This window comes from Pseudoalteromonas thalassia (assembly GCF_049257215.1).
Taxonomy (GTDB): Bacteria; Pseudomonadota; Gammaproteobacteria; order Enterobacterales; family Alteromonadaceae; genus Pseudoalteromonas; species Pseudoalteromonas lipolytica_C.
The window spans coordinates 115344-173014 of record NZ_JBMMUE010000005.1 but is presented as its reverse complement, the minus strand read 5'-3'; the positions used below and the strand labels follow the sequence as shown (position 1 = coordinate 173014).

The window sequence follows — 57671 nt, the reverse complement described above, 5'->3', positions numbered from 1 at the left end:
TAATGGCTGCGTCTGTGTGGTACGTAGGCCAGCAATTTATATGGCAAGCTTGGCACTTTACTGAGCAAGTGTTGTTGTTGGGCGGGTTATTAGTGTTGGCGGTTTTTGTATATTTTGCAGCCTTATTCATTTTAGGCGTGCGACTAAATACGATAAAAAGTGTTGCAACTACTGAATCAAACTAAAAAAAAGATTATAATCGGCGCTTCAAGCCCGATATCAATGTTTTGGGCTCGCTGATAAAGGCAAAAAGGTGGCATGGAGTTAATTAGAGGTATTCACAATATTCGCGCGCAGCATTATGGTTGTGTGTTGACCATTGGTAATTTTGATGGTGTGCACTTAGGTCATGCAGAAGTGATTAAAGGCTTGCTGCAAGACGCAGAAAAGCATCAATTGCCAAGTACCGTGATGTTATTTGAGCCTCAGCCACAAGAATTTTTTGCTAAAGATAATGCTCCAGCGCGTTTAACTCGACTACGTGATAAGCTTAGCTTACTTGCTAAACTGGGAGTGGAGCGAGTGACTTGCATTAGCTTCAATCAGCAATTTGCCAATATGGAAGCAGAGCAGTTTGTAAGCCAAGTATTGGTTGATAAGTTAGGTGTAAAAGCTCTGACTGTAGGCGATGACTTTTGCTTTGGAAAGCGGCGCCGTGGTGATTTTGCGTTGCTTAAAGCAATGGGTGCTGAGTTAAACATGGATGTGAAAAGTACTGCAAGTTTTCGCAGGCTCAATGATAGAGTGAGCAGTACTCTTATTCGCCAGGCACTTGCTGCAGGGCAATTAGAAGACGCAAAAACCATGTTAGGTCATGGTTATGCAATTTCTGGACGTGTTATTCATGGCTGGGCAAAAGGTCGTGAATTAGGGTTCAGAACGGCCAATATAGCATTAAAACGCCAAGTATGCCCTGTAAATGGGGTGTTCGCGGTACGAGCAAAAGTTGGCGAAAAAGAATTATTTGGGGTTGCAAATATTGGCAACAAACCCACATTTAATGGAACACGCGCTTTGTTAGAGGTTCATCTGTTCGACTTTGCGCAAGACATTTATGGACAATTTATGCACGTGGAGCTAATTAAAAAGCTTCGCGATGAGAAAAAATTCGAGACATTAACACAACTGACGGCGCAGATTGCAGATGATGTGACCGCCGCTAAGCAGTGTTTTGGTTTAAATTAGGTAGCCGATACGGAAAGTAGGATTAATGAGCGACTACAAACATACTTTGAATTTACCGGAAACAGCGTTTCCAATGCGCGGCAATTTGGCTCAACGTGAACCAAAGATGCTTAAGACATGGTATGAAGACGATCTTTATGGTCAAATTCGCAGCGCTAAAAAAGGTAAAAAAACCTTCATTTTGCATGACGGCCCTCCGTATGCAAACGGTGATATCCATTTAGGCCACTCGGTAAACAAAATTCTTAAAGATATTATTGTTAAGTCAAAAACCTTGTCTGACTTTGATGCACCTTATGTGCCTGGTTGGGATTGTCACGGTTTACCAATTGAGTTAATGGTTGAGAAGAAGGTAGGCAAGCCAGGTGTGAAAGTGTCTGCTGCTGAGTTCCGTGAAAAGTGTCGCGAATACGCTAAGAAACAAGTTGAAGGTCAAAAAACAGACTTCAAACGTCTTGGTGTGTTTGGTGATTGGGACAAGCCTTACCTAACAATGAACTTTGACTTTGAAGCGAATGCTATTCGCGTACTTGGTCGCATCATTAAAAATGGTCACTTACATAAAGGTGCTAAGCCTGTTCACTGGTGTACAGATTGTGGTTCAGCACTTGCTGAAGCAGAGGTTGAATACCAAGATAAACAGTCACCAGCAATCGATGTGCGTTTTGAATTTGCTGATCAAGAGGCAGTAATCAATGCGTTTGAACTTGCCGAAGGCCATGAAGGTAGCGGTGCAGTTAGTACTGTTATCTGGACAACTACACCTTGGACATTACCAGCTAACCGTGCAGTAGCAGTTCACGAAAAGCTTGAATATGCCCTAGTTCAAGTTGATGACGAAGGCGCACAGCAGCGTTTAATTTTAGGTTCAGAGCTAGTAAAAGATGCAATGGACCGTTATGGCTTTAAGCATTACCATGTACTAGGTTATGTAAAAGGTGCGGCACTTGAGAATTTACAGGTTGCTCACCCGTTCTATGACTTCACAGTGCCTGTAATTGTTGCTGATCACGTAACGACTGATTCTGGTACTGGTGTTGTTCATACTGCGCCTGGTCACGGTCAAGAGGATTTCGCGGCAGGTCTTGCTTATGGTTTAGAAGTTGCTAACCCTGTTGGTGCAAACGGTGTTTACTTACCTGACACACCGATGTTTGCTGGTCAGCACGTATTTAAAGCAAATGCGAGCGTTATTGACGTATTAACTGAAAACAATGCGTTATTACACCATCATGCGCTTACACATAGCTACCCACATTGCTGGCGTCATAAAACACCTATTATCTTCCGTGCCACGCCACAGTGGTTCGTAAGTATGGACCAAGCTAACCTTCGTCAAGATTCATTAAACGAAATCAAAAAGACTGAGTGGTTGCCTGAGTGGGGCGAGAGCCGCATTGCAAACATGGTTGAAGGCCGTCCTGATTGGTGTATTTCACGTCAACGTACATGGGGTGTGCCAATTGCATTATTTGTTGATAAAGACACAGGTGCGCTTCACCCAAATACGCAAGAGCTAATCGAAGAAGCCGCAAAACTGGTTGAGAAATCAGGTATTCAAGCTTGGTATGACTTAGACCCTGCAACCTTACTTGGCGATGACGCTGAGCAATACATGAAAGTACAAGATACGTTAGATGTATGGTTTGACTCAGGTGTGACTCACGCATGTGTGGTTGATGCACGTGAAGATTTAACCGGTCCTGCTGATCTTTACTTAGAAGGCTCAGACCAACACCGTGGTTGGTTTATGTCGTCAATGATGACCTCGGTTGCTATCAATGGTCATGCGCCATATAAGCAAGTGTTAACACACGGTTTCACAGTTGATGAAAACGGCCGCAAGATGTCTAAATCATTAGGCAATGTAATTTCGCCACAAAACGTGATGAACAAACTAGGTGCTGACATCTTACGTTTATGGGTTGCATCAACTGACTTTACAGCAGAAATGACTGTATCTGATGAAATCTTTAAACGTTCTGCTGACCGTTACCGTCGTATTCGTAACACAAGCCGTTACTTACTTGCGAACCTTAATGGTTTTGATCCAAAAACCGATAAAGTTGCGATTGAAGACATGGTTGAGCTTGATCGTTGGATTGTGGGCCGTGCAGCTGAGCTTCAAGATGAAATTTTAGCGGCTTACGATAAGTATCAAATGCTGCTTGTAACGCAAAAGCTAATGAACTTCTGTACTGGTGAACTTGGTTCGTTCTACTTAGACGTAATCAAAGATCGTCAATACACAGCGAAAAGCGATAGCCATGCCCGTCGTTCATGTCAAACTGCGCTTTACCACATTGCTGAAGCAATGACGCGTTGGATGGCACCGATTTTAAGCTTTACTGCACAAGAAATTTGGGAAGCATTACCAGGCGAACGTGATAATTTTGTGTTCACTTCAGTTTGGTATGATGGTTTACAAGCCTCTTCACAAGGTAAGTTCAGCAACGATGATTGGTTAACAATCCTTAATGTTCGTGATGAAGTAAACCGAGTACTAGAAGCGGCTCGTAAAGAAGAAATCATTGGTGCAACATTACAAGCAAACGTAAGTATTTACGCAGGTGAAGAGCTAAGTTCGAAATTAGCTGCGTTAGGTGATGAGCTGCGCTTTGTGCTATTAACTTCGGGCGTAACTGTTGAAACTGTGACAGCACAACCTGAAGGTACTCAAGCTACAGAAATTGATGGTTTATTCATTAAAGTTGCTGCAACAACCGCTGAAAAATGTGAGCGTTGTTGGCATTACTGTGATGATGTAGGTGCAGAGCCAGCGCATCCTGAAATCTGTGGTCGTTGTGTTAGCAATGTTGACGGCGATGGTGAACAGCGTCAGTTCGCGTAGGAGTTGTTTGTGAGCAAACTAGCCGGAAAAAGTGGCTTAGTTTGGCTATGGCTGAGTCTACTACTTTTAGTAGTAGACCATGCGACAAAAACACTTGTTGTTAATACCATGGCCTACAAAGAGTCGATAGATATTCTGCCTTTCTTTAATTTTACCTACGTACATAACTATGGTGCGGCATTTAGCTTTTTAAGTGATTCAGGTGGTTGGCAGCGTTGGTTTTTTAGCATAATAGCGGTAACGATCAGTGTTCTTTTAGTATGGTGGCTTAAACGCTTACCCGCGACGAACAAGGTATTATGTTCTGCATATGCGTTAGTATTAGCCGGTGCAATTGGCAATTTGTATGACCGCATTGCTTATGGCTATGTTATTGATTTTTTGCATGTATATTACGAAAACTGGCACTTTCCTGTTTTCAATATTGCCGATTGCGCAATTTGTATCGGTGCCGCATTACTATTATTTGATGCCTTCACAGGCGAAAGTCCGAAGGAGCAACAAGCATGAGCCAAGCTGTAATTGGTGAAAACTCTGAAGTGATCTTTCATTTCTCAATTAAGTTAGAAGATGGCTCTGCAGCCGACTCAACTAAGGTACATAATAAACCTGCAAAATTGCGAATGGGTGATGGTAGCCTGACAGAAAACTTTGAAAAATGTTTACTAGGTTTAGCCGCCGGTGACAGCAAGTCATTTGCATTAGAGCCTGAAGATGCATTTGGTCAGCCAAATCCAGATAACATTTATTATGTGGATCGCAGTAAGTTTGGTGCAGATACCCCTGCTGAAGTAGGTAACATTATTGCCTTTACTCAGCCTGATGGCACTGAGTTACCCGGTCTTGTTCGTGAAGTTCAAGGTGAGTCGGTCACAATTGACTTTAATCACCCACTTGCAGGGCAGCGCTTAACCTTTGAAGTCGATATTTTAGAGGTAACAGGTTAATGGATATTTTATTAGCGAATCCACGTGGTTTTTGCGCTGGTGTCGACCGTGCAATTAGTATTGTGGAGCGCGCACTCGATATCTTTGAAAAGCCAATCTATGTGCGTCATGAAGTGGTTCACAATCGATATGTTGTTGATGGCTTAAAAAATCGCGGTGCAGTTTTTGTTGAAGAGCTAGATCAGGTTCCTGACGATAGTATTGTTATCTTCAGTGCGCATGGTGTATCGCAAGCCGTTCGAAGTGAAGCAAAACGTCGCGACCTTAAAGTGTTCGATGCAACCTGCCCACTGGTAACAAAAGTACATATGGAAGTAACACGAGCCAGCCGTAAAGGTATTGAGTGTGTATTGATTGGTCACCATGGCCATCCTGAGGTTGAAGGTACTATGGGTCAGTACGACAACGAAGCGGGCGGTATTTACTTAGTAGAAACCCCTGAAGATGTTGCCGTTTTATCTGTTAAAAATCCTGAAAACCTTTTTTACTGTAGCCAGACCACGTTATCTGTTGATGATACGGCAGATGTGATTGATGCACTACGTACTAAGTTTCCGGCCATTGATGGCCCGCGTAAAGACGACATTTGTTATGCTACGCAAAACCGTCAAGATGCGGTTCGTGACTTAGCTGATAAAGTGGATGTACTGCTTGTAGTAGGGGCTAAAAATAGTTCTAACTCAAATCGTTTACGTGAGCTTGCTGACAAAATGGGCACCACTGCTTATTTAATTGATGATGCAAGTAATGTTGAAGCGGATTGGTTTAACAATGTAAATGCCGTAGGTGTGACTGCTGGGGCATCTGCGCCAGAAGTTTTAGTTCAACAGGTTATTACTCGTTTAAAAGAATTAGGTGGTAATCAAGTTGTTGAAAATCCTGGTGAAGAAGAGAACATAGTATTTGCCGTTCCTGTTGAGCTACGCTAATCTAAGCAAATAGTAGTCAACAGTTAAAAGAGGAGCCCATGAGCAAACAGCCAAATTCACACGGCTTGCTGATTGCGGCTCTTTTCCAATCCCGTGGTGTGCTCGCCATACTTATCGTCAGTCAAGTTATTGCTATTTTATTGGCGTTTTCACCGTTAAGTTTTGGTGATGTCTGGTTACGTCTGGCCATTTTTAGTTTCTTTTTGCACCTTATTTTCTTATCTAGTCTTTCTTGTCTTTATCTCTCACGGTCTGTACTTGCTAAATTATCTCAGGCAGTACAGTTATCTATCTTAGTAATTGTTTTACTGATTTTTACATACTTGTATAGCTTTGCAGTACTTAACGTATTCGCAGATATCTTTGAAATGGTATCTAAGACGCACTTTATTGTGAGTAATCTACTGATAATTTTTTTGGTTACAGTGCTTTTTGTTCAATTTTTGCTGATGCATAATCAAAAGGAGCAGCAAACAAAAGCTCTGGCTAAAGCCAAATTAGATGCGCTTCAAGCCCGCATTCGTCCTCATTTCCTATTTAATAGTTTGAATACTGCTGCTGAGCTAACCCACTATGATGTGGTGGCCGCGGAACAAGCCATTCTTGCATTAGCAGCACTCTCTCAGGCTGCTATGAAAAGTGGTAAAGCTATTTTACTTACCGATGAAATAACACTATGCCAACAATATATAGCACTAGAGCGATGGCGTTACGGAGAACGGCTAACAGTAAACTGGCAGTTACTTGATAAACTACCTGATATCGATATCCCATGTTTGACTCTCCAACCTCTTATTGAGAATGCAGTATTTTATGGGATCGAGACAGCAGAGCACGGTGAAATAAATGTCGAAATGCACCAGTCTGATAAAACTTACACATTTATTATTACTAACCCAGTAGTGAAGAACGTCATGAATGAAAGGTCGGGTAATGGTATGGCACTTGATAATATTCGTGAACGCTTATCACTGTTTTATCAACGAAAGGCAACAATAACAACCACTCATCGCGATGGAATATTTAGGGTAAAACTTGTATTACCAAGGTAGAAAACAGCATGATAAAAGTATTAATTGTTGATGATGAACCGCTAGCTCGAGCACGTATTTCACGATTATTGTCAGAGCATAGTAATTATACAGTGATTGGTGATGCCTGTAATGGCGAACAGGCAATTGAATATTGTAAACAGTTACAGCCTGATGTCGTGCTACTCGATATTAATATGCCCAAGCTTAATGGACTGGAGGTTGCTGCGACATTAAAGCAATTAACTATACCACCTGCCATCGTATTTCTTACAGCTCACCCTGAGCACGCACTAGAAGCATTCCAACTCTGTGCTGATGGTTATTTAGTAAAACCAGTTTCTGAGTCTTCGCTTAATCAAACATTATCGCAACTTAGCAAGCTTAATCGAACTCAATTAAGTGACTCAGCTAAAAGCTACATAAGTTATCAGCTCGGTGGTGTATTGCGCAGAGTAAATATTGAGAATGTGATTTGTTGCATTGCGGAACAAAAATATACTCGTGTCGTATTCGAAGGGGGCGAAGCAATCATTGAACAGAGCCTTAAACAACTCGAGCGTACTTTCCCTATACAATTATTGCGAATACATCGTAATACCCTTGTAAATAAGCAACATATTTATAGTTTAAACAGCCGACAGCCTAGTGGGCATACTTTAATTATGAACCAACTAGAAGAGCCTTTAACTGTTAGTCGTCGGGAATTAAAAGCGGTAAAAGCGGCATTGGGTAACTAGGAGCGAAAGTTTCACTGACCGTTCATCTAACATATTGACCGTTTATACATACACCTATTGCTATTATTTTTAGGCTTCTTATGCTTAAGGTATGTCAATTTATTAGCCACGTTCATTATGAAAAATAACTCTCATCAACAGGGCTTTACCTTAATCGAGGTGCTCATTGCATTTATTATATTGAGCCTTGGTTTATTAGGTGCTATCGCGCTTCAAGCGAAAGCAAAGCAAGCAAGTTTTGATGCTATGCAGCGTTCAGCGGCAATTTCATTGGGCAACGATATTATTCAACGTATGAGGGCAAATGATACTGCAAGCTTTGCGAATTTGTATCAAAAAAATTTCAATAGTCAAACAGCACTGCAGAAAGTTTCGCCATGTTACCAGTCTTCCTGTTCTTCACAACAAATCGCTGCTCTTGATATGCAACAATGGGTACGAGCTATTCGTGCGAGAGAAAATACAGGTGCTTTAGATCAGGCTAATGTGTGTATTACTACGGCCAAAGTCTCTGGAGGGCTCCCTAATGAGTATGAAATTGAAGTTGTTGTAAGTTGGCAGGGGCGCCAAGAATTTAAAACAAATGATGAAAATAAGGGGAAAAAATGTGGCACGGCAAATGATAGTCGCCGCCTTGTGGTTCTCAACAGCTATATTTACTTAAGGTCTTGATATGAAAAAGTATACAGGTTTTACCTTAGTAGAAATGATGGTTGCTTTATTTGTTGGCGGCCTAGTTTTAGGTGGTGTTATGTTTACTTATATAAGCATGAAAGCCACAACAAAAGATACATTGATGATTAGCGAGCTGCAAGAAACAGGCAGATTAGCTCTTAATATACTACAGCGAGATATTGAGCAAGTTGGTTTTTGGGGCACTTTTTACGAGGATTCCTTTTCTGCTGCTAATACGCAACTTAATCTAGTTGCAAATCCAAGTCCTGACTGCTCTGCTGGTTTAAATAACGGTAGTTTCCCTGACCTAGCTTCTAGTACTAATTTTCGTTCAATTTATGCAGTGCAGGCTGCAGGCTCCTCCGCGCTGGGCTGTATTCGTGACGCTGCAGCAAATACGGATGTATTACAATTAAAGTTTTTAGAAGGCTTTCAAAATGAGCCTAAGTACACAAGCAACAATTCATATTATTTTGTAGCAGAGCAAGAATTTGCAATGTTTAGTCGTGGACCTATTAATGCAGCTTCCATTAACACAAATGCTACCGTTTGGCGTTACCGCCATAATGTTTATTATGTTTCAAAAGACTCTGTTTACTTCAATAAGAAGCGTGTTTCGATCCCTGTACTAAAACGAAAAAGGCTGACTACTGGAGGCGGGATGTATGCAGAAACAGTTATGGAGGGAGTTGAGGATATGCGGTTTGTTTTTGGCTTAGATACAACCAATAACAGCCGTGTAGATACCTATAAAAGTATTAATCAAATGACGGCTACTGATTGGGAGAATAGGCGTGGAATTTTGACAGTACAAGTATTTTTACTTGCTAGATCATTAATGCCAGATGGCGACTTACAAATTAGAAATCAAACTTATACATTAGGTGAAGGTGCTAACAGTAGAAAACTTACATTTAACGATGATTACCGTCGTGCAGTATTTACAACCACTATTCGGTTAAACAATGTAGGAGCAAATTTGTGGCGCATTTAAATCCTCCTAAAAAGCAACAAGGCATTGTATTGATCCTTGCTCTAATTATGGTTGTTGCAGTCACAGGAATTGCAGTGACTTTAATGAACAGTAGCAGTATTGACGCTAAAATTACCACCGCGGTACAAGAGCGCGAAGTTGCTGAAAATGAAGTTATGGGCACAGTGCTGAAGGTGATTGCAAATCAAGCTGCTGCTGGAAGAAGTAGTGCATTTTTTAAGAAACCAGAACAAATACCTGAAGGTGGTTTTGATTTGGGAGTTATTGGCGATTCCACAAATAGAATGATTAATTTAAATAACGGTGAGTTGGATTTGCCATGCCCGAGAAAGTATAACTTCACCTCGGGTATATCATGCAATATGCTCGAAGTTAGCACGACGATTACCTATGGAAGAAAAAGCATCCACACCTTAACCATTAAAACAGGTGTAGCGCAAGAGATGGCAAGCTTGAATACGGGTGGCTAGAGAGGGAGTAAAAATGAAAATTAGTAACTTTAGGCATTTACTTTTATGCACGCTTGTATTTATTACAGCTACATACGCTGACGATACAGAGCTTTATGTAAACTACGATAAAAGTTTAACTGAAAAAAAACGCGTAATTTTTCTTCTAGATACTTCAGGGAGTATGCGTTATTCATCAGCAACAGGTATAGGTTGTTTTGATTATACATTACTAGATTATGTAGAGTGTCCAGATAGCCGAATAGGGGCCGCGAGAGACATCATTATCGAAACAATCAATAATAACCCTGATATGGAGTTTGGCTTTAATCGATTCTCTGCATTTGAGGGGGGCTACATAAAGGCGAGATTAGGTACAGATCATAAAACGTTAAAGAATCTAATTAGTACCACACGAGCTTCTGGTTCGACTCCCGTTACAGAGGCATTATGGGAAACTTACCTATATTTAACAGGACAAAATGTTGATTATGGTTTATTGGTGAGCCCAACAGAGCGTGATACACGTGCCGAAGTAAGCGGAAAATACCTTTCACCTTTTGACTCAAGTATTACAAAAGACAAACGCTGTGATAACACAGTAAATATAATACTTATTTCAGATGGTACCCCACAGAGTGATGATGGCAGAAATAGCCAAATTGAGAGCTTAAATAAGTATTATTTTTCTCAAAGTGCACCAACCTACAAGTATGGAAATAACTTAGATAGTTATTTAGCAGCCCTAGCAAAAGTGATTCATGGTACTGATGATAGAGTAGTTGACTTGAATGAAAAGACATCAAGTATCCATGATCAAGGTGTTATTTATACGATAGGGTTTGGAAGTGGTATCACAGAACAAGCTGAAGTGATTCTAGAAAAAACGGCAGAGTTTGGGGGAGGAGATTACCTTTATGCGGATAGTTCTGCGGCATTATCAGAAGCGATTGATAAAGCATTTGCAGCCCTCAGAGAAGAAAGCGGTGCATTTACAGCCCCTTCTATTGCGTCTAATAATACTGATCAAACCCGCAGTCGAGATGCATTGTACTATACGATGTTCTATCCGAATACCAATGCTCGTTGGCGAGGAAACCTAAAAAAATTAAAGGTATCGGGTGATTCAATTATTGATGCAAAAGGCAGGGCAGCTCTAAATAGTAATGGTATAATTGATGACAACGCAACTACCTTTTGGCTTCCTGCGGGTGAAAGCCCTGATGGAAATGCTGTAGATTTAGGCGGGGTCAACCGTTATTTATCTGATGTTTCAAGCATAGCTAATCAAGGAAGAAAAGTTTTATCTGACTTATCTGGCCGTATGCTAAATTTCACTCCTTACCGAGTAATTATTCATTACGGTAATCGTTTTAATGCAGCGACTGTTTTTGAGTCGCATCCGGATGAAGTTTTTGACCTTATCAATTGGTCAAGGGGCCTTGATGTTGATGATGAAAATGAGGATGGCTCTGTAGATGATTCTCGAACTGATACTTTCGGTGATCCACTACATTCAAAACCTGTCACAATCGATTATGGTAATGATGATGTTCGTATCCTTGTGGGTACTAATGCGGGTTATTTGCATATGTTTCAAGATAAAAATGATGTCTTGAGTGAAAGCTGGGCATTTATACCTAGAAGTTTATACAAAATAATCAAACCGTTAAGAGATAATAAAAAAGATACCAAAGTATATGGTGTAGATGGACCTATCTCCGTTTTCTTTGATGACAAAAATAATGATGGGGTGGTTCAATCTTCTGATCGTGTTTGGGCATTTTTTGGTCTCAGGCGAGGAGGCAATGAATACTATGCTCTTAACATTACTAATCCTAACTCCCCAAGAGTAATGTGGGGTGGGCCAATAGTTGGTGGTTCTGGTGCCTTTAAAGAGTTGGCACAAAGCTGGTCAAAAGCGCAAATAGCTTATATTAATTTAAAAGGGTATAAAGACCGCCCTGTGCTTATCTTTGGAGCTGGCTATGATACTAATAAAGATAATAGTCGACGAACTAATGACTCAAAGGGGCGAGGAATTTACATTGTTGATGCTGAGACAGGAAAAAAAATCTGGGCATTGACCCCCTCAGAAAATGGTTTTCAAGGAAAGCACAGCATCGCATCAGATATTGCTCTTTTAGACTCTGATTATGATGGCTACATAGATCGTTTGTATGCAGCTGATACGGGGGGAGATGTTTGGCGGGTGGATATGCCTACAGATAATTCGCGGAATTGGACGCACTTTAAACTTGCTAGCCTTGGTGGGACACATACTAGCAGTGATCGTCGTTTTTTCTATAAACCAACTATTGCTAGAAGTGTTTATAGCAAAGTCTCTGAAGTGGTTATAAATGGTAAATCGTCAGTAACTCGCGTTGATACGCCTTTCGATGCAGTATTAATAGGTAGTGGCAACAGAACACAGCCATTGTCTAAAGCAGTTAATGATCAACTATTCATGCTCCGTGATATAAATACATTGACTCAGTCTTTCACTGGGAATAAAGTCCCGAACACTATCACACAATCAGATTTAATGAATGTAAGCTCAGATCCTTTTGCCAAAAAACTTGATAGTGTTGAAGGTTTTGTCAAGCTTGAGATTGAGTTAGCACGTTTTAATGGCTGGTATTATAACTTACCGCTTCAAGGTGAAAAATCATTAGCTGCGAGCACTGTGATTGGTGGTGTGGCTTACTTTACAAGTTTTGCACCCGCATCAGCGAATAATAAAGAAAACCAATGCACACTAAGTGGTGGTACAGGCGGGCTTTATGCATTCCATTTACACTATGGAACCAAAGTATATGATGAATTAAAATTCAGCACAGGCATTGATGTACCTGATACTCCACAATTATTTTTTGGTGAAACTAAGGATGGAAAAAGTAAGTTTATGACGATAGGACCTGGTTTAGTTGGTCAGAAAACACCATTTGAAGTAAAAGGTGTAACTGGACCTGGCCTAACCATAGAAAATGGTAAAATTAAATTACTGAGTGATGAGGTGCTTGGATTTAATGTTCAACAAACTTATATTTACAAGCAAGAAAAGTATGATAGAACTCAGTAGAGATATAAGTCTATGAAATTTACTTTATTGAATAAACTAATTTAATTATTTTTAATTTTATTCAGCTAATAAAGGCACTACTTTTAATTAAAAATAGTGCCTTTAATTTTTCTGACATATCTAATTTACTTCTTAGTCTAAATCTTCCTTGATTAAGTGCTTGGTCCGTTATATATCTCATCACTTTTATTTCCTAAAATAAAATTTATTTTTACTACTTATGTTTTAATGACAAATAGTTGGTTATACTTCTGCTAAAGTAAACTTTAAATTTACCTTGTAATAAAATTTTAACATTGAGAGTCACTGTTAAGAGTTTTGTCAGCGTGTAATTTCACTTAAAGATTAGAGAAAGTAACCTTTGCCGGTATATAAGTGTGATGCATAGTTAGGCATGGTTCTCCTCAATAAGAATAGCATTAACCGAGGTATAGAGTGGAGATTTATGATGAAAATACAACACTTAATTAGCAAACTAGTGCTCAGCTCTATATTAATTTTCAGCATAATATCTCATGCCGAAGATATAGAGTTGTATGTTAATCACAATGTTAAGCTTGATGAGAAACCTCGCGTTCTCATTATGTTTGATACCTCTGGAAGTATGGCGTTTTCAACCAGCTCCGGTTTGAATTGTGGTGTTTCATATGGGCGTTACATTCTATGCCCTGATAGTCGATTAGGTATCGCACAAAATGCGATTTCGAATTTAATCGATGGTAATGATGATATTGATTTTGGCTTAATGCGTTTTAATGGACTCGATGGTGGTTATGTATTAGCTGGCATCGGTGCTTCAGGCTCATTTTTAAAAAATACTATAGCAACACTTCCTGCTGATGGTGGTACCCCATTAACAGAAACACTCTGGGAAGCATACTTATACCTCACAGGTAGAAGCTTATATTATGGTACAAAAGTACCCGAAGTACAGCGAGATAACACAGTTGAGAAGAAAACGTTATCAGGTCCGTGGTGGAATCGTTACTACACTTATTCGTACATTTCTCCTTTTGATAACGCAGAGGAAGTGAAGCGTTGCGATCACTCGGTGAATGTAATTTATATGACAGATGGTGATCCTAGTTCAGGTTCGGATAATGAACAAGATGGCACTATCAGTAATCTGTATCAATCTTATTTTGGCCGCTATTTGGGCGACTCAGATCGTATCGCGGGTGTATACCTCCACAAGCTTGCGCAAATAATTCATGGCTCGGAAAATGTTAAAGTTGACTTATTTCCTTCGACTAGTGAGATCCATGAGACAGGCCGCGTTTTTACTATCGGGTTTGGTAGTGGTATGAGCGAAAACGGTAAGCGTTTACTATCTGAGACAGCAAAGTTAGGAGGGGGGAAATACCTTCACGCAAATACCGCTGATCAGCTTTCTGATGCACTTAAAAATACAATAACTCAGATTAGGGAAGTAAATGACAGCTTTACAGCTCCTTCTGTTGCTAGTAACAATGTTGACCAAACACGTAGTAGAGAATCAATATACTACGCAATGTTTTACCCTAAAGAGGGAGCTAGGTGGCGCGGTAACCTGAAAAAACTGAAAGTCTCGGGCGATAAAATTATTGACTCAGCCAACAAGCCTGCGCTTAACCCTGATGGCCTCATCGACAAAGACGCCAGAACATTTTGGTTACCAAAAGGTGAAGGAGCAGATGGTAATTCTGTTGAATTAGGCGGGGTTAACCTCTACTTGTCTGGTGTTTCAAGTCTACCAAATGAGGGGCGTAAAGTTTTAACCAATGTTAATGGCCGTATGCTTAACTTTACTCGTTATCGTGTTGTTTTTCATTATGGAACAATCGCTAAGGCCGCAGTTGACTTTGAATCAGCTCCGGAAGAAGTTGAAGATTTGATCAACTGGTCAAGAGGTATTGATGTTGATGATGAGAACGATGATGGTTCAACCATTGATTCACGGAAAGATATTTTTGGAGATCCACTTCATTCTAAACCTGTAACCATAGATTATGGTAACGATGATATACGTATTTTAATCGGAACAAATGCGGGTTACTTGCACATGTTCCAAGATAAAAACGATGTGTTAAGCGAAAGTTGGGCGTTTATTCCCAGAAGCCTATATAAAATTATCAAGCCGCTACGTGATAATCAAGCAGATACAAAAGTCTATGGTGTAGACGGAGCTATTTCTGTTTTCTTTGATGACAAAAATGGAGACGGTGTTGTTAATGATAGTGATCGTGTTTGGGCATTTTTTGGTTTAAGACGTGGCGGTAGTTATTATTATGGTCTTGATATTACAAACCCTAACTCTCCGAAATTATTATGGGATGAGCCTATCAAAGGGGGAACTGGTGACTTTTTAGAGCTTGGTCAAACGTGGTCAAAACCTATCGTAACCTACATCAATTTAGCTGGTTATGAAGATCGCCCAGTATTAGTTTTTGCAGGGGGATATGACACAAATAAAGATAATGTTTCGCGCACTAATGATAGTAGAGGACGAGGAATTTTTATTGTTGATGCACAAACGGGTAAGAAAGTATGGGCGTTGACTCCAAATGAAAATGGCTTTTTAGGGAAACATAGCATCGCTTCAGATATTAGTATTCTTGATTCAGATTATGATGGCTATGTAGATAGATTGTATGCAGCGGATACCGGTGGTGACATATGGCGTGTTGATATGCCTTCAAATAACCCTAATGACTCACAAAAACCGTGGACGCATTTTAAATTAGCGAGCCTAGGTGGCTCTTTATCTACTCAAGATCGTCGTTTTTTTTACAAACCAATGATTGCTCGTACGATGTTCAGCAAAGTATCAGAAACCACTTTTGAGGGGAAAACGATTAAAACGCGAATTGATACGCCATTTGATGCAGTATTAATTGGTAGTGGAAACCGTGCTAAGCCTCTTGCTACTGCAGCAAATGACCAACTGTTTATGATCCGTGATATTAATACCGTGACAAAATCATTTAAAGGTACTGATGTTCCTGACGTGATCACTCAAGCAGATTTAATGAATGTAGATTCTGATCCTTTTGGCAAAGCTATTGATGATGTTGAAAAATTCACAGAGCTAGAAGTAACGCTCGGTGAGTTTAAAGGTTGGTACTATAACTTGCCGGCTTCGGGAGAAAAGTCACTAGCTGCAAGTACGGTTATTGGTGGTGTAGCTTATTTTACTAGCTTTTCTCCTGCAACAGCCACTGTAAACCAATGTTCACTGACTGGTGGTTCTGGCGGCCTTTATGCTTTTCATTTACATTATGGCACCAAAGTCTATGACAGTTTAAAATTTACAACTTCGAACGATGTTCCAGACACGCCTCAACTTTATTTTGGTGTTGGTGATAGTTGTGTCGATGGAAATAGTGATGGCTTTTGTGATGATAATACTAGCGAAAAAGTGATAGAACAAAGCCAGTTTTTATCGATTGGACCTGGAGTTAAGGGGGCTCAAAATCCATTCAAAGTACAAGAGATCTTAGGCCCGGGGTTAACAATAGAAAACGGTAAAATTAAGCTTGTAAGTGATAAGGTGCCAATTGGCTTTGGTTTTAAGACACAACAAACCTACATTTATAAACAAGAAAAGCTTGATCTAACCTATTAGCATGAAGTAAGTAATTTAATGAGTTTATATATTGGTTAGGTAGGTATTATAATTTTATAGCTATAATTTGATATATCTTTAAAAGGTATATCAAATTAAGTTGATTGCAATCTAAAAAAACTGAATCTATTATGAACAAATGCATAGCGAGTCTGTGTTAATTCATTGATAGGTATAAAATGTATGAAACCAAAATCGAATAAGAATCAATTAGGATTTACATTAATTGAGTTGATGATTACTGTTGCTATTTTAGGTATTATAGCAAGTGTTGCACTTCCAAGCTATTTTGAGCATGTAAAGCGTACTGCCAGAAGTGAAGCTATTACAGCTCTATTAGATATAGCAAATAAGCAGGAACAATACTTTGCGGATAATCGTCAATATGCCACCACCCTTGATCAGCTGGGCTGGGAAACCAAAACAGAAAATGGTTACTATGAGTTAAGCTTATCTGTTGATAATAATGTAGGTCGTGCTTTCTTTTCGGCAACAGCTAAAGCAATAGCTGGCCCTCCCAAAAAAGACACAGATTGTACTAGACTGATCCTAGATGATCGTGGTATACAACGATATACAGGGAGCGCAACTACCTCAGCTGAATGTTGGGGACGCTAGTTTAAATTGATGTCAGTTCATTGCTGACATTTATCAGTATCTATTACTTTCACCCTGCCAACATTATTTACCGATATAGCAAGCCCACTTAGGCTTGCTTCTTTGTATTCAGGACAATAAACAAAAGTCCCATTATTGAGTCCCATCAGTCTTCCATTAGGTAAAAAGGTTAGTGCATTGCGTTTGTTATAAGTGAGCATATCAAGCTTATTGATTGCCTCAAACTGTACTATTTTAGTGTCATTACTATCAAACACGCCAATCTGTCCATGATCGATAAAGACAGTGAGTTTTTTATGCCAGAATTGATAGTTACACTGGTTATTGTGTAATGCACAAAACGTGACATACGCATTGTTTGCTTGTGCATTTAAGCGGCTAATAGCGACTGCGCGTTTAATAAGGTGTATTTGATTATCTAGACGGTTTTGCGCTAAGAAAGGTTTTAATTCGAATAATGCAAGGTTTAAAAGTATCGAAATGATCGATACCACTATTAAAACCTCAATGAGTGTTGCGCCAAATACTCGACGACATAAGAGATCTGTCTTCATCCTTGAAGACTCCTAAGTAGTATGTTTTATTTAACTATAAGTGTACCCAATATCATGTCAAGTGCTTATTAACTACATTTAAGATTTGTATCACCAAGATAAAAGGCACTACCAGACTTGTTTACTTGAAGAGCTTTATTATTGTCATTATTATCAGGGTTAGGGCAATATATAAAAGTACCAGGTTGAGTAAGTATACTCCCGCTAGTATCGAAAATAATTTGTGGATCTCCGGTGAATATAACCACATCATTAGTATGAGGAGGTGATATCATTCTAAATACTTTGTCACCATAATATGGTTCGAACCATTGAATTACATTACCTGGAAACCTTTCTTTATCGTTACTAAACATAAAGATTACTTGCTCTAATTCGTTATTTGCTGACAGTGGGTGGCAGATACTCACTTGATTGCTTTTTAAACGGCTTTCCCAGCCCTTGCATATTGTCATTTGGGTATCTGTGCTAACAGCTTTGGCCCTAGCAAAGCTAATAACCCGTTGCAAGTCGAGTAAGTAATTTTCCGCCCTATTATTTTCTAACATATCTGAGCTATCCCATAAAGCAATTGTGGCGACAATGCCGACAATCGCTATTGTGATCATTAATTCTAAAAGCGTGAAGCCTTTATGTTTCCTGTTGTTTTTCATTGCTTGTACCTCACTTACAAGTAGCTTAATAATAATATCATGCTTTGTTTATAGTGCACCTATTTGTTCAGTTTGTTTGCTATGATGACATGGATTGTCTAAAATCGAGGCAAATATGTTTTAAACTAACTGGTTACTATGAAAAAAATAGAAGCAATTATAAAACCCTTTAAGCTTGATGATGTTCGTGAAGCGTTGTCAGATGTGGGGATCACAGGAATGACGGTTAGCGAAGTTAAGGGCTTTGGCCGTCAAAAGGGGCACACTGAGCTTTACCGCGGTGCTGAGTACATGGTTGATTTTTTACCGAAAGTTAAACTTGATATTGTGCTTAGCGATGAAGATGTTGATAGAGCTATTGAAGTGATCGTTAAAACATCGCAAACAGGTAAAATTGGTGATGGTAAAATCTTTGTCACTGATGTTGAGCGTGTAGTACGTATTCGTACCGCCGAAGAAGATGAAGATGCGATTTAATATAAACCGCAAACATTAAAAAAGGCGCCTATGGCGCCTTTTTTAATGTAAATGTGATGAGTTAACGTTTATTCGCTTCACGCGTTGCTTTAGCATGCGCGCTTAGCTCAGGTAAGCCGAGTTTGTCGTAACTTTTTTCCATGATCTCTAGTGCTTGATCAAGGTAGCTGCTTTGTGAGTAATGCTCAACTACATATTTGCCACGGTTAGCGGCAGCAAGATATGCTTCGCGTTCATAGTAATATTCAGCCACTTTTAACTCGTAGCGCGCCATTTTGTTGAGAAGCCACACTAAACGTTTTTTTGCTTCTGGCGCATAAGCGCTATTAGGATAGCGTTTTAATAATGTTGATAAGTCAGTGAAAGCAACACGGGTGCGATTTGCATCTCTATCCGCACGGTCTACGCCAAAATATTCTTGGAAAGCATTTTGGTCTGCTTTAATGTTCACTAAGCCACGCATGTAGTACATGTAATCTAAATCTTTGTGGTTTGGATTCAAGCGAATAAAGCGGTCAATAGTTGCAAGTGCTTGTTCAGTATTACCTGCTTGATAGTGAGCATACACTAGGTCCATTTGTACTTGCTTTGATAGCGGACCAAAAGGATAGCGAGAGTCAATAGCACTCAACAACTCAATTGCTCGAGCGTATAAGCCTGAATCTAATGTTTGTTTCGCATCTTCATATAAAGCTTGCGCAGATTTATTAGGAACGCGTTGGATATCTTCTTGATCTGGTGCTGACGAGCAAGCCCCTAAACCAAGTACTGTAACTGAAAAAACAATGGCGAACGCACGTTTCCCTATTTTATTTATCATTTTATTTATTACCTTCGATGTCTTCGGCTAGGCCAACAGAGGAAAACCGAGTAAACTATACGTATTATACAATGCTTAATAAAGCGATTCTAACCCAGTCGAGCACAGCTTGCACTGGTAAATTGGGTAAAGTTACTAATGTCAGAGCAAATTTCTCTCCAAGCCGAGGTTCCAATAGACCTTGGCGGTAAACGTCTAGACCAAGTATTGGCGCAATTGTTCCCTGATTATTCGCGTTCACGGATAAAAACATGGATTTTGGATGACAAAATCACGGTAAACGGCGAAATATTGAACACGCCTCGCGAAAAATTACTCGGTGGCGAAATGGTCAGTGTAGAAACAACCATTGAGGCTCCTCGAGAATATGAGGCACAAAATATCAAATTAAACATCGTTTATGAAGACGATGATATATTAGTTATCAATAAACCGATGGGGCTAGTTGTTCACCCTGGTGCAGGTAACCCTGATGGTACTGTTTTAAATGCTTTACTTCATCATTACCCAGACATTATCAATGTGCCACGTGCCGGTATTGTTCATCGTCTAGATAAAGACACCACAGGTTTAATGGTGGTTGCTAAAACTATTCCCGCGCAAACACATTTAGTGACGGCATTGCAAAAGCGCGAAAACTTCACCCGTGAATACGAAGCAATTTGTAATGGCACTATGACTGCAGGTGGTATGGTTGAAAAACCAATTGGCCGTCATGCAACAAAGCGTACTCATATGGCTGTTCATGAAATGGGCAAACCAGCGATAACGCATTACCGTGTTGCAGAAAAATTCCGTGCTCACACGCGCTTACGTTTACGCTTAGAAACAGGTCGTACTCACCAAATTCGTGTGCACATGGCTTATTTGAATCACCCACTAGTTGGCGATCAACTTTATGGTGGTCGCCCGCGTCCGCCTAAGGGCGCAACACCTGAACTGTTCCAAATGCTACGCGACTTTAAACGCCAAGCATTACATGCAGTTAAGCTTTCTATCGCGCATCCTATAACGGGTGAGTTAATGACATGGCAAGCGCCAATTCCAGATGATATGGCAGCGATGACAGAAGCTCTTCGTGCTGATACTAAAGCAAACCCAAATATCGAGTTTTAAGCGTTATGATCACACCAGCATGGACAGCCCCAAAAACTGTTAGCGCACTGAGTACCACCCGACAGGGCGGTGTATCCGTTGCACCCTTTGATAGTTTTAATATGGGTTTACATGTTGGTGATGATGAGCAAGCCGTGCTTGTAAATCGCGCGTTACTTACAAATCAGCTGCCAAACCCTGCTGTGTGGTTGAACCAAACACATAGCAGCGAAGTGGTGGTGATTGATGAAAGGTCTGAGCTAAGTGAGTTGCCCTCTGCTGACGCACTTTATACTCGTTTAGTAAAACAGCCGCTTGTGATAATGACCGCAGATTGCTTACCTGTACTATTTTGCTCGGCTTCGGGTAATGAAGTTGCTGCAGCACACGGCGGATGGCGAGGCTTAGCTCAGGGCATTTTAGCTAATACAGTGGCACATTTTAAAGCAAAACCAAGCGAGATAATTGTTTGGCTTGGCCCTGCTATTGGCCCATCACAATTTGAAGTGGGCCCAGAAGTAAAAGAATGCTTTTGTGAATTGAATCCTGAGCATCAAAGTGCATTTAAAGTTAAGGGCAATAAGTATTTAGCGGATATTTACCTGCTCGCACGTCAACAATTAACACAATTAGGTGTAATAAACGTTTACGGTGGTGAGCATTGTACCGTCACTGATAAATCACAGTTTTTCTCTTATCGCCGCGACGGGCAAACTGGCCGCATGGCTAGCTTGATCTGGCGCAATTAATACGCCTTTTTTGCGATTAAATTTTCTTCTTTACTTGAACAAATCACTAAGCATACCCATTAATTAAGCAATTAGATTTTTTAATAGGTAAACCCTTATGCGTTTAGATAGATTTACAAGTAAATTTCAATCTGCGCTTTCAGATGCGCAGTCATTAGCACTTGGGCGCGACCATCAATTTATTGAGCCTGTGCATTTAATGTATTCATTGCTACAGCAAAATGGTTCAAGTGTGCGCGCGCTACTTGCACAAGCAGGCGTCAGTGCAGATGAGTTAAACACCAAGTTATCACAAGAAATTGAGAAGCTGTTTAAAGTTGAAGGTATTGGCGGTGATGTTCAGCTGTCAAATAACCTGATTTCGTTAATCAACTTGTGTGACAAATATGCCCAAAAGCGCAAAGATAAATTCATTTCGAGTGAGTTATTTGTCCTTGCTGCGTGTGACGATAAAGGTCCACTCGGGGATATTTTCAGAGCACTGAATATTACTTCTAGCAAAATTGAAGCCGCAATCGAAGCTATTCGTGGTGGCCAAAAAGTTGATGATCCCAATGCTGAAGAAACCCGTCAGGCATTAAAAAAGTTCACCATCGATTTAACTGAGCGAGCAGAGCAAGGCAAGCTTGACCCTGTTATTGGCCGAGATGACGAAATTCGTCGCACTATTCAAGTATTACAACGCCGTACTAAAAATAATCCGGTGTTAATTGGTGAGCCGGGTGTAGGTAAAACGGCGATTGCTGAAGGTCTTGCGCAGCGAATTATCAACGGTGAAGTACCTGAGGGCTTAAAAAACAAGCGAGTATTATCGCTCGATTTAGGTGCGTTGGTTGCCGGTGCTAAATACCGTGGTGAATTTGAAGAGCGTTTAAAATCAGTTTTGAATGAACTTGCCAAAGAAGAAGGTCAAGTCATCCTATTTATTGATGAAATTCATACTATGGTAGGCGCTGGTAAAACAGATGGCGCTATGGATGCGGGTAATATGTTAAAGCCTGCACTTGCCCGTGGTGAGTTACATTGCGTGGGTGCCACAACACTTGATGAGTATCGTCAATACATCGAAAAAGATGCTGCACTTGAACGCCGCTTCCAAAAAGTATTTGTTGATGAACCGTCGGTTGAAGACACCATCGCAATTTTACGTGGTTTAAAAGAGCGTTATGAGCTGCATCATTCAGTTGATATTACCGATCCCGCTATCGTTGCTGCGGCGCAGCTGTCGCATCGTTACATCAGCGATCGCCAATTACCAGATAAGGCGATTGATTTAATTGATGAAGCGGGTTCTTCAATTCGTTTGCAAATTGACTCAAAACCAGAATCTTTAGACAAACTTGAGCGACGTATTATTCAGTTAAAGCTTGAAGACAATGCGTTGGCGAAAGAAAAAGATGAAGCGAGCCAAAAACGCCGCACTGAAATGCAAGAGTTGATCACTGAACTTGAAGCTCAATATCGTGAATTAGACGAAGTGTGGAATGCTGAGAAGGCCTCATTGCAAGGCACGCAAGTAATCAAAGCTGAGCTTGAACAGGCGCGTCTTGATTTAGAAGTGGCACGTCGTGCCAGCGACTTACAACGCATGTCTGAGCTGCAATATGGTCGTATCCCTGAGCTTGAACGCAAACTAGACCTTGCTTCACAAGCCGAAATGCAAGAAATGAGTTTGCTTAAAAATCAGGTCGGTGAGGATGAAATTGCGGAAATTTTATCGCGTTGGACAGGCATTCCAGTATCGAAAATGCTGCAAGGTGAGCGCGAAAAGCTACTGCAAATGGAAGATCAGTTACACCATAAAGTGATTGGTCAAGATGAGGCTGTTGTGGCTGTTGCTAATGCAATACGTCGCTCTCGCGCAGGACTTGCTGATCCTAATCGTCCAATTGGTTCATTCTTATTCTTAGGTCCAACAGGGGTGGGTAAAACAGAGCTGACTAAAGCTCTTGCTAGCTTCATGTTTGACACTGAAGATGCCATGGTGCGCATTGATATGTCGGAGTTTATGGAAAAGCACTCAGTGGCACGTTTAGTGGGTGCGCCTCCAGGTTATGTCGGCTACGAAGAGGGTGGCTATTTAACTGAAGCTGTACGCCGTCGTCCGTATTCAGTTATTTTATTGGATGAGGTCGAAAAAGCGCACCCTGATGTATTTAACATCTTACTGCAAGTACTTGATGATGGTCGCTTAACGGATGGTCAGGGTCGTACCGTTGATTTTAAAAATACGGTGATCATTATGACCTCTAACTTAGGCTCAGATATTATTCAAGAGCAAGCCGGTTCAAATGATTATGCGACGTTAAAAGAAAAAGTAATGGGCGTATTGGTGAGTCAGTTCCGTCCTGAGTTTATTAACCGAATCGACGAAACTGTGGTATTCCACCCGCTTGCTAATGAGCATATTAAAGAAATCGCCGATATTCAATTAAGCAAGCTACGCGAGCGCTTAACAGAAAAAGGCTACATTCTTGAAGTAACGGATGCAGCATTAGATCGTATCGCTGAAAGTGGCTTTGATCCTGTTTATGGTGCAAGACCGCTAAAACGTGCTATTCAACATACCATTGAAAACCCATTAGCACAGCGCTTGTTAGGGGGCGATTATCAACCTGGTGCCATTATTCATATTGACGCCGATGAAAATGGCCTTGTTTTCTCAAGTCGTTAATATGCTTTAAAAGCAAAAAGCCGCATTAATACAATGCGGCTTTTTTGTATTAACTAAGTTTAAACCTTAAACGTTAACAGCATATCATTGACTTTGCGTGAACCTTCAACCAGCCCTGCAGCGTCTTTAGCGACGTTGTAGCTAAGTTTTAAGTTTTCCTCACTGTGTTCTTTAATGCTGTCGACATTTTCGCGAATATCAGCGCTCACAACTTGTTGCTCTTCAGCTGCTGTCGAAATTTCTGCAGCAAGACCTGAAATTTCATTTATTTGCGCAAAAATACTCGCTAACTCAGTTTTAGTATGGGCCGTTGTATTAACACAACTATCAGCTTGCGTTTTAGTTGATTGCATTACTTTCGACCAGCTAAACAAGGTATCTTGAATTTCTTTTATTGAGCTGTGAATTTGTGATGTAGCATTTTGAGTGCGTGATGAAAGCGCACGTACCTCATCAGCTACAACCGCAAAACCACGACCATGTTCACCAGCGCGAGCTGCTTCAATTGCTGCGTTGAGCGCTAATAAATTTGTTTGTTCAGCAATACCTTCAATCTCACTCATTACTTGGCCAATCTTGTCTGCTTCGCTGGCAAGAGAGTTAGCGGTGCTCGCTGCTTGCTCAACTTGGTTAGCCAGATCAGACACCATAGAGCTATTTTCTTCAATATGAAGTTTTATATCATTACAGCTTTGGTACGTTGTATTGACTTTCTCAGCAGTGTGGTGAGTGTTTGCAGATATTTCACCAATAGTTGTACTCATCTGACTCATCGCAGCAGCAATATCACTTAAACGATGACCCTGTGCTGCAATTCCTTGCTCTGTTAGCGATGATTGCTTATCTAGGTTGGTGGCAATATCTTTAAATGAGTAAGTAGAGTCTTTAACACGGCCAAGTACGGTACGTAGCTTAGCAAATAACATTTGCTGATTATAAGTCGCAATACTAAATGGGTGGGAGCCCGAATACACATAACGAGATACCGAGTCAAACTCAGCACGCTGCTGTTTTAAATGGCTAGGCGTTACAATGAGTTCGTCATAATTGAGTGCAAAAAGTGCTGCAATGAGGGCAGCTGCAGCTAAGGCAACAATCCATGACGTAGTAAGCGCCAAAGCAACAATGCCAGCAACTAATAATACCGTAGATAAGGTTTGTCTTAGCGAAATATTTTCACGAAATGACGCGACAGACTTGCCGTTATTAATTTTAGTGTAAAGCGCCATTGCACGAGTTTTTAACTGTTCAGATGGTTTTGTTCGCACTGACTGATAGCCAACGAGCTGACCGTGTTCGTATATAGGTGTAACAAACGCATCAACCCAATAGTAGCGACCATCTTTACAGAGGTTTTTTACCATGCCACGCCATGAATGGCCTTGCTTTAGTTTTTCCCACATCTCTTTAAATGCCGCTTTTGGCATATCTGGGTGGCGTACTATATTATGGTTTTTCCCGAGTAACTCCTCTTCGGTATAACCAGCAATGGTACAAAATTCCTTATTTACGTATGTGATGATGCCGCGTAAATCTGTTGTAGAGACAAGCTCTTGATGTTCGGAGTATGTCACTTCTTGATTGATTATTTCTTGCCCACGACGCATATGAGTCCTTGAAATGTACTTTTTTATGGTGTGCGGATTATAGTCTCAGAAAAATGTAAGGGAAGGGGGAACATATTGATAACTGTTAAAGTTTTAAAAATTTCACCTTTCCCTTGATCTAAAACAATATCTTGCGAGAATTATTGTGTTTAGCCTCACCTTTTCATATTAGGCAAAAGGTCTAATGTTCACAAGTTAGTGATAAAAATTATACAGATGAATAGATTTAGCATTAATTAAGTGCCACTAAAGCAATTGTATATTGCTATTCACAATGGCAAGATTGTGCTTCAAGTGGTGAGGTGGTAATTGAATGTTATTTTTCGCACTTGAGTAATTATTTTTTGCCCCCATACCCTTAGGATTACAGCCACGCGGCTCGAGGAAGCATTTTTGATAAAACATGATTTAAATAAAACGCTAGAAGCGTTAACGGCACAATTTCCTAACGCAATTAATGGGATTAAACGTGGTATCGAGCGAGAAGCATTAAGGATCAAACCAAATGGTGTTATCTCAGGGCAAGGTCATCCACAAGGCGTTGGTAGCGCTTTAACCAATGATCATGTCACCACTGACTTTTCAGAATCGTTATTAGAATTTATTACTCCAGTGAGCACCTCAGCCGAGGAAACCTTAGCTCAACTTAAAGACTTACAAAAGTTCACCTTATCTCAAATGGGTGACGAACTACTGTGGCCGATTAGTATGCCATGCTTTATTGAGCACCAAGATGATATCGTACTAGCTCAGTTTGGTGATTCAAATATCGGCCGTATGAAAACTCTTTACCGAGAAGGGTTGAAAAATCGCTATGGTAGTATGATGCAAGCGATTGCGGGGGTTCATTTCAATATTTCCTTTCCTGAAAGCTTATGGCAAAGCCTGTATAGTTTAAACGGCAGCCAAGGCACACTTGCAGATTCAATTTCGAATGGTTACTTAGGGCTCATTCGCAACTTTAAGCGCGAGTTATGGTTAATTAGTTTCTTATTTGGCGCTTCGCCTGCGTTGTGTAATTCTTTCTTGCAGGGTCGTCAAACAGACTTACCGTTTAAGAAACTAGGTAAAGGCACGCTTTATTTAGAAGTCGGTACGGCACTGCGATTAGGCAACCTTGGTTATACTAATAGCGCACAATCGTCTTTACGAGTTATGTACAATTCATTAGAAGAATATGTAGCAGGTTTAAAAGAAGCGATTCATACGCCATCAGACCTATATGGCCACCTTGATGACTACCGTAGTGAGCAGCCAAAACAACTGAACAAAAATATTCTACAAATTGAAAATGAATTTTACTCACCGATACGTCCTAAACGTAATGCTGCCTCAGGAGAAACACCTACTGATGCCTTATTACGAGGTGGGATCGAGTATATAGAAGTACGCGCGCTAGATGTTAACCCATTCAGTGAAACCGGTATTGATTTACAGCAAATTCGCTTTTTAGACGTATTTTTGACCTATTGTTTATTGTCTGAGTCTCCAGAAATGGATTGGCAGGAACAAAAGTTAAGTACAGCTAATCTTGATGCGGTTGTAAATGAAGGCCGAGACCCTGAGCTTACGTTGAATAAGCAAGGTGAAAAGGTTCTGCTTGTTGACTGGGCTGAATCTATATTTACTAATCTAGCTGCTGTGGCTAACTATATGGATAACGCATATAGTGTGAGCTATTACAGCGAAACAATCGCAGAGCTTGCAAGTTGGGTCAAAAACCCTAATAAAACTTTCTCTGGTCGGTATGTCAGTGCACTTGCAAAAGAAAATCAAGATAATGGTCTTTTTGCCTTAACACTTGCGCAAAAATATAAGCAAAACCATGTCGAGGCTGATTATCAATTTTATGATCATGCATTTTTGACTAAACAGGCATCTGATTCAGTGCTTAAAGAGCGAGAAGTAAAAGCAGCAGACAAGCTATCTTTTACTGCGTTTTTAGATGATTATTTTGCTAAAGCTTAGTAAGGTGAGTACATAAAAAAACGCAGCCTAGGGAGGCTGCGTCAAAGATTCTTCAGGGATGAAACAATGCTATACTGCTGCATTCATAAGTTCAGACTGACCTGATGAAAAAAAGTTCAGCGAGATACATAAAAAAATGAAAAAAAGTTTAATTATTTTATCGCTGGCCGCTTTAATGGCGGGTTGCGCAACGGCTCCTCCAGAGCAACCTCATGATATTTGTAAGATTTTTGAGGAAAAGCCTGACTGGTACTACGATGCGCGTGATGCGCAAGAAAAGTGGGGCTCACCTAAACACGTACTCATGAGTATGATGTATCAAGAAAGCTCATTTCGTCATGATGCAGCGCCACCTATGGAATATTTCTTATGGGTTATTCCTATTGGCCGAGCCAGTTCAGCGTATGGATACTCGCAAGCAAAAACGCCAACTTGGTCAGATTACATTCGCGAAACTGGTAATAGTGGGGCAGACAGAGACGATTTTGATGATGCGATAGACTTTATGGCTTGGTTTGTTTATAAAACTCATAAAGTAAACGGAATATCAAAATGGGACGCCTACGCGCAGTACTTGAATTACCATGAAGGGTGGGGCGGCTATAAACGCGGTACTTATAAAAGTAAAAAGTGGTTGATGAGTGTTGCCAATAAAGTAAAACACCGAGCTAGCCGGTATGGCGCACAACTTAAAAAGTGCGAAGCTGATCTAGATAAAAACTGGTTTGAACGCTTATTTAGTTAAGGTTTTCATATTAAAAAGCCCGCATCAATATGCGGGCTTTTTAATGGTTATTTACCAGGGAACTGGTGTATATGCACATCGCGTTGTGGGAACGGAATGGTAATATCTTCAGCATCAAATGCTATTTTCACACGTTCGTATAAACCAAAATAGACTGGCCAATAATTGTCTGTTTCAACCCAAGCCCAAACGAGCATACCAATATGGCTCTCACCATGTTGACTGACATGTACAACCGGCTTTTTCTCTTCGATATTTTTCAAAACTAGATCATAGTCATTTAATACCTTCATTAACACATCACGGGCTTTATGTACGTCATCGCCGTAGCTTATACCAAATTCAATCGCAACCCGGTGTAATGGCTCTGAGAACTTATTCTTAACGCAACCATTTGAAAGAGTGCCATTAGGAATAATAATTTTTTCATTATCATAGGTCAGTAAAACGGTAACAAAAATTTGAATTTCAACTACTGTGCCCATATAGCCTTGGGCTTCAATAACATCACCCACTTTAAAAGGCTTAAAGAACAGGATAAGCACACCACCTGCAAAGTTAGCAAGACTGCCTTGTAAGGCCATTCCAACGGCCAAACCGGCTGCACCAAGCATTGCAATAAATGAAGTCGTTTCAATTCCTATCATTGACGCAACTGAAATCAGCAGAAGTACTTTTAAAATGACCGAAATAAATGACACCAAAAAGTGTGTAAGTCCCACTTCAAACTTAACCTTGGTCATTGATTTTTCGGCCATATTTGAGATACGACCGATGAGCCACCACCCAACTATTAAAACAACAATAGCGAGAATGAATTTAGGTCCATAGAGTAGCAGTAGCTCAATTGCTTGATTATAAATGTTTTCGATCGATATTTCGTCCATGATTGCTCCTTATTAAATGCGGCAGTTAAATAGCTACTAATAGTAGCCGAAACACTAGCGGTTTGCGGGAGCGTACGTTGTAAATATGAAACTTCAGAAAGGAAATAAGAATTTAGATACAAAAAAGGAGTGGATGACCACTCCTTTTTGATGAAAATTAATGATGATTAAGTAGTACGCTTACTTGGCAGTACTTTAACAAGTTTAACCATATTTTCTTTAACTTCGAGAACTTCGATTGGATAGCCAGCAATACGCAAACTGAGGTTTGAGTCTGGGATATCTTCTAAATATTCAACTATTAAACCACTCAGGGTCTTCGGGCCATCAATTGGTAGCTCCCAGCCCATTTCTTTATTTAAATCGCGAATATTAGCACCGCCATCTACAAGTACTGAGCCATCATCTTGCTCGGTGACTTCCTCACTTGGTGTACGCGTTTGCGTTGTTGTGAAATCACCCACTACTTCTTCTAAGATATCTTCAAGTGTTACTAAGCCTTGAATATCGCCATATTCATCAACCACTAAACCAATACGTTCTTTCGATTGCTGGAACTTAAGTAGTTGCGTGTTTAGTGATGTGCCTTCAGGAATGAAGTAAATTTCACGAACTGCACGTAACAATGACGGTTTATCAAATTGTTCTTTAGTTAATAGGCGCAGTGCATCACGTGAGTGAATAAAGCCAACAGCATCATCAATTTGGTCACGATATAACAGTACGCGTGTGTGCTGTGCATGAGTAAGCTGGCGGCTGATAAGTTTCCAATCGTCATTAATATCAATCGCAACGATTTCGTTGCGTGGGATCATGATATCTTCAACCGTAACTTGTTCTAAATCTAAAATTGAAGTTAGCATGCTTTGGTGGCGGGCAGGTAAAAGAGCACCTGATTCGTTCACCACGGTTTTTAATTCTTCTTTACTTAGGCTATGTTCTTCAATTTGTGCTGTGGTAATACCAAACAAACGCAACATGCCGTTGGTCATCCAGTTAACGATAACCACAAATGGGAAAAGTATTTTTAACAGCCCTTTGAGCACGATTGAGCTTGGAAAAGCGACTTTCTCTGGATAAAGCGCGGCAAGTGTCTTTGGTGTTACTTCGGCAAAGATTAAAACAACCAGCGTTAGCGCGCCGGTAGCTATTGCAATACCAAGATCACCATACAGGCGAATACCAATGATTGTTGCAACCTGTGCTGCGGCAATATTAACTAAGTTGTTACCAATCAAGATCAGACCAATAAGTCTGTCAGGGCGACTTAACAGTTTGCTGACGCGCTTCGCTGCACGGTGATCTTCTTTAGCAAGATGACGCAGGCGAATGCGGTTAATTGACATAATCCCAGTTTCAGAACCAGAAAAATAAGCAGAAATAAGTATCAATAATCCCAATACAATAAACAGGGTACTAGTCGATATGTCGTCCAACGATGGATCCTTTTTTTATAAATCAGTGCATATTAAGCTAGAGACAGCTTGCTGAGTCAAGTTAAAACTTATTTAGAATCACTTCTTGAATGAAACGGCTGCCAAAATAAGCAAGTGACAAGACAAATGCGGCTATCATGATCGAAAACACAACAGGCTTACCACGCCAGCCTTTACGCAAATGTCCAACAGTGACCACAGTAAAAATCAACCAGGCTACTAACGATAACACTGTTTTATGGATAAACTCACTTGCAAACATCCCCTCTAAGAAGATAAACCCAGAAAGCAGTGCAAAGGTAAGTAAGATAGTACCTAACGTCAGTAATTGGTACAGCTGACGCTCAACCACCATTAATGGGGGAAGATGGCTATGTACAATCGCCAAGTCTTTGCGTTTTAAACGCTTGTCGATAAAATAAAACTGCACAGCATATAAAGTGGCGATGATTAGTACACAGTAAGCTAATAAAGATAAAGAAATATGTGTCACCAAGCCGAGCTCAACATTTATTGATTGTAAAATAACGTGATGTGGAATAAATAAGCTGGCGAGCGTTAGTATGGCTGCAAATCCGTAGACTACAGGTAATAAAAGGGTCGCAGGAAATTTAAGTGACACGGCCGTTACCGACACCACAATGACCCAGCAGGTCAATAAGGCAACGTTTACAATGCTTAGGTCTTGGCCATCAGCGCGAAAAACAGAGTTCACCAACAGTAGCATATGAGCAAGAATAGCAACGGTGCTCAAAATCACGGTGAGTTTCTGGCTTGGACCTTGTTTGTGAAAAAGGCGTGAAAGCACATGCGATGTCGCTAACACATAAAACAAACTAGCAATAATTGTTAAACTAATAATCATCGTATTATGGCCACTTAATTTATTCGATAAATCCTTGTCTCATTGATGCCATTGTATTTTATAGCAAGGCAAAAGCATAGAGTTTGTAAAAAGAAACTCAAACAGCGCACTTGAATACTGTATTGTCGGCCATCATTTACGGTATACTGCTAGGAATTAAATTTTAATATTGCCTTTATTGCCGAATAAACTGTACGTTTTACAAGCAATTTAGGTGAAACTCGTTTTATCGGAAACTTTACATGTTTGAGAATCTCCAAGAACGCTTAGGTAAAACCTTAAAAAATATCAGTGGCCGCGGACGCCTAACTGAAGACAATATTAAAGATACATTACGCGAAGTCCGCATGGCATTTTTGGAAGCGGACGTTGCCTTACCTGTTGTTCGTGAGTTTGTTAAGCAAGTTAAAGAACGTGCCGTTGGTGTTGAAGTAACGAAAAGCTTAAGCCCAGGCCAAGTCTTTATTAAGATTGTTCGTGAAGAACTTGAAAAAGCCATGGGCGAAGCCAACGAAGAGCTTAGCCTTAATGCACAGCCGCCAGCAGTAGTGATGATGGCAGGCTTGCAAGGTGCGGGTAAAACAACCAGTGTTGGTAAACTAGCTAAATTCTTAAAAGAGCGTAAAAAGAAATCTGTATTAGTTGTGAGTGCCGACGTTTATCGTCCGGCAGCAATCAAACAGCTTGAAACACTGGCTGATGAAGTGGGTGTTGAGTTCTTCCCAAGCGACATTTCACAAAAGCCTGTAGATATTGCCAACAGTGCTATTTCGCACGCGAAGAAGAAATTCATTGATGTGGTATTAGTCGATACCGCGGGTCGTTTACACGTCGATAACGACATGATGGACGAGATCAAAGCACTTCATAGTGCCATTAATCCAATCGAAACCTTATTCGTTGTTGATGCGATGACAGGTCAAGATGCGGCAAATACTGCAAAAGCATTTGATGAAGCACTGCCTTTAAGTGGTGTGATCTTAACCAAGACCGATGGTGATGCTCGTGGTGGTGCTGCCTTATCGATTCGTCATATTACCGGTAAACCAATTAAGTTTATGGGTGTGGGTGAGCGTACAGATGCACTTGAGCCATTCCACCCTGACCGTATTGCTTCTCGTATCCTAGGTATGGGTGATGTACTTTCATTAATCGAAGAAGTCGAGATGAAAGTAGATAAAGAGAAAGCTGCTAAAGTTGCCGAGAAAGTATTTAAAGGTGACGGTTTCACATTAGATGACTTTGCAGAGCAACTTCGTCAGATGAAGAATATGGGCGGCATGATGTCGATGCTTGATAAGCTGCCGGGCATGCAAAACCTTCCAGATGCTGTAAAAGGTCAAATGGGCGATAAAACTTTCGTGCAAATGGAAGCGATCATTAACTCAATGACACCAAAAGAACGTGCACGTCCTGAAATCATTAAAGGCTCTCGTAAAAAACGTATTGCTGCTGGTTCTGGTACCCAAGTACAAGAGATCAATAAACTGCTTAAGCAATTTACGCAAATGCAAAAAATGATGAAGAAGATGAAAGGCAAGGGCGGCATGAAGAAAATGATGCGCGGTATGAAAGGTATGTTACCACCGGGTATGATGGGTGGCGGTCCTAAATTTTAATTGAGCTTATTATAAAGCGTGTACAAAAAAGGGGCATATAGCTCCTTTTTTTGTAGATAAATTATGCGTAGTTGTTAGCTGAGTGTAAGATTTAAAGCCCAGATCAGTGTTTAATCAACTAAACTTACATTTTGCAGCAGTTCTTACTTGCAATGTTGCAAAAAACTCGTACAATTCCCCAGCTTCCCGTACTGGGGAGTAAATCTTATTAATGAAAACAGTCAATCTAATGTAGAGGACGGTATGGTAACTATTCGTTTGCAACGTGGTGGCGCTAAAAAACGCCCTTTCTATCAAATTGTGGTTGCGGATAGCCGTTTCTCGCGTGACGGTCGCTTCATCGAGAAAGTAGGTTTCTTTAACCCAATCGCTTCTGGTCAGGAAGAAAAAGTACGTTTAGATTTATCTCGTGTTGAACACTGGGTAGGTCAAGGTGCATCTCTTTCAGATCGCGTAGCTAAATTAGTTAAAGACGCTCGTAAAGCGGCTTAATAGGCGTAAGAGTAACCATGAGTCAAGAGAACACCTCGTATATTACAGTAGGAAAGCTCGGTGCCCCGTATGGTATAAAGGGCTGGCTTAAGGTGCATTCATTTACTGATGATCCCGAAGGGATCTTCGATTTCAGCCCATGGTTGATAGGGCAACAAGGTAAATGGCAGACCTTAGAAGTGGTCGACTGGCGTCGCCACAACAAAGGCTTTATCGCTAAAGTTGCGCAAGTAAACGACAGAGACGAAGCAATGGCTTTGACCAATGTAGAAATTTCCGTGGATGCAGCGCAGCTTCCAGAATTACCGCAAGGTGAATTCTATTGGCGAGATCTCATCGGCATGTCAGTTGTAACCGATAAAGGCTACGACTTAGGCACTGTTGATGACCTAATGGAGACAGGGTCAAATGATGTTTTGGTTGTGAAAGCAAACAAAAAAGATGCATTTGGCCAAGCAGAACGTTTAATTCCTTTTTTAACAGACTCTGTTATCAAAGAAGTTAAACATGATGCAAGAGAAATTACCGTAGACTGGGATCCAGGGTTTTAATGTCACAAACAAGTTCACTATGGGTAGGGGTGATTAGCCTTTTCCCGGACATGTTTGATGCGATTACTACCCAAGGGGTTACAGGTCGTGCAGTTAAAAATGGTCTAATCGACTTTAATTGCTGGAACCCACGTGACTATGCAACTGATAAGCATAGGACCGTGGATGATCGCCCTTATGGCGGTGGTCCAGGCATGTTAATGATGGTTGAACCATTGAAACAAGCCATTCTTGACGCAAAAAAAGCGGCAGGTGATGGTGCAAAAGTAATTTATATGTCCCCGCAAGGGCGCAAATTAGATCAACAAGGGGCAAGCGAGCTTGCCAACTCAGATAAGTTGATTCTAATTGCCGGTCGCTATGAAGGTATAGACGAGCGAATTATAGAGTCGTATGTTGACGAAGAATGGTCAATAGGTGATTTTATATTAAGTGGTGGTGAACTACCCGCTATGACGCTAATTGATGCAGTAGCACGATTAGTACCAGGGGTGTTAGGGCATAACCAGTCAGCTGAGCAAGATTCATTTTCGGATGGCTTGCTTGATTGTCCTCATTATACACGGCCAGAGACATTGGATGATAAGCAGGTTCCCGCTGTATTACTCAGTGGTAACCACCAAGAAATTGCTAAGTGGCGTTTAAAACAATCACTTGGCAGAACTTGGCTACGTCGTCCTGACTTGTTGCATAACCTAGCTCTGACTGAGGAGCAAGCGGCACTTCTTGCTGAGTTCCAGCAAGAGTACCAACAAGCTTGTGGCTAGAAGACAGTTACACCTAGGAAAGTGAGAAATATAATGGCAAAAGTAAACCAAAATATTATTAAAGCGCTTGAAGAAGAGCAGCTTAAATCAGACGTACCAGCATTCGGCGCTGGTGATACAGTTGTTGTACAGGTACGTGTAAAAGAAGGTAACAAAGAGCGTCTACAGGCCTTTGAAGGTGTTGTAATCGCTAAGCGTAATCGTGGTCTTCACTCAGCATTCACAGTTCGTAAAATTTCGAGCGGTGAAGGTGTTGAGCGTGTATTCCAAACGCACAGCCCTCTTATCGATAGTATCTCAGTTAAACGTCGCGGTGCTGTTCGCCGTGCGAAACTTTACTATCTACGTGAGCGTTCTGGTAAATCTGCACGTATTAGAGAAAAACTTAACTAATACGCGCTGTTTTACAACGCAAAATAAAACGGGTTGCAGCCTTAGGTTGCAACCCGTTTTGGTTTTTATAGCAAAAAATATCTAGTTACGACTTTCAAATTTAGTTGTCAGCACTTCTTAATATCTCTTTCTAATTTAAATATTCCCTTGTGATTCAAGCCGTGTAGAAGTGTTAGGGCTTTGTGCTTTGCTGTTTATCCTGTTACTATAATTCGTATTGAAAGCTTTACTTTTTTGTATATATTTTTGTACGTTTTTGGGTTTGAGGTGTATTAACGTGGTAACAGTGAATGAGCTTGATGAATTAAGGACAGGAATTGACGAATGCGATGCGCAGTTAGTTTCCTTGTTGGCAAAAAGAAACAGTATAACGGCTAAAATTGGTGCAATTAAGCAGCAAATTGGCGCCCCTTTGCATGCGCCGGATCGCGAAGCTGATTTACTTGAAGCGCGAAGACAAGAAGCGATTGCACAAGGAGTTAACCCTGAGTTAGTTGAAGATATTCTGCGTCGTATGATGCGTGAAGCATATCAAAATCAACAAGGGAGTTTGGCTTGTTCAGCTCCTCAGTTATCTCCTATTGTGATTGTCGGTGGGCAAGGTGCGATGGGTCAATTGTTTGCACAACAATTCATTCGCTCAGGATACGATGTACGAATTTTAGATAAAGAGCAACAAGCCGACAGCGAAGCGATATTAGCCGGTGCAAAACTTGTACTTGTAAGTGTGCCAATTAATGCACTTGAGCAAGTCGTTGCTGCATTACCAACACTCGATGATGACTGTTTATTAGTTGATATTACCTCAGTTAAACAAAAGCCTTTAAAAGCCCTCATGGCGGCTCACAGCGGCCCTGTGGTAGGTTTACACCCAATGTTTGGTCCAGATATTTCGCACTGGGTAAAACAAACGGTCGTCGTGTGTGAAGGGCGAAATCATGAAGTAGCAAAAGGGCTAATGGCACAATTACAGATCTGGGGTTGTCAAGTAGTTGAAATGGATGCCAAAAAGCATGATGAAGCGATGCAAATCATCCAAGTAATGCGCCACTTAACAACGTTTGTGTACGGACAATTTTTAGCTAAACAAAGCCATACGTTAGCAGAGCTACGTAGCTGCTCTTCACCTATTTATCAGTTAGAGTTAATGATGGTAGGGCGTTTATTTGCCCAGTCACCAGAGTTGTATTCTGATATCATGCTGGCGCAATTTGATGATGTAGAGCCGTTACTTGCGAGTTATCAAGACACCTTTGCAGACACTCTTGAGAAGCTAAAAGCTGGTGATAAAGAGTCATTAATAAATGCCTTTGCTAACGCAAAAGAATATTTCTCTGATGCAACTGCACATTTCTTAACACAAAGCCGTAGCTTACTTAATAAAGCAAACGATGCGAAAGTGTTAGATTAATAATTTTGTTTAATTAAACCAAAAGCCCGCATCAAGCGGGCTTTTTAGTTTCAAATGTGTTGTTGGCAATAATTGCCCTAATGGCCACCTAAGGAACCTGGTAAAGCACCTGTGTGGTGATTAATTAAACCCCATTGATACAGTAAATCAGTCATATCAGAAAGGCTGAATAAGGTCATGCTTAAACCGACAACTGTCAACACTACGGTATAAGGTAGCGCCATATAAACCATGCGCCCATAAGATAGCCTCAACACAGGGGCTAACGTTGATGTAAGTAAGAATAAGAACGCAGCTTGTCCATTTGGTGTGGCAACACTTGGAAGGTTGGTGCCGGTATTAATTGCTACAGCTAATAAATCAAACTGGTCACGAGTAATTTGACCAGCTTCGAGTGCAGCTGCAACTTCATTTATATAAACAGTACCCACAAACACATTATCACTGACCATCGACAGAATACCGTTGGCAATAAAAAACATCACAAGTTGCAATTGGCCTTCAAAGGTCAGAACCCAAGCAATTACGGGGGTAAATAAATGTTGGTCAATGATGACGGCAACAATAGAAAAGAATACGCACAACAAAGCAGTAAAAGGCAATGCTTCTTCAAAGGCTTTGCCAAGTTGATGCTCTTCTATAATTCCTGCACTGGCTGTGGCAAAAATAATCACAGACAAGCCAATTAGACCAACTGTGGCAAGGTGTAAAGCAAGGCCAATGATAAGCCAAACTGCAATAACAGCTTGAATAGCTAGGTTTACCTTATCGCGTGTTGTGCGTTTTTTCTCAAGCTTCTTCGCATGATCAGATAAAATTGTGTGAATCGGGGTGGGCAGTTTCGCACCGTAACCAAACGCTTTGGTTTTTTCCAATAAAATAGTTGTGGATATACCCGCAATCATAACCGGCAGGGTGATTGGTAACATGCGAAAGAAAAACTCGCCGAATAGCCAGCCAGCTCGCTCTGCAATAATTAAGTTTTGTGGTTCGCCTACCATCGTACACACTCCTCCTAAAGCGGTGCCTATAGAAGCATGCATTAATAAGTTACGGAGAAAAGCACGGAATTCTTCAAGCTCTTGACGATTTACCGGGCGTACTTGATTATCATCATTAATATCATGTTCACTACTTGAGTCCTTTCCCGAAGCAACTTTATGATAAATGCTGTAAAAACCCATTGCTACAGCAATGACAACAGCCATAACAGTTAACGCATCTAAAAACGCAGACAAAAAAGCCGCAGCAATCGTGAACGACAGCGACAATACAGTTTTACTTCGCACTGAAACAACAAGCTTTGTGAAGATATACAGAAGCAAGTCTTTCATAAAGTAAATACCTGCCACCATAAAGATAAGTAGCAAAATAACATCAATATTTTGTACTATTTCATGCTCAAGTTGCCCAGCCGACGTCATCCCAATGAACATGGCTTCAATGGCAAGTAAGCCACCAGGCTGAAGAGGGTAACACTTTAAAGCCATAGCAAGAGTAAAAATAAACTCTAACACTAAAACCCAACCCGCAAGGTAGGGGTTAAGTTGAAATAATATAGGGTTTATTAGTAAAAAGGCGACAATGGTGTATTTATACCATTGAGGCGAGGTCCCCAAAAAATTTTTAAAGATCGCTGGTAAAATCCGCTGCTGCATCGCTGTACCTTATTATTTGTGCTTGTTGTTATTTCAAGTTAACTAAGCTTAGAGCTTATTTGAATTGTTAACTAGGTATATTTACTATACTTAAAGTATTATTCTTTTGGTGTCTTATTGGGCCGAAAGGGCTTTTATTTAGCTATAAATAATAGATTTTTATGCACACCGGACTTAGTTTACTTGTTAGTTGCGGATCATCTGGTACAATCAGTGGGTTGTTCGCACATTGCGATAATAAAAGTTGCTAACTCAAGTGGAAAATGAATGAGAATTTTTAAAGCGAAAAGCCCAGCAGGTTTTGCTGAAGAATACATTGTTGAATCTATTTGGAATGGTGACTTTCCGCCGGGATCGATTCTTCCGGCAGAACGTGAATTGTCAGAGCTGATTGGTGTAACACGTACAACCTTACGTGAAGTACTTCAGCGTTTAGCGCGTGATGGCTGGCTAACGATCCAACACGGTAAACCAACACGTGTTAATAATTTCTGGGAGACGTCTGGTCTTAATATCTTAGAGACACTCGCACGTCTTGATGAAGATAAAATGCCAGAGCTTACCGATCAACTTCTTTCGGCACGAACCAATATCAGTGCTATTTACACGCGTGCAGCTATTAAATTAGCACCTGAGCGTGTAATTGAAATTCTTTCGCAGAGCGAAGAGCTAGAAGACAGCGCTCAGGCATTTGCTGATTATGATTACAAAGTACACCATGAGCTTGCTGTGGCTGGTAATAACCGTATTTACGTGTTGATACTAAATGGCTTTAAAGGTTTTTACTCTAAAATTGGCTGTCACTACTTCTCTGACTCACGTACACGCGAATTAGCACGTCAGTTCTATAAAGACCTAACAGAACTTGCTGAGCGACGTGAACATGATGGTGCAATTTCGATGATGCGTAAATATGGTCATCAAACAGGTGAGATTTGGCAGCAAATTCGTGGCGATATGCCTGAAGACATCATGGATTAATAATCTGTTTTGCTGCTTTAAAATTACAAACCCAGCTCGATTGCTGGGTTTTTTGTACGTGCAGATAGTATTTTTAGCAAAAAGCGTTACCAAAGGTAACGCTTTTTGTTTAAAAATTAGTTTTGCGCGAGATAATCTAAAACAACCTGATGATGGTCTTTGGTTTTGAACTTATCAAACACGTGTTTGATTTTACCGTCTTGACCTACAAGGAAGCTAATACGATGAATTCCTTCGTATTCTTTACCCATAAACTTCTTATAGCCCCAAATACCAAAAGCATCTGCAATGGCATGATCTTCATCAGCTAATAAATCAAAGTTCAGCTCTTTTTTGGTTTCAAAGTTTTTTAAACGCTTGATTGGGTCTGGACTTATACCAACGATACGGGTGTTAAATTTAGCAAGCTCAGCTTTTTCGTCACGTAAGTTCTCTGCTTGTACAGTACAACCTGGTGTTGATGCTTTCGGATAAAAATAAACCAGTACTTGCTGGTCTTTTAATAAATCGGCTAACACGATTGTTTCATCGTTTTGATTTTGTAGACTAAAAGCAGGGGCTGTGTCACCTGCTTGTAGAGGATTAATTTTCTTCATACTGTGCTCCTTAACGAATGCGTCTAAAGATATAATCTACGTTCAAACTACGAGAAAGATCTTCAAAGCTCACTTTAAAATTATCAATATCAACGTCGACAGGAATATTAAACTCCAGTTCACAGCGCATTTTTAGTTCATTGTCTTCTTCATAAGTGTCTGACTTAAGTGAACAAATGCTGATGTTGTTGTCAGCAAAAAAACGAGTAACTTTGCTTAATGTACCCGGAGTGTCGATACCCGTATATTCAAGGGTGTAACCGGCACAAAATTCACATGCAATATGACTTGCTGTGCGTTTCATCATGGTTAATAAACCAAGTTCCATTCCTTTTGTAGGCAAGGTATGCTCGATTCGGCTAATTGCAGACATATCGCCTGCTAATAACATAATAAAAGTAAATTCATTACCCAAGATAGCAATGCGACTGTCAATAATATTGCAATGACAATCACTCACTAGCTGAGTTAATTCGCTAACGATACCGGGCCTGTCTTCGCCAATCGCTGTGAGCACTATCTGATGATTTGAAAAAGCAGTCATGGAATTTTAAGTACCTAGTAATTAAATAATACCAATGGGTATAAGCCAATAAGCCTTGATTTCACGTGAGTTTAATACTGCACGGCGGCGAAGTTTACCATAATTAACATCGTTAACGGTAGCTGCGATTAATTAAGCCGTTAATAAAGTGTGCTCTTTCTTGTTTTTAGGGGCATCAGAAAGTACCATAGTTAAAATTTTGCAAGGCGATAAGTAAACATATACATGACGCGTTAACCCAAATTGCTCGGGTTATTTGCATAAAAACAATAAATGTAAAGTTATAAATGATTTTACAGTGAACCAAATCGGCATTACCCACTCATATATTTGTTAAAAAATTAAGGGTTTGCTAAGGAGAAATATCTGTGCAGTATTGGATCTCAAAGGCGCTTGCTGTAAGCGTAATGGTAAGTTTAACAGGATGCAGTGTGTTCACTGATGAAGCACACCATAAGCGTAATTATCGTGCAAATGAACCGGTCAAAGCGCCAGCAGGCCTTGCGCAACCGACTCAAGATCCGACTTACAAAATGGATGTTGCACAATACGACAACAACCCTGAAGCAAAAAATTATCGTCCGCCAGCACAGGTTATTACCATCGCGCAAGGAACTTGGGTGGAAGAAGGTGATAAATTAGCTCGGGTTTATTTTGATAAAAATGATGGTATTGAAGATCTAGATACATTCATTTGGGACTCTATAAAAGCGGTATTAGCAGAGAAAAATACTTCTGTAGAAAAAGCTGACAAAGCAACAAATAGCATCGAAACAGGCTGGTATACAATTATTAAACCTGAAGATGGTTGGTTTTGGGAAAGTGAAAAAGAAGTATCTCAACAACGCTTTTTATTTACAATTGAAGAGAAGTCGCATCAACGTACAGCTTCTTTAACCTCAAAACTTGTTGATTATAAAAGCGGTTCACAACAATTGACGCCACTTTTACAGCAACAACTAGAAGTGCGTGCTCTTAACCAGATTATTGCTGAGTTTGATTACCGCTACCGTCAGTTAGAAGTGGAAATGCGTAAGCAACAAGGCATTATTTCTCTTGAAATGGGCTTTGATAACAAAGGCAACGCTGCGCTTGTAACTGAGCAAGAATACAGCATGGTATTCGATCGTTTTTCTGGTTTCTTAGAGCGTTTATCTTTCACAATTGTTGAGATTGACCAAGAGCGTGGTTTGATCACTGCTGATTATAAAAAGCCAGAGTCAAGTGTTTGGGATTCAATTTGGGGCGAAGAAGTTGCTGAGTTACCAATTGAAGATGGCCAGTACCAAATTCTCGTTAGCCGCACTAATGATGGTGGTACAAGTTTAACTTGGATGGATTCGCAAGGTGCTACGCTAGAGCCTGGTACAATGAATGACCTACAACAAGCATTAGAAAACGCGCTGCGTCAGCGTGGAATTAATATTTAATAATTAAAAAAATTAAACCACCACAAAAAGAGCCTAGCCGCTCTTTTTGTGGTTTCTACAGGTTGAAAATATGTCTAACTTAAACGCAACAAATCGCATCGACATGCGAACCTTGTTCACCTTTTTCGTTCCTTCACTTATAGGTGTCTTCTTATTCATGACGCCGGTACCCATAGGTGAAGCAATGACCATCCCAATTGCTGTTATGGCAAAAGCAGTGCAACAATGGATTGCACCTTTTGCACTGGGTTTGATTACCAGTATTGTTTGTATCACCGGTATTTTATCTTTAGTGATAAAGTTGTTTAAACCACAGCCATTACTTAAGTACTTTATAATTAGACATTTATTTGATGTTAGTTGGCTTTGGCTGAGTGTTCGATTACTGGGTATGGTATTTATTATTCTGACCTATACAAAACAAGGGCCAGAAATGATTATTTCCAGTAATACCGGTGCATTGGTGTTAAACGACTTATTGCCCGTGTTGTTTTCTGTGTTTGTTTTAGCGGGATTATTATTACCGTTATTATTAAACTTCGGTCTACTTGAGCTAGTGGGTACCTTATTAACTAAAGTTATGCGCCCACTTTTTGGTGTGCCAGGTCGAAGTGCAGTCAACTGTGTGGCATCTTGGTTAGGTGACGGTAGTGTGGGTATTTTGATGACCGCTCGTCAGTATGAAGATAAACACTATACACAACGCGAAGCTGCCATTATTGGTACCACTTTCTCAGCTGTATCAATTACCTTTTGTTTAGTTGTTATTGGTCAAGTAAAGCTTGAGCACTTATTTGCACCGTTTTATTTAACTGTGTGTTTAGCCGGTTTAGTGGCAGCACTAATTGTGCCTCGTTTACCACCATTACGTTTTAAGAAAGATTTATATTTTGATGGTAGCGAGCCCGATAAAGATGCTGAGTTGGTACCTGAAGGTAAAACCTTAATTTCGCATTCGTTAGATGTCGCATTTGCTAAAGCGCGCACTGCACCGGGCTTTGTTGGTACAGTTAAAGAAGGTCTGCACAACGCATTTGATATGGTATTCGCAGTATTACCTGTGGTTATGGCGGTGGGCACATTTGCTCTGATCATTGCTGAATACACGCCGATATTTGAGTATATGGGTAAACCATTTGTACCATTTTTAGAGCTTCTTCAAGTACCTGAAGCCGAAGCTGCAGCACAAACTATTATGGTTGGTTTTGCAGATATGTTTATTCCATCAATTCTTGCTGCAGGCAGTATCGAAAGTGACGTTACACGTTTTATTATTGCAGCAATGAGTGTAACCCAATTGATTTATATGTCTGAAGTCGGTGCTTTGCTTTTAGGAAGTAAAATTCCGGTAAATATTATTGAGCTATTCTTCATCTTTATTTTGAGAACCTTAGTGACATTACCGGTTATTGTCTTAATGGCGCATTGGCTAGTATAAATAAGCTAAGCCTTTTTAAAAAAGCCCTGATTATTCATCAGGGCTTTTTTTATCTTTACCAGTGTCATCTTTAGGTACATTGAAGTCCATTTTCGCAGCATGTTTTAGCAACATAAGGTTACCAATTACTACACCAAATACTGCAACAAAAATGCCTATAATTTGCCATGTTTCCATCTTGAAATCCTGTAAATATATGCAGCACAATAGTAGCACTTAAAATCGTTTGGCATAAGACAGTGAAATAAAATCAAGTCCAGGGTTAGGGCTTTTAAATCCGGCGTTGGAATAGTGTAAATACCTGAGTGCTAAGCTTGTGTTGTTTCCTAGGTCTGCTACTAATCCTAACCTGTCCTCAAACTGGTAGTGAGTACTAACATTTTTGCCTGCAAAATGGGTGTCATCCAACAGTGAAACCCCAATACCAAACTCCACATGAACAGGTATGTTTTTCACATTAAACGCCGGGTATTGGACCACTGGAGAAACAGCTAACACGATATTCGTTTGATGTCTGTTGTCTTTGCCATACTGCCAAACATTAAAGCTTGATTCGAAGTATACCCGAGCATGTTCAAAAGGCAGTTTTTCGTTTGGTAAATGGTATTGATAGGCAAGTTTTAACCCTTTCACATCACCTTCACCTTGAATGTAATCAATGGCATAGCCATGATTTTGGGCGGCATCAATCGATGGTGCTATTAGTAATGCTGTGCTTAGTGCAAGTGCTTTTAGTGGGTGTTTTAATTTCATATCGGTAATTCTTACTATGACTTTGAGCAAGTAGATAGGGGTGGTGACATTGCTTTTTCAATGTGCGTAAACACACAGAACTTGTGCACATTCTCGCTTTTTTAAGCAATCCATTGAAAAACTTGGTAAAAACCGATTGATGCCAATTTGGCATTAAAACGTTGACGTATTGTTTCTTTTTTTGTGGTTTCAATATCGGTATATTGGCGGAAATTTTCAATCACAAGCGAATACGATGATGACCAAATTAGTTAACTCACTTTTGCTAATTGCAACGTTACTTACTACAAGCGTGTTTGCTAGCGAAGACCGTTCGCCAAAGCAATTGTTAGAGTCAGTCACAGCAGACTTATTTGTTGATATTGCTAATGTAAACTCCAAAGGTGACGCTAGCACTGAGGCAATGGCTAGTATTGTTGAAAAACGTTTGCTGCCCCATATGGATACCAAGTTCGTATCATATAAGTTGTTGGGTAAACACATAAAAGGGTTACGCCGTGAGCAAGCAATCGATTTTATCGCAGCTGTAGAGCATTACTTAACAGTAACTTATGCGGGTGCATTGATGAAATACACTGGGCAAAAAGTAGTGTTCGATCCATCACAGTTGATAGATGACGGATATGCAACGGTAAAAACTCAGATCATTGATGATAATGCGCCGACTATTGATTTACACTTTAAACTTCGCCAAGGTAAAGACAAGCAATGGAAGGTATACGATATTGTTGCTGAAGGTATTTCTTTATTAAGTGCTAAGCAAAAAGAAGTACTTCAACGTATCAGCCAAGTGGGCATTGATAAAGTGACTCAAGAGTTAGCAAGTAAGTAGCAGTCTCCAACCAAGCAGTGAGTATTACCAATGTACCACTGCTTTTCTATTTTCTTTAAAAATCACCTACTTTGCGCTAGCACCAATTGCCCTCTGTGGTAGAATCAAGCTAGTTTTTTCATCTTGAAGTATCGAATTAGATACTCGTTGTTTTGTTTCATTATTAAGCTCAGTGTCAGTTAGTTTTTGCTATAACGTAGAGCTTAATAAGTCACCTAATAATGCGTGAGCGGAGTTGTGTTGTTTTAATGGAAAATGTACTAATTTGGCCAAAGGAGTACCCGTTACTGATCAAAGGATTAGCTGAGCAAAACGGGGCTTATATTTTAGACGCTTTAGAAGCTTGGCCTGCATGTCGTTCAACCAATGAAGATGATGGTGTCTGTGCGACAGTCCTTCCGCCTATTTATTATCTTTCTTGGTTAACTCCACTAGATCCATTCGAAGAGTGCTATTTTCAACATATTTCTGAGTTTGACGAAGCTGCATTGAACTATATCAATGCGATGAAACAGCACTTTTTAGAAAATGAATATACTCCTGAGAGCTTAGTGCTGATGTTGTGCCAGCGTTTAGAAAAATACGCAAGTGCATTTGCCCAATCAGCGGTAAAAACGCCCATTACATTGATTCAACAGTTATTTAATCGCCGATACTTTACGGTGATTGAGCATGTCTTGGAGCAAGGGGCTAAGATGTCTGCAGAAGATGTGCTGACTCTTTGGACCGAAGTAGACTTTAGAGAACGTTTTAGCGGATTTATCCCTGACTCTGTGGCTGATTTAGAGCAGTTAACTGCGTTAGCCGCTGAAAAAGTTGCCCACGGTGAGGATTATTTCACGTTACTTAAGTTGATCTCTCCGGATGTTGATTCGGTGTCTCTTTTAGAACAAGCATTGCTTGCTCACTTAAGCCATGAAAGTGCCAAACAAACCATGGCTAAGCGCTTTATTGAACAAGGGGCTACTGGCACCCTAGCTGATGAGAATGGTAAAACAGCTTTTATGTGGGCAACAGAGAAAGGGTATGTCAATGTTGTTGAAACCCTGCTTGAGCACCAAGATAAAACCATTCAAGACAATAAAGGCAACACAGCTCTTCATTACGCAGTGTTCGCTGAAAATGCGCCTTTACTCGTTTTGTTACTCAAAAATGGTTTTGACTTCAGAGTACGCAATAAAGATGGCTTAAGTTGTTATCGGTTAGCTGTGAGTATTAAAGCTGATAATTTAGTCAAGGTTCTTGAACATGACTTCGGGATTAAAGAGCTTTCGCCTGAAGGGCAGTTTGACCGCGTTAAAAAAGTGCACCTATTGCACGCCATAGTTACCTTACTATTTCCTGTGCAATTGTTTTTCTTCTTTGATGACAGTATTGCCATTAAAAGTGAGTTAACACTTAGCTTTACGCTGGTTTCTATTCTGTGCTTTTTCTTTGCTACCAGTTTGAAGCGATGCGCACTTTACCCGCATATACGCCATCCATGGGGACTTTTCTTATTAAGAATGTTCTCGTTACTTAGCTTAATCGGGCAAGTTGGTCTGGCAAGTATCGTCGCTTTAGCTACCTTAGCTGAGTTAGTGTGATTAGTTAACGATTAGCAAATATGACATAAAAAAACGGCAACCTTGGTTGCCGTTTTTTGTTTCATCTTTAGATAAAAGAATCGGTATTATTTATCGTGCTCGTGAGCGGCTTTTTCTTCAGCTAGCTCTTCTTTTAATTTACGTATCTTAAGACCAAGCTCTTGTCCACGGTGGCGTGCATAATAGGTACAGCCAATAAACATCAGACTGGCAAAGGTTAACTCAAGTAACACCCAAATCAGCTGTTCTTGTGCCACCCACAGTAATGTAAAACCATGGATAAAATAGAACATTACGATAAAGTTGGCCCATGCATAGGTATAAGGTTTATCTTGAATAATGCCTTTAAGTGGGAGCAGCAGGGGAAGTATATAAACTAGAAAGATAAAGGCATTGCTATGTCCTTCTCTTGGGGCAATTAAAAACAACCAAATCGGCATCAAAACTAATAAGCCAACATAACCTATTAACGCAAAACGTTGAAATCGTTTAGTGATAGGCTTTTTGGCTACGGGCTGTTTTAATTCAGTGTCCACGCTCATTGTAATTTACTCGCAATTTGCGCCAAACGTTTTCCAACACTTTGGCATATTTTAATTTCGTCTTTACTTAATACATTGCTGTTGTTGCTACCTGCAACATGACTGGCCCCGTAAGGCGTTCCACCAGTTTCAGTTGCGAGTAATTCAGGCACCTCATAAGGCACACCGAGCAACATCATGCCGTGGTGTAATAATGGCAGCGATAGATTTAATAAAGTGGCTTCATTACCACCATGCATACTACTGGATGACGAAAACACACAAGCTGGTTTGTCGATTAATTGACCTTTTAACCATAAGTCGCTGGTGGTTTCCCAGAAGCTCTTTGCTTGTGAGGCCATCATGCCAAATCGTGTCGGGGTGCCAAATGCCAAACCATCGCAATTAATTAGATCATCTTTGCTGATCACAATATCGTGCGGCTGACGCTGCACAAATGTGCGTAGTAGGGCAGTAGCACCTTGCTGCTCAATTGACTCGGCTATCTCATGTGCCATAGCTTCCAAAGAGCCATGGCTTGAGTGGTATAGCACAACAATGTTTATAGCCATTAAAGTACGCTTAATACGTTTTCTGGTGGACGACCTAGAGCAGCTTTGCCATTGTTCTCAACAATAGGGCGCTCGATTAGTTTTGGATTGGCCACCATCGCAGCAATTAACTTGTTCTCGTCTTGCTCGTTTTTCAGTTCAAGCTCTTTGTAGATATCTTCCTTTGTGCGCATTAACTCACGCGCTGAGGTAAAGCCTAGCTGTGTCACAAGCGTTGCAATTTGTTGTTCATTAAGTGGTGTTTTTAGGTATTCAACAACACGTGGCTGCACATTATTGCTTTCTAATAGGGCAAGGGTTTCACGTGATTTAGAACAACGAGGGTTGTGGTAAATAGTTACAGACATAGCGTGGTCTCTGATTTTAATAATTTGGCTTATTTTAGGGCAAGCAGTGCAAGACTTAAAGTCTCGCAAGCTCTTTTTGTAACTGTCGGTATTGCGTGAGTAGGGCTTTTAAGCGCTGCTGTTTTACTAACTCTTCGGGTTCAACAAAATTGAGCGCTTTTTGAATTTCATCGGCCGCTTTTAAATAAGCGCCATATTGGGCCAGTACATCTGCATGGGCTTCATGGTAGGAGGCCATGTTTTCTTGTTTTTTGTACACATCAGCAATGAGCTCTTTAGCAAGGTTGTGATCAGGCTTTGCGAGTAAGTAAGACTTTAAAATACGCTCAGCAACATCAAATTGTTTTGCTTCAATGGCGGCATTAGCGTAGTTAAGGGCGATAACCTGATTGTTAGGTCTGTCGATATCTAACTTAGCTAAAAACTCAACCGCTTCATCGGCTTTACCTTGGGCAATTAATAAGTCGGTGTGGGTATCGATGTAAAATAAATTCTTTGGATCTTGCTCAAGCAGAGGATTAAGAATGCTGGCTGCTTCATCTAGCTTTTTTTGATCCAATAAACTAATACCCAATCCATATTTTAAGGCGGTGTCGTTATGTACGCTATTATCACGCATCAGCTTACGGAAAAGATCTTCTGCCGCTTTAGGTTTTTGGTGATACCTTGCTATAACTCTGCTTTTGGCTAAGTTGAAGTCGAGACTGTCTGAGTAATGTCTCTTTGGGTATTGCTCTGCACGTAACCGCACATCTGATACCCGGCTTTCGGGTAGTGGGTGGGTAAGCAAAAATGCAGGTGGCTTATATTTATAGCGAATTTGCGCAGCGAGCTTGGTTAAAAACTCGCTTGATTGGCGCGGATCAAACCCTGCATTGTTGAGAGTTTGCATGCCGATGCGGTCAGCTTCTTGTTCAGCTGCACGGCTATGAGTAAGTTGACTAAATGCGGCTTGAGTCTGGTTTGCTGAAATAATCGCTATCCCAGCATCTGGAGCAACAACGGTTGCTAATATCCCCGCAATCATGCCTGCAATAGTAAGTGCGCTGTTATCTTGCTGCTGCTGAATACGACGCGCTAAATGGCGCTGTGTGACGTGGGCAATTTCATGGCCGAGCACTGAGGCAAACTGACTTTCGTTGTCTGCTTGAGCGATGAGGCCTGTGTGAACACCCACATGACCTCCGTAAAATGCAAAAGCATTTATCTCTGGGTTGTTTATCCAAAAAAATGAAAAGGGAAAACGCACATCGTTTGCGTTAGCAACTAATCGACGACCTAATGTCGTTAGGTATTCATCAAGCACAGGATCATTGACGACGGGTGATGAGCCACGAATTTGCATCATCATTACTTCGCCTATTGCTTGCTCTTTTTCAATAGGCAAGGCTTGTAAAGCCGAGGTCCCTAAATCGGGCAGCTTAAAATTAGTTTGCGCCTTCAACGGCTCACTATGCAGTATCGAAAATGTTAGTAAAGCACTGCATAGTGTTATAAAGGCTGATTTTAGTCGCATCTTATTCCTTGTTGATTTGCTCACCTAACATGACTTTTGCTATGTCTATTTCGTCGCTGCATGCTCGGCTATCTTTTTCACACAATTGATAGAAATCTTTTATTGTGACTCCGTCTAGCTTAACAACGTTCAACTCCCGTTGTAAAAAAGTTATGATTTTATGTACGACTTTGTGTGCGTGTAAGATTAAGGCTTTATCAGCTTTATCGCCACGTTCAAAATAAAAAGCTATAAATTTGTGTAGTTGATTAAAGCGTATAAGGTTCCTCATTGAATGCGGATCCCAGACTCTAAACTCCATAAATCGATTGTCTTTGATGTATTGGTCAACAGTGACATCTTTAGCAAAGGGGTAGGCCCATAATTCGAAACCTCGATCGGTAAAGCTCTGGTGCAATGCGATGCGTGGCTTTTGCTCACAGACAATTTCACCCATGTCGGTTTCGTAGCCTCCTAGTAGCTCAAGGTTCCAATTTCTGGGATCTATTAATCTTTTTACCGCATTGTCAAAGCCATGATCTAAAATACCCTCAGATTCACTCACTGACGATGCTACCAAATGGTAAAATGGCGGCAACTCCCCCCAGTTTATTTGTTTTTTATACCAATTAATCTCTTTAAGAGTTGGATTCGCAGGCAATTGCGCTTTATTATGCGAGCCAGGCATCGTGTTTCCTTTACTACCAGTTATTGATTAAGGATAAACTATTGTTTTGCGTGTTTTAAGAAAAAAATGAGTTCTTCTCACTATAAAGGATTATTTTTCCAAGATGCTGACATCTTATACTTATTATTCATATTAATAACGCAGTTGATTCGCTATGTTAATGGTTGATTTGAGGGACTATAAGTGCCCACAACAATTTATTCAGTTTAAATTAGGGTTAAATAAGGCACAATCTGTTAATCAACCCGTCACTTTTACATTTAATGCTGCACACTCTAGTGATGATATGCAGCGCTTTTTAGAAAAACATCATTACCATTTTGAAATTGACCTAGAATTAGGTGTGTTAACCGTGGAGCCCGTTTGTGTTTGAATATGTAAAAGCTTGGTACGAAAATAAATTTTCTGATCCCCATTCAGTAACCTTATTGTTGCTGTTAATTGCAACCTTTGCATTTTTCTATTTTTTTGGCTCCTTACTGGTACCTGTTTTAGTCGCGCTGGTAATTGCTTATTTACTTGATTGGCCTGTAGCGCATTTAGAAAGGCTAGGTTTAAAACGCTTCACTGCCACAATTATTGTCATGTTAGTGTTTAGTGGCTTAATGATCACCATTATCGTCGGCATGGGCCCTGTGCTTTGGCAGCAAACCAGTAACCTCGTGCAAGAAACCCCTTATATGATTGAAAAAGGTAAAGCGCTGCTTTTACATCTTCCTGAGGATTACCCAAGTTTGATCACTGAAGATCAGGTTAAATCAATTGTTACCAGTGTTGAAACCAAAGCTATTGAGTTTGGTCAGTTAGTACTATCAGTGTCATTAACGTCTATAAAAGATGTGGCAGCTTGGTTGATTTATTTGATTTTAGTACCGCTACTTGTGTTCTTTATGCTTAAAGATAAGTTAGAACTTACACAAAGTGCTGAACGTTTATTACCTAAGCAGCGCCGCTTAATCATTCAAGTTTGGCAAGAAATGAATCAGCAAATAATGAATTATATTCGCGGCAAGGTATTTGAAATTTTAATTGTTGGTACAGCTTCTTTTATCGCCTTTGCCGTTTTAGATCTACGTTACGCGGCCTTGTTAGGTGTTTTGGTTGGTCTATCTGTATTAATTCCCTTTGTAGGGGCGGCACTGGTGACTATTCCTGTGGCTGCGGTGGCGTTGTTCCAATTTGGTTTAGAAACGCAGTTTTGGACCATTCTAATCATCTATGGTGTGATTCAAGCACTTGATGGCAATGTGTTAGTGCCTTTACTGTTCTCTGAAGCTGTTGACTTAAACCCGGTGTTTATAATTGTTGCAGTGTTGTTTTTTGGTGGTTTATGGGGATTTTGGGGGGTGTTCTTCGCAATCCCGCTAGCTTCATTAGTAAAAGCACTTATAAATGCATGGTCATCTAAAAAAGAAGAGTTGATTGAGCGCTAGCTTAGTCTTAAAAAGTATAGAAAACGCACTTTACTGACTAATTGATTATTATAATTTAGCCGTGAAAACTGTAAAATAGGTTATAAGATATATCTTTTAGTAATATGGTGCGTTTTACATGGCAAGTTTTTTCCTTTCTGACGATGCTAATCAACAAATTTATTTAGATGCGAATGCAACGACTCCTGTACTTTCTGACATTGCCGATGTTGTTTCGCACACGATGCAAGTTTGCTTTGGTAATCCATCGAGCTCTCACATTACAGGTATTCAAGCTAAACACCTATTAGAACAAACACGCACCAAAGCACGCGAAGTGATAGGTGCTACCGATGGCGATATTTTATTTACCTCAGGTGCGACCGAAGGTATTCAAACGGCGGTTGTTTCAACGCTTATTGCTGCTAAAAATCACCAAATCGAGAACCCTGTATTACTTTATGGGGCTACAGAACATAAAGCGGTGCCAAATACCTTAAAGCATTGGAATAATGTGCTTGATATCAATGCACGCGTTTTAGCTATTCCAGTTGATAAAAACGGTATTTTAGATCTTGAGTTTATTCGTGAACATGCTGCTAATGCATTGATGATCTGTACTATGGCAGTAAATAACGAGACCGGTGTGTTCCAAGATTTAACCGCCATTGAGCGAGTAATTCGCAGTGAGAACAATAATGTAGCCTGGATGGTAGATTGTGTTCAAGCATTAGGAAAAACCAATTTAGCACTTAGCGAAACAACGATAGATTATGCGCCATTCTCTGGTCATAAATTGTATGCACCGAAAGGTATCGGTGTGCTGTATATTCGTAAAGGCAGTGCGTACACACCATTTATAGCGGGTGGCGGCCAAGAAAGCGGAATGCGCTCAGGCACCGAGAACCTACCAGGTATTGCTGGTTTAAATAAACTGTTCTCACTATTACTTGATAAACAAAACCAGACATTTAAGCCTCTTGAGCAGTTGCATGATTATCGTAAGCAGTTACATGCAGCTCTCTTAGATACGTTTGGTAGCATTACTTTTAACCATAGTTTTGAGCATTCAGTGCCCACTACATTAAACTTTGCAGTTAATGAACTAACCAGTAAAGAAGTGATGGACTTATTTGATGCTGCGGGCATCCGAGTAAGCGGTGGCTCTGCATGTAGCTCTGGTGCTAATCGTAGCTTTGTTCTTGATGCAATGGGCGCTAGTAATTGGCAAAGTGAAAATGCGATTCGTATGTCGTTTGGCCCAGCTGCAAGCCAACAAGAAATTGACTTTGCCTGTGAAAAAATCCGCTCTTTAAAACCGATTCTAGAAGCTAACTGCCTAGTTGTCTCTGATAGCACATCGCCTCAGCAAGAAGTCTGTGCGATTGGCTTAACACAACTTCGTCATCAGGCGGCATGTTGTTGGTTGTATGTTGATTGCGATAAAAACGCAGTGGTGATTGATCCTATCATTGAGCTTATCCCGCGCATGGCAAAAATTGTCGTGACACAAGGCTTAACTGTTCAAGCGATTATTGATACGCATAATCACCAAGAGCGTTTATCAGCTCGTTGTTTACTAACCAAAGAGCTAGCAGAGCGTTATGTTACCAATGAGATAGATGAACTTGGTTGGCCGAAAGGGTCAGCAACTATCGAATTAAGCGGTGTACGCTTAAGCAAAATAGCGACACCGGGTCACAGTGAAGACAGTGTTAGCTATTTATTGAAAGATACGCAAAGTGGTGAGGTCAGCTATTGTTTCTGTGGTGATTTAATCTTACCAGGTGGCTTAGGTAACACGGCAATTAGCGGTGGCGATGCAGCAAAAATGGCACAATCACTAAAACAGCTTGCAATGGCAATCACAGATTCAACAGTGATTTGTTCAGGTCATGATTATCAACAATGCTTTGCAATGGATTGGCACGCACAAAAAGCAACGACGCCATTATTAGCAAAACTATTAAATGAGCAAGTATCAGATGTTCAGTTTGTTGAGTTAAAGCAACAAGCGGATGAACAAAAGCATGCAGAGAGTCACTCTTTATGTGGCTATGTTGAAACACTTGAAAGTGCGCCGATGAAACAGCTAGCAGCAACCGACGCTAAAGCAATGTTAGACGATAAGACAACTTACCTAATCGATACGCGCGAACCTTATGAACATGGTGCGAATAATTTAGCTGAGTTATTCACAGTTGCAGATAGCAAAGTGATCAACATTCCATTAAGCCGTATGGCTAATGCTATAGTCCAAGGGCAGCTTAATAAAGCACATAACTACATTTTGGTGTGTCGTAGTGGTAACCGTTCAAAACAAGCCGCAAACAATTTGTCGCAGTTAGGTTTTGAAAATGTGTATAACTTAAATGGCGGTTTAGCATTGTTTTGATTGGTATCAGAACAATTCAGTCATCAAACAAAAAAGCCGCTAAATAGCGGCTTTTTCGTAACTTGAATAAATTAAGCTGAGGTTGGGCCTGAGCTTTCCCGTACCACTAATGAAGGGGTAAAGGTCGTGATGATGTCTTTATCTTGATTACGTGCACCACGGGTTTTTCTAAACAATAACCGAGCGGCATGCTGTGAAATCACATCATTCGCTTGATGGGCTGTTGTTAGTTTCGGCCAAGTTTGACGCGAGAATGGCGAGTCTTCGAAACCAGTGATAGAGAGTTGCTGTGGAATTTCAATGCCCATTAATCGTGAAGCAAATAACGCACCCGCAGCCATCTCATCGTTTCCGCCAAGTAAGGCTGTAATGTTTTTCGGGTTATTCTCACCAAGCAATGCTTTTGCACCTTCAACACCAGATTCAAAAGAATATTGGCCTTCGTAGATCAGATCATCATTCAATGGGATGTTGTGATCCCTTAGCGCAGCCTGATAACCCTCTAAGCGTTCGGTAGTTGACTTATGTTCTTTGTCGCCGCATAAAAAGCCGATATTTTTATGACCAAGCGAGAGTAGGTGAGCAGTAATTTCGTACGCTGCCGCGTAGTCATTTACATAAATACAGGTGTCTTGATCTTCCTCTGTAGGACGACCAGAAAGCACACGCACATAATGAATGCCCATTTCGTCAAGCATTTCTATGATACTGTTTTGTTCTGAAAGAGGTGGTGTTAATACAAGGCCTGCCAAACGCGAGCGCTTGATCATGGTTTTAAAGTCTTCTTGCATATTCGCATCAAGATAGCTGCATGGATGAATAACCAACTCATAGCCTTCTTCTTTGCAGCGTGATAGCACCCCATTTTGCATGTCGATAACATAGTATGCATTGGGGTTGTCATATACCAGACCAACAGTAAAAGACGATGTGCCTGCAAGGTTACGAGCTGCAAGGTTTGGCTGATAGTTCAACGTATTTACAGCGTCCATCACTATGTCGTACGTTTTTTTTCTGACAGATGGCTCTTTATTGATCACTCGCGAAACAGTTTTCATTGAAACACCAGCGAGTTTGGCTACATCATTTATGGTTACTTTCATACAGTTACTTTATAGTTAGTTATATTTGTATTATAATAATATCGAAAAGTGTTCACCAGAGCGCTTTTTCTTAATAGGTACATTAATATTTAATATAAGTTAGTTAGTGTATCTAATGTTCTACCAAATTAGCAGTAAAATAATTGAGATAATTTTTATGATACCGGTGTCAAAAGAGAAAAATTGCGCTATTATCTCGACTATAAAATGTAAAAGTAGAACATTGACAGCGTTGTCATTTTAACTTAGTGTTAATTTTCATCGTGTTTTTAATTGCTGTCTTTATTCAACATTAATAAAAAGATAGTTAAAAATCAGTTTGTTGCAAGTTTTGAGGGGATTATATATATGAGCAGCCGTTCGCAATTAGCTAGTTGGCAAGCACTATCTGAAAGTGCCAAGAAGATGAAACAAATTCATCTTAAAGATTTATTTGCCAAAGATAGCACGCGTTTCGAGCAATTCTCAGCTCAGATCCCAGGTGTATTATTCGATTACTCGAAGCAACAAATTGATAAAACAGTTTTTGAACAATTAATCTCTTTAGCGAAAGAGTGTGACATTAGCGCATGGCGCGAAAAAATGTTCAGTGGTGAAAAAATTAACATTACTGAAGACCGTGCTGTACTTCATACTGCACTTCGTAACCGTGCTAATACAGCTATAATGGTTGATGGTGAAAACGTAACAGACGCAGTAAACGCTGAGCTTGCTAAAATGAAAGCGTTCGTTAGCAAGGTTCGCAGTGGCGAGTGGTTAGGCTACACAGGTAAAGCTGTGAAAGATGTCGTTGCAATTGGTGTAGGCGGTTCAAATTTAGGCCCGCAAATGGCAACTGAGGCGCTTGCAGCCTACGCTGATGACACATTAAATGTTCATTACGTATCAAATGTTGATGGTGTTCAGATTGCATCAGTTTTACAAGGTTTAGACGCTGAAACGACGTTATTTGTTATTTCATCTAAAACGTTTACAACATCAGAAACCATGACTAATGCTAAATCAGCGGTTGAATGGTTTTTGCAAACAGCACAGGCTCAAGAGCACATTGCTAAGCACTTTGTTGCTGTTAGTACAAATTTAGAGAAAACAGCAGCTTTTGGCATCGCTGATGAAAACGTATTCACAATGTGGGATTGGGTAGGCGGTCGCTTTTCATTATGGAGTGCGATAGGCTTACCAATTGCCTTGTATTTAGGCTTTGAAGCATTTGAAGAAATCTTAGAGGGTGCGTTTGAAATTGATGAGCATTTTAAAAATGCTGAATTTGAAAACAACGTACCATTATTAATGGCGCTTTTAAGTGTTTGGAATACGAGTTTCTTAGGTTATACGGCGCAAGCTATTTTACCTTACGACCAAGCATTACACATGTTACCTGCATATTTACAGCAAGGTGAGATGGAAAGTAACGGTAAGCACGTTACTTTTGATGGTGAAACAGTGTCTTACACAACAGTACCTATTATTTGGGGTATGACTGGTATTAACGGCCAACACGCATTTTACCAATGTCTGCACCAAGGTAATGTAATTGTACCAGCTGACTTTATTGCCTCAATTGAGCCGCAAGTTAATGTTGGTAAGCACCATGATATCTTATTATCAAACTTCTTTGCACAAACCGAAGCAATGATGGCCGGTGTTGATGCAGAGCAAATAACTGCTGATTTAACCGCAAAAGGTAAATCTGAAGCAGAAATTGCAGAATTATTGAATCACAAGATTCATCAGGGTAATCGCCCAACAACCTCAATGTTATTAGACAAGGTTGATGCAAAAACAGTTGGTCGCTTAATTGCACTTTATGAGCACAAGATTTTCTGCCAAGGCATCATCTTAGAAATCTGTTCTTTTGATCAGTGGGGTGTAGAGCTAGGTAAAGGACTTGCTTCTAAAATTGAAGCTGAATTATTTGATGACACAGTAAGTCATCCGCATGACAGTTCAACGAATGGACTGATCGCTTACTATAAAACGCATCGTAAGCAGTAACAGATTCGCAGCAATAGCTGCAAAACGGATACCTTTGAACGGGTAGCGCTGGAGTTCTTAGGGCCTGTATTTTTGTGAGAGGATTTACAGAGCCCCTAAGACTCATTTACTTCAGCCAATACAAGAATAATGAGTAAGCTACTCACAAAACAAATTCAACAGGTTTTGTTAATGGAACTATCAAACAAAGCCAGATCAACCAGATAACAACGAGCATTGCCAAATTTCATGAGAGTCATGGAGTTAATTTATTCGGCATTGCCAATGTAGAGAGTGATATATGCTAAATCCATTTGATATCGTAATTTTTGGGGGCGGTGGTGATCTTGCGTTACGCAAATTGCTTCCTGCAATGTATCGCGCTTATCAAGAAGGTAATTTACCTCAAGGTTCGCGCATCCTTCCTACGGTACGTGACCAAAACAAATGCAAAGAATATATCGAGACAGCTCATAAA

General features: G+C 40.4%; 53 protein-coding genes (2 of these 53 cut by a window edge). 35 read left to right on the top strand and 18 right to left on the bottom strand.

Annotated features, from left to right (window positions below; all coding sequences use genetic code 11):
- The 14 genes from murJ to AAEU31_RS08485 form a co-directional block, all read left to right on the top strand.
- Positions 1-185 carry the 3' end of a murein biosynthesis integral membrane protein MurJ gene (murJ, locus tag AAEU31_RS08550; protein ID WP_281546493.1) on the top strand. The gene continues 1396 nt to the left of window position 1, outside the view, so 185 of the gene's 1581 nt are visible here — the last part of the coding sequence; the start codon falls outside the window, past its left edge; its stop codon occupies positions 183-185.
- Between the two features lie 73 nt (positions 186-258).
- A complete protein-coding gene (gene ribF, locus AAEU31_RS08545; RefSeq protein ID WP_421966982.1) occupies positions 259-1185 on the top strand; it encodes a bifunctional riboflavin kinase/FAD synthetase in 927 nt (308 codons plus the stop codon).
- A 25-nt stretch (positions 1186-1210) separates the two neighbouring features.
- On the top strand, positions 1211-4036 hold the full coding sequence (gene ileS, locus AAEU31_RS08540) for an isoleucine--tRNA ligase (RefSeq protein ID WP_421966981.1): 2826 nt from the start codon (positions 1211-1213) through the stop codon (positions 4034-4036).
- Positions 4037-4045: 9 nt separating this feature from the next.
- Complete coding sequence (gene lspA, locus AAEU31_RS08535; protein ID WP_135925595.1) at positions 4046-4546, top strand: signal peptidase II; 501 nt, start codon at positions 4046-4048, stop codon at positions 4544-4546.
- On the top strand, positions 4543-4983 hold the full coding sequence (fkpB, locus tag AAEU31_RS08530; protein WP_135925593.1) for an FKBP-type peptidyl-prolyl cis-trans isomerase: 441 nt from the start codon (positions 4543-4545) through the stop codon (positions 4981-4983). The genes lspA and fkpB overlap by 4 nt, the downstream gene beginning before the upstream one ends.
- Positions 4983-5912 carry a 4-hydroxy-3-methylbut-2-enyl diphosphate reductase gene (gene ispH, locus AAEU31_RS08525; RefSeq protein ID WP_138556832.1) on the top strand — a complete coding sequence of 310 codons (930 nt, stop codon included), beginning with the start codon at positions 4983-4985 and terminating at the stop codon, positions 5910-5912. The genes fkpB and ispH overlap by 1 nt, the downstream gene beginning before the upstream one ends.
- Before the next feature lie 38 nt (positions 5913-5950).
- Complete coding sequence (locus tag AAEU31_RS08520) at positions 5951-6964, top strand: sensor histidine kinase (protein WP_421966980.1); 1014 nt, start codon at positions 5951-5953, stop codon at positions 6962-6964.
- Positions 6965-6972: 8 nt separating this feature from the next.
- Entirely contained in the window at positions 6973-7683 is a 711-nt protein-coding gene (locus tag AAEU31_RS08515; RefSeq protein ID WP_421966979.1) for a LytR/AlgR family response regulator transcription factor, read from the top strand.
- Positions 7684-7800: 117 nt separating this feature from the next.
- Complete coding sequence (pilV, locus tag AAEU31_RS08510) at positions 7801-8355, top strand: type IV pilus modification protein PilV (protein WP_421966978.1); 555 nt, start codon at positions 7801-7803, stop codon at positions 8353-8355.
- Between the two features lies 1 nt (position 8356).
- Positions 8357-9352, top strand: coding sequence for a PilW family protein (locus AAEU31_RS08505; protein WP_421966977.1), 996 nt, complete (start codon positions 8357-8359; stop codon positions 9350-9352).
- A 47-nt stretch (positions 9353-9399) separates the two neighbouring features.
- Complete coding sequence (locus tag AAEU31_RS08500; RefSeq protein WP_421967029.1) at positions 9400-9822, top strand: pilus assembly protein PilX; 423 nt, start codon at positions 9400-9402, stop codon at positions 9820-9822.
- A gap of 13 nt (positions 9823-9835) precedes the next feature.
- Positions 9836-12883: a PilC/PilY family type IV pilus protein gene (locus AAEU31_RS08495; RefSeq protein WP_421966976.1), complete on the top strand. Its 3048-nt coding sequence runs from the start codon at positions 9836-9838 to the stop codon at positions 12881-12883.
- A 445-nt stretch (positions 12884-13328) separates the two neighbouring features.
- Entirely contained in the window at positions 13329-16487 is a 3159-nt protein-coding gene (locus AAEU31_RS08490; protein WP_421966975.1) for a pilus assembly protein, read from the top strand.
- Between the two features lie 183 nt (positions 16488-16670).
- On the top strand, positions 16671-17105 hold the full coding sequence (locus AAEU31_RS08485) for a type IV pilin protein (RefSeq protein ID WP_421966974.1): 435 nt from the start codon (positions 16671-16673) through the stop codon (positions 17103-17105).
- Between the two features lie 17 nt (positions 17106-17122).
- Here the strand turns inward: AAEU31_RS08485 and AAEU31_RS08480 are convergent, their stop codons facing one another.
- Both AAEU31_RS08480 and AAEU31_RS08475 read right to left on the bottom strand, forming a co-directional pair.
- Positions 17123-17659: a GspH/FimT family pseudopilin gene (locus tag AAEU31_RS08480; RefSeq protein ID WP_421966973.1), complete on the bottom strand. Its 537-nt coding sequence runs from the start codon at positions 17657-17659 to the stop codon at positions 17123-17125.
- A gap of 68 nt (positions 17660-17727) precedes the next feature.
- The gene (locus AAEU31_RS08475; RefSeq protein ID WP_421966972.1) at positions 17728-18312 is read right to left on the bottom strand and encodes a GspH/FimT family pseudopilin; all 585 of its coding nucleotides are present in this window, start codon (positions 18310-18312) and stop codon (positions 17728-17730) included.
- Positions 18313-18450: 138 nt separating this feature from the next.
- On the opposite strand from AAEU31_RS08475, the gene AAEU31_RS08470 reads away from it, so the two are divergent.
- Positions 18451-18789 carry a P-II family nitrogen regulator gene (locus AAEU31_RS08470; RefSeq protein ID WP_135925568.1) on the top strand — a complete coding sequence of 113 codons (339 nt, stop codon included), beginning with the start codon at positions 18451-18453 and terminating at the stop codon, positions 18787-18789.
- A gap of 61 nt (positions 18790-18850) precedes the next feature.
- On the opposite strand, the gene AAEU31_RS08465 is transcribed toward AAEU31_RS08470, so the two are convergent.
- Positions 18851-19609, bottom strand: a complete 759-nt coding sequence (locus tag AAEU31_RS08465; protein ID WP_135925563.1) for an outer membrane protein assembly factor BamD — start codon at positions 19607-19609, stop codon at positions 18851-18853.
- Between the two features lie 138 nt (positions 19610-19747).
- Here AAEU31_RS08465 and rluD point away from each other — a divergent pair, with 138 nt between their 5' ends.
- The 3 genes from rluD (at position 19748) to clpB (ending at position 24127) form a co-directional block, all read left to right on the top strand.
- Positions 19748-20725 (top strand): 23S rRNA pseudouridine(1911/1915/1917) synthase RluD, encoded by a 978-nt coding sequence (gene rluD / locus AAEU31_RS08460; protein WP_138556838.1) that lies wholly within the window; start codon positions 19748-19750, stop codon positions 20723-20725.
- 5 nt (positions 20726-20730) lie between these two features.
- A complete protein-coding gene (pgeF, locus tag AAEU31_RS08455; RefSeq protein WP_421966971.1) occupies positions 20731-21453 on the top strand; it encodes a peptidoglycan editing factor PgeF in 723 nt (240 codons plus the stop codon).
- A gap of 97 nt (positions 21454-21550) precedes the next feature.
- Positions 21551-24127 carry an ATP-dependent chaperone ClpB gene (gene clpB / locus AAEU31_RS08450; protein ID WP_421966970.1) on the top strand — a complete coding sequence of 859 codons (2577 nt, stop codon included), beginning with the start codon at positions 21551-21553 and terminating at the stop codon, positions 24125-24127.
- A 59-nt stretch (positions 24128-24186) separates the two neighbouring features.
- On the opposite strand, the gene AAEU31_RS08445 is transcribed toward clpB, so the two are convergent.
- Positions 24187-25734 carry a methyl-accepting chemotaxis protein gene (locus AAEU31_RS08445; RefSeq protein WP_421966969.1) on the bottom strand — a complete coding sequence of 516 codons (1548 nt, stop codon included), beginning with the start codon at positions 25732-25734 and terminating at the stop codon, positions 24187-24189.
- Between the two features lie 393 nt (positions 25735-26127).
- Here AAEU31_RS08445 and gshA point away from each other — a divergent pair, with 393 nt between their 5' ends.
- Both gshA and AAEU31_RS08435 read left to right on the top strand, forming a co-directional pair.
- Complete coding sequence (gene gshA / locus AAEU31_RS08440; protein ID WP_421966968.1) at positions 26128-27702, top strand: glutamate--cysteine ligase; 1575 nt, start codon at positions 26128-26130, stop codon at positions 27700-27702.
- Between the two features lie 136 nt (positions 27703-27838).
- The gene (locus AAEU31_RS08435; RefSeq protein ID WP_135925550.1) at positions 27839-28447 is read left to right on the top strand and encodes a transglycosylase SLT domain-containing protein; all 609 of its coding nucleotides are present in this window, start codon (positions 27839-27841) and stop codon (positions 28445-28447) included.
- 47 nt (positions 28448-28494) lie between these two features.
- On the opposite strand, the gene AAEU31_RS08430 is transcribed toward AAEU31_RS08435, so the two are convergent.
- The 3 genes from AAEU31_RS08430 to AAEU31_RS08420 form a co-directional block, all read right to left on the bottom strand.
- Positions 28495-29334: a mechanosensitive ion channel family protein gene (locus AAEU31_RS08430; protein ID WP_135925547.1), complete on the bottom strand. Its 840-nt coding sequence runs from the start codon at positions 29332-29334 to the stop codon at positions 28495-28497.
- A gap of 167 nt (positions 29335-29501) precedes the next feature.
- Entirely contained in the window at positions 29502-30770 is a 1269-nt protein-coding gene (locus tag AAEU31_RS08425) for an HlyC/CorC family transporter (RefSeq protein ID WP_135925545.1), read from the bottom strand.
- Positions 30771-30831: 61 nt separating this feature from the next.
- On the bottom strand, positions 30832-31635 hold the full coding sequence (locus tag AAEU31_RS08420) for a cytochrome C assembly family protein (protein ID WP_135925543.1): 804 nt from the start codon (positions 31633-31635) through the stop codon (positions 30832-30834).
- A 242-nt stretch (positions 31636-31877) separates the two neighbouring features.
- On the opposite strand from AAEU31_RS08420, the gene ffh reads away from it, so the two are divergent.
- The 6 genes from ffh to tyrA all read left to right on the top strand — a co-directional run bounded on the left by ffh (position 31878) and on the right by tyrA (position 36868).
- Entirely contained in the window at positions 31878-33254 is a 1377-nt protein-coding gene (gene ffh / locus AAEU31_RS08415) for a signal recognition particle protein (protein WP_135925540.1), read from the top strand.
- Positions 33255-33497: 243 nt separating this feature from the next.
- Entirely contained in the window at positions 33498-33746 is a 249-nt protein-coding gene (gene rpsP, locus AAEU31_RS08410) for a 30S ribosomal protein S16 (protein ID WP_036967110.1), read from the top strand.
- 17 nt (positions 33747-33763) lie between these two features.
- Positions 33764-34297 (top strand): ribosome maturation factor RimM, encoded by a 534-nt coding sequence (rimM, locus tag AAEU31_RS08405; RefSeq protein ID WP_135925538.1) that lies wholly within the window; start codon positions 33764-33766, stop codon positions 34295-34297.
- On the top strand, positions 34297-35064 hold the full coding sequence (gene trmD, locus AAEU31_RS08400) for a tRNA (guanosine(37)-N1)-methyltransferase TrmD (RefSeq protein WP_135925535.1): 768 nt from the start codon (positions 34297-34299) through the stop codon (positions 35062-35064). Before rimM ends, trmD begins: the two co-directional genes overlap by 1 nt.
- 33 nt (positions 35065-35097) lie before the next feature.
- Positions 35098-35457 carry a 50S ribosomal protein L19 gene (rplS, locus tag AAEU31_RS08395; RefSeq protein WP_130051062.1) on the top strand — a complete coding sequence of 120 codons (360 nt, stop codon included), beginning with the start codon at positions 35098-35100 and terminating at the stop codon, positions 35455-35457.
- A gap of 277 nt (positions 35458-35734) precedes the next feature.
- A complete protein-coding gene (gene tyrA, locus AAEU31_RS08390; protein ID WP_138556842.1) occupies positions 35735-36868 on the top strand; it encodes a bifunctional chorismate mutase/prephenate dehydrogenase in 1134 nt (377 codons plus the stop codon).
- Positions 36869-36945: 77 nt separating this feature from the next.
- Here tyrA and nhaB read toward each other — a convergent pair whose 3' ends face one another.
- Positions 36946-38526: a sodium/proton antiporter NhaB gene (gene nhaB / locus AAEU31_RS08385; RefSeq protein ID WP_421966967.1), complete on the bottom strand. Its 1581-nt coding sequence runs from the start codon at positions 38524-38526 to the stop codon at positions 36946-36948.
- Positions 38527-38793: 267 nt separating this feature from the next.
- Between nhaB and fadR the strand changes: the two genes are divergently transcribed.
- Complete coding sequence (fadR, locus tag AAEU31_RS08380; RefSeq protein ID WP_054561887.1) at positions 38794-39507, top strand: fatty acid metabolism transcriptional regulator FadR; 714 nt, start codon at positions 38794-38796, stop codon at positions 39505-39507.
- A 116-nt stretch (positions 39508-39623) separates the two neighbouring features.
- Here the strand turns inward: fadR and bcp are convergent, their stop codons facing one another.
- Positions 39624-40103 carry a thioredoxin-dependent thiol peroxidase gene (gene bcp, locus AAEU31_RS08375; protein ID WP_421966966.1) on the bottom strand — a complete coding sequence of 160 codons (480 nt, stop codon included), beginning with the start codon at positions 40101-40103 and terminating at the stop codon, positions 39624-39626.
- A gap of 10 nt (positions 40104-40113) precedes the next feature.
- Positions 40114-40647, bottom strand: a complete 534-nt coding sequence (locus AAEU31_RS08370; protein ID WP_135925526.1) for a glycine cleavage system transcriptional repressor — start codon at positions 40645-40647, stop codon at positions 40114-40116.
- A 368-nt stretch (positions 40648-41015) separates the two neighbouring features.
- Here AAEU31_RS08370 and bamC point away from each other — a divergent pair, with 368 nt between their 5' ends.
- Both bamC and AAEU31_RS08360 read left to right on the top strand, forming a co-directional pair.
- Complete coding sequence (bamC, locus tag AAEU31_RS08365; RefSeq protein WP_135925523.1) at positions 41016-42077, top strand: NlpB/DapX family lipoprotein; 1062 nt, start codon at positions 41016-41018, stop codon at positions 42075-42077.
- 70 nt (positions 42078-42147) lie between these two features.
- Positions 42148-43515: a YjiH family protein gene (locus tag AAEU31_RS08360; RefSeq protein ID WP_421966965.1), complete on the top strand. Its 1368-nt coding sequence runs from the start codon at positions 42148-42150 to the stop codon at positions 43513-43515.
- A gap of 30 nt (positions 43516-43545) precedes the next feature.
- On the opposite strand, the gene AAEU31_RS08355 is transcribed toward AAEU31_RS08360, so the two are convergent.
- Together AAEU31_RS08355 and AAEU31_RS08350 are read right to left on the bottom strand one after the other, a co-directional pair.
- Complete coding sequence (locus tag AAEU31_RS08355; RefSeq protein WP_421966964.1) at positions 43546-43692, bottom strand: DUF2897 family protein; 147 nt, start codon at positions 43690-43692, stop codon at positions 43546-43548.
- A 39-nt stretch (positions 43693-43731) separates the two neighbouring features.
- Positions 43732-44268, bottom strand: a complete 537-nt coding sequence (locus AAEU31_RS08350; protein WP_421966963.1) for an acyloxyacyl hydrolase — start codon at positions 44266-44268, stop codon at positions 43732-43734.
- A gap of 238 nt (positions 44269-44506) precedes the next feature.
- Here AAEU31_RS08350 and AAEU31_RS08345 point away from each other — a divergent pair, with 238 nt between their 5' ends.
- Together AAEU31_RS08345 and AAEU31_RS08340 are read left to right on the top strand one after the other, a co-directional pair.
- Complete coding sequence (locus tag AAEU31_RS08345) at positions 44507-45100, top strand: MlaC/ttg2D family ABC transporter substrate-binding protein (RefSeq protein ID WP_135926296.1); 594 nt, start codon at positions 44507-44509, stop codon at positions 45098-45100.
- A 248-nt stretch (positions 45101-45348) separates the two neighbouring features.
- Complete coding sequence (locus AAEU31_RS08340; protein WP_135925513.1) at positions 45349-46686, top strand: ankyrin repeat domain-containing protein; 1338 nt, start codon at positions 45349-45351, stop codon at positions 46684-46686.
- Positions 46687-46772: 86 nt separating this feature from the next.
- Here the strand turns inward: AAEU31_RS08340 and AAEU31_RS08335 are convergent, their stop codons facing one another.
- Genes AAEU31_RS08335 through AAEU31_RS08315 form a run of 5 tightly spaced genes read right to left on the bottom strand, consistent with a single transcriptional unit; the run spans position 46773 to position 50309 of the window.
- A complete protein-coding gene (locus AAEU31_RS08335) occupies positions 46773-47228 on the bottom strand; it encodes a DUF2069 domain-containing protein (protein WP_421966962.1) in 456 nt (151 codons plus the stop codon).
- A complete protein-coding gene (gene wrbA / locus AAEU31_RS08330; protein ID WP_135925508.1) occupies positions 47225-47779 on the bottom strand; it encodes an NAD(P)H:quinone oxidoreductase in 555 nt (184 codons plus the stop codon). The genes AAEU31_RS08335 and wrbA overlap by 4 nt, the downstream gene beginning before the upstream one ends.
- Positions 47779-48126, bottom strand: coding sequence for an arsenate reductase (glutaredoxin) (gene arsC / locus AAEU31_RS08325; RefSeq protein ID WP_421966961.1), 348 nt, complete (start codon positions 48124-48126; stop codon positions 47779-47781). The genes wrbA and arsC overlap by 1 nt, the downstream gene beginning before the upstream one ends.
- 55 nt (positions 48127-48181) lie before the next feature.
- Positions 48182-49642, bottom strand: a complete 1461-nt coding sequence (gene bepA, locus AAEU31_RS08320) for a beta-barrel assembly-enhancing protease (RefSeq protein ID WP_135925502.1) — start codon at positions 49640-49642, stop codon at positions 48182-48184.
- A 1-nt stretch (position 49643) separates the two neighbouring features.
- Complete coding sequence (locus AAEU31_RS08315; protein WP_135925500.1) at positions 49644-50309, bottom strand: hypothetical protein; 666 nt, start codon at positions 50307-50309, stop codon at positions 49644-49646.
- 365 nt (positions 50310-50674) lie between these two features.
- Between AAEU31_RS08315 and AAEU31_RS08310 the strand changes: the two genes are divergently transcribed.
- A complete protein-coding gene (locus tag AAEU31_RS08310) occupies positions 50675-51742 on the top strand; it encodes an AI-2E family transporter (protein WP_135925495.1) in 1068 nt (355 codons plus the stop codon).
- Positions 51743-51860: 118 nt separating this feature from the next.
- A complete protein-coding gene (locus AAEU31_RS08305; protein ID WP_421966960.1) occupies positions 51861-54116 on the top strand; it encodes an aminotransferase class V-fold PLP-dependent enzyme in 2256 nt (751 codons plus the stop codon).
- A gap of 71 nt (positions 54117-54187) precedes the next feature.
- Here the strand turns inward: AAEU31_RS08305 and AAEU31_RS08300 are convergent, their stop codons facing one another.
- Complete coding sequence (locus tag AAEU31_RS08300; RefSeq protein ID WP_135925490.1) at positions 54188-55219, bottom strand: LacI family DNA-binding transcriptional regulator; 1032 nt, start codon at positions 55217-55219, stop codon at positions 54188-54190.
- 348 nt (positions 55220-55567) lie between these two features.
- On the opposite strand from AAEU31_RS08300, the gene pgi reads away from it, so the two are divergent.
- Positions 55568-57214 (top strand): glucose-6-phosphate isomerase, encoded by a 1647-nt coding sequence (pgi, locus tag AAEU31_RS08295; RefSeq protein WP_421966959.1) that lies wholly within the window; start codon positions 55568-55570, stop codon positions 57212-57214.
- 280 nt (positions 57215-57494) lie between these two features.
- A protein-coding gene (gene zwf / locus AAEU31_RS08290; RefSeq protein ID WP_421966958.1) for a glucose-6-phosphate dehydrogenase crosses the window boundary here: on the top strand, positions 57495-57671 show its start. 1296 nt of this gene lie beyond the right edge of the window; the window shows 177 of its 1473 coding nt (coding positions 1-177); its start codon is at positions 57495-57497; its stop codon lies off the right edge, out of view.

Coding starts and splice junctions, on each gene's coding strand:
- nhaB (WP_421966967.1), bottom strand. CDS start 38,526: ATGCAGCAGCGGATTTTACCAGCGATCTTTAAAAATTTTTTGGGGACC.
- clpB (WP_421966970.1), top strand. CDS start 21,551: ATGCGTTTAGATAGATTTACAAGTAAATTTCAATCTGCGCTTTCAGAT.
- AAEU31_RS08360 (WP_421966965.1), top strand. CDS start 42,148: ATGTCTAACTTAAACGCAACAAATCGCATCGACATGCGAACCTTGTTC.
- trmD (WP_135925535.1), top strand. CDS start 34,297: ATGTCACAAACAAGTTCACTATGGGTAGGGGTGATTAGCCTTTTCCCG.
- wrbA (WP_135925508.1), bottom strand. CDS start 47,779: ATGGCTATAAACATTGTTGTGCTATACCACTCAAGCCATGGCTCTTTG.
- AAEU31_RS08485 (WP_421966974.1), top strand. CDS start 16,671: ATGAAACCAAAATCGAATAAGAATCAATTAGGATTTACATTAATTGAG.
- AAEU31_RS08305 (WP_421966960.1), top strand. CDS start 51,861: ATGGCAAGTTTTTTCCTTTCTGACGATGCTAATCAACAAATTTATTTA.
- pilV (WP_421966978.1), top strand. CDS start 7,801: ATGAAAAATAACTCTCATCAACAGGGCTTTACCTTAATCGAGGTGCTC.
- AAEU31_RS08445 (WP_421966969.1), bottom strand. CDS start 25,734: ATGCGTCGTGGGCAAGAAATAATCAATCAAGAAGTGACATACTCCGAA.
- ribF (WP_421966982.1), top strand. CDS start 259: ATGGAGTTAATTAGAGGTATTCACAATATTCGCGCGCAGCATTATGGT.
- AAEU31_RS08495 (WP_421966976.1), top strand. CDS start 9,836: ATGAAAATTAGTAACTTTAGGCATTTACTTTTATGCACGCTTGTATTT.
- AAEU31_RS08345 (WP_135926296.1), top strand. CDS start 44,507: ATGACCAAATTAGTTAACTCACTTTTGCTAATTGCAACGTTACTTACT.
- AAEU31_RS08500 (WP_421967029.1), top strand. CDS start 9,400: ATGGTTGTTGCAGTCACAGGAATTGCAGTGACTTTAATGAACAGTAGC.
- AAEU31_RS08350 (WP_421966963.1), bottom strand. CDS start 44,268: ATGAAATTAAAACACCCACTAAAAGCACTTGCACTAAGCACAGCATTA.
- AAEU31_RS08315 (WP_135925500.1), bottom strand. CDS start 50,309: ATGCCTGGCTCGCATAATAAAGCGCAATTGCCTGCGAATCCAACTCTT.
- bcp (WP_421966966.1), bottom strand. CDS start 40,103: ATGAAGAAAATTAATCCTCTACAAGCAGGTGACACAGCCCCTGCTTTT.
- pgi (WP_421966959.1), top strand. CDS start 55,568: ATGAGCAGCCGTTCGCAATTAGCTAGTTGGCAAGCACTATCTGAAAGT.
- ileS (WP_421966981.1), top strand. CDS start 1,211: ATGAGCGACTACAAACATACTTTGAATTTACCGGAAACAGCGTTTCCA.
- AAEU31_RS08505 (WP_421966977.1), top strand. CDS start 8,357: ATGAAAAAGTATACAGGTTTTACCTTAGTAGAAATGATGGTTGCTTTA.
- AAEU31_RS08430 (WP_135925547.1), bottom strand. CDS start 29,334: ATGGACGAAATATCGATCGAAAACATTTATAATCAAGCAATTGAGCTA.
- AAEU31_RS08490 (WP_421966975.1), top strand. CDS start 13,329: ATGATGAAAATACAACACTTAATTAGCAAACTAGTGCTCAGCTCTATA.
- AAEU31_RS08515 (WP_421966979.1), top strand. CDS start 6,973: ATGATAAAAGTATTAATTGTTGATGATGAACCGCTAGCTCGAGCACGT.
- AAEU31_RS08520 (WP_421966980.1), top strand. CDS start 5,951: ATGAGCAAACAGCCAAATTCACACGGCTTGCTGATTGCGGCTCTTTTC.
- fadR (WP_054561887.1), top strand. CDS start 38,794: ATGAGAATTTTTAAAGCGAAAAGCCCAGCAGGTTTTGCTGAAGAATAC.
- AAEU31_RS08435 (WP_135925550.1), top strand. CDS start 27,839: ATGAAAAAAAGTTTAATTATTTTATCGCTGGCCGCTTTAATGGCGGGT.
- AAEU31_RS08340 (WP_135925513.1), top strand. CDS start 45,349: ATGGAAAATGTACTAATTTGGCCAAAGGAGTACCCGTTACTGATCAAA.
- AAEU31_RS08470 (WP_135925568.1), top strand. CDS start 18,451: ATGAAAAAAATAGAAGCAATTATAAAACCCTTTAAGCTTGATGATGTT.
- AAEU31_RS08335 (WP_421966962.1), bottom strand. CDS start 47,228: ATGAGCGTGGACACTGAATTAAAACAGCCCGTAGCCAAAAAGCCTATC.
- rplS (WP_130051062.1), top strand. CDS start 35,098: ATGGCAAAAGTAAACCAAAATATTATTAAAGCGCTTGAAGAAGAGCAG.
- rluD (WP_138556838.1), top strand. CDS start 19,748: ATGTCAGAGCAAATTTCTCTCCAAGCCGAGGTTCCAATAGACCTTGGC.
- AAEU31_RS08465 (WP_135925563.1), bottom strand. CDS start 19,609: ATGATAAATAAAATAGGGAAACGTGCGTTCGCCATTGTTTTTTCAGTT.
- ffh (WP_135925540.1), top strand. CDS start 31,878: ATGTTTGAGAATCTCCAAGAACGCTTAGGTAAAACCTTAAAAAATATC.
- ispH (WP_138556832.1), top strand. CDS start 4,983: ATGGATATTTTATTAGCGAATCCACGTGGTTTTTGCGCTGGTGTCGAC.
- AAEU31_RS08480 (WP_421966973.1), bottom strand. CDS start 17,659: ATGAAGACAGATCTCTTATGTCGTCGAGTATTTGGCGCAACACTCATT.
- AAEU31_RS08300 (WP_135925490.1), bottom strand. CDS start 55,219: ATGAAAGTAACCATAAATGATGTAGCCAAACTCGCTGGTGTTTCAATG.
- rpsP (WP_036967110.1), top strand. CDS start 33,498: ATGGTAACTATTCGTTTGCAACGTGGTGGCGCTAAAAAACGCCCTTTC.
- AAEU31_RS08475 (WP_421966972.1), bottom strand. CDS start 18,312: ATGAAAAACAACAGGAAACATAAAGGCTTCACGCTTTTAGAATTAATG.
- AAEU31_RS08420 (WP_135925543.1), bottom strand. CDS start 31,635: ATGATTATTAGTTTAACAATTATTGCTAGTTTGTTTTATGTGTTAGCG.
- fkpB (WP_135925593.1), top strand. CDS start 4,543: ATGAGCCAAGCTGTAATTGGTGAAAACTCTGAAGTGATCTTTCATTTC.
- AAEU31_RS08355 (WP_421966964.1), bottom strand. CDS start 43,692: ATGGAAACATGGCAAATTATAGGCATTTTTGTTGCAGTATTTGGTGTA.
- arsC (WP_421966961.1), bottom strand. CDS start 48,126: ATGTCTGTAACTATTTACCACAACCCTCGTTGTTCTAAATCACGTGAA.
- AAEU31_RS08370 (WP_135925526.1), bottom strand. CDS start 40,647: ATGACTGCTTTTTCAAATCATCAGATAGTGCTCACAGCGATTGGCGAA.
- rimM (WP_135925538.1), top strand. CDS start 33,764: ATGAGTCAAGAGAACACCTCGTATATTACAGTAGGAAAGCTCGGTGCC.
- pgeF (WP_421966971.1), top strand. CDS start 20,731: ATGATCACACCAGCATGGACAGCCCCAAAAACTGTTAGCGCACTGAGT.
- bepA (WP_135925502.1), bottom strand. CDS start 49,642: ATGCGACTAAAATCAGCCTTTATAACACTATGCAGTGCTTTACTAACA.